Below are 57,671 nucleotides of genomic sequence, written 5' to 3' on the forward strand. Positions count from 1 at the left end.
ACCTGATGCCACCCACGTCTGCAGCACCTGCCAGGGAAGGGGCTACAAAGGCCGCATCGGCGTTTACGAGGTGCTCCAGTTCAATGAAACCATCGCTTCAGCTGTGGCACAGGGGGCGAGCACCGATGTGATCCGCAAGCTGGCCCTGGAAGCTGGGATGAAAACCCTGCTCGGCTACGGCCTGGATCTGGTGCGGGAGGGGCACACCACACTGGAGGAGGTGGAGCGCATGCTGCTCACCGACACGGAGCTTGAATCGGAACGCCGTGCCAGAGCCCTCACCACCTTGAGCTGCAGCGGCTGCGGGGCCGGGCTCAAGGATGAATGGCTGGAATGCCCCTACTGCCTGACAGAGAGGGCCTGACCCTTGATGCTCTCCCTCAAGCCGTGCAGAATTGCGCAACGTCACGAAGCTTGCTCAACGCCGCGAAGCCCATGGAACTCGTGATTGAAGATTTCATGCGCGAGCTGGTGGAAGCACGCGGCAGCGACTTGCACCTGGCCGCCGGACAACGTCCCTATGGACGGTTCAACGGCGAACTGCGACCGATGCATGAAGAAATTCTCACGGAAGAAACGTGCAACCGGCTGATCTTCTCGATCCTGAACAATGCCCAGAGGAAACATCTGGAGCAAACCTGGGAACTTGATTGCTCCTATGCGCTACGAGGTCTGGCCCGTTTTCGTGTGAATGTCTACAGCCAACGTGGCACCTACGCGGCCTGCCTACGAGCACTCAGCAGCAAGATACCCACCCCTGAGGACCTCCGCCTGCCCGAGGTGGTTGTGGACATTACGGACAGGCCCTCAGGGCTCGTGCTTGTGACGGGACCTACCGGATCCGGCAAAAGCACCACCCTGGCCAGCCTCCTGGATCACATCAATCGCACCAAGGCCTTGCATGTGATCACGATTGAAGATCCAATTGAGTTTACCTATCGAAACAATCTCAGCCTGGTGCATCAGCGCCAGCTGAACGACGACACCAAGAGCTTCAGCAACGCCCTACGTGCCGCTCTGCGAGAAGACCCTGATGTGATTCTGGTTGGTGAGATGCGCGACCTGGAAACGATCCAGCTGGCGATCACGGCCGCAGAAACCGGCCATCTGGTTTTTGCCACCCTGCATACGAGCTCCGCCGCTCAAACAGTCGATCGGATGGTGGATGTGTTTCCCGCCAACCAGCAGACTCAGGTCCGCGCGCAGCTCAGCGGCAGTCTTGCTGCCATCTTTGCTCAGACTCTGTGCAAGCGATTGAATCCTGACCAGCACTCCTGGGGCCGAGTGATGGCGCAAGAAATCATGATCAACACCCCAGCCATCGCCAATCTGATTCGGGAGGGAAAAACGGCGCAGGTTTACTCCCAGATTCAGACCGGGGCTCAACTGAGCATGCAGACCATGGAAAAAGCACTCAGCGAGCTTGTCATGCACGGAGAGATCAGCCTAGAAGAAGCCCGCTCAAAATCCGTCAAACCAGAGGAGCTCAACCGCCTGCTCAGCACCCTTTCCTAATCGTTCCCGAATGGCCTCGTTTCTCGCCACTTACACCACCAGCCGAGGGAACACCAAGGAGCTTCGCGTCAGCGCAGTGGATCTGGCAACCGCACGGCGTGACCTGAGGAAGCGCGGCATCCTCCCGACCACCCTCCAGGCTGTGGGCAGCTCCAGCCCATCTCCGCTCGCAAAGGCAAAGACTCGATCAACACCAACAGTCCAGTTCATCGCCACCTATAGCGGTAGAGATGGCAAGCCCAAGAAACTAAAACTGGCCGCAGTCGATATGACAGCAGCGCGCAGTGAGTTGAGGCGTCGCGGGATCACAGCAACCAAGCTTGTCCAGGATTTCGCAAGAGCGGCTAGCCAGGGAGGCGAGAAACAGCAGGACGGCAGCTTGCTGAACAAGGAAATCAACCTAGGGCCGCTGTTTGAACAGTCACCCGGAGTCAAGGACAAGGCCCTGTTCGCTAGCAAGCTCGCGGCCTTGGTGGATTCCGGCGTTCCGATTGTGCGCAGCCTGACTCTGCTCGCTGCTCAGCAGAAGAATCCAATCTTCAAGCGCGCTCTACAGGCCATCAGTGTCGAAGTCAGTCAGGGTGAAACCCTGGGCAGCTCCATGCGCAAATGGCCAAAGGTGTTCGATCGTTTGAGCATTGCCTTGATCGAAGCGGGTGAGGTCGGGGGTGTGCTTGATGAATCACTGAAGCGATTGTCACTCTTGCTTGAGCAGACCTCCAGACTCCAGAACCAGGTGAAGGGGGCCCTGGGATACCCAGTTGCGGTGCTGGTGATCGCTATAGCTGTTTTTCTGGGGATGACTATCTTCTTAATCCCAACATTTGCGGGCATCTTCGATCAGCTGGGTGCCGATTTACCGCCATTCACCCAATTCATGGTGGACCTCAGCGCTTTACTGCGCTCGCCTTTCTCGATTTACTTGACGGGAATCATCATTCTTGCTGTCATCCTTTTTAGCAAATACTACACAACTCCGCTAGGTAGACGGCAAGTAGATGCAGCCATTCTGAAGATTCCCCTGTTTGGTGATCTCATCCAAAAAACGTCAACGGCGCAATTTTGCCGCACCTTCAGCTCCCTCAGCCGTGCCGGAGTTCCCATCCTCCAGTCACTTGAAATCGTGCGCGACACCGTGGGGAACAGCATTCTCTCTGACGCTATTGACAATTGCCGCGGGGAGCTTCAGAACGGCGTCCTGCTGAGTACCGCCCTCTCCCGCAAGCGCGTCTTCCCCGAAATGGCGTTGAGCATGCTGGTGGTGGGAGAAGAAACTGGTGAGATGGATTCCATGCTCGCCAAAGTAGCTGACTTCTATGAAGATGAGGTTTCAGCTGCGGTAAAAGCGCTCACCTCCCTACTAGAGCCCGCCATGATCGTGCTCGTTGGCATCATCGTGGCTTCGATTCTGCTGGCCATGTATCTGCCAATGTTCTCCATTTTTGAAAAGATCAGATAGATCATTACAAGAGGAAGATCAGCCGTTGGCCATAGGGGTGGGCAAGCTGATTGCAGGCTCTCTCAATGTTTCTCATTCAGAAGAAGTGGCCCTAGCCAGGAACGCTGGATGATCAACGCCTAGTTCGCAGCTGTCGCAAGCTTCGCCTGCTGGGCGATCGCCTGTCCCGCCAGCCAACCGGATGTCCAGCAGTGCTGGAAGTTGAAACCGCCGGTCACCCCATCCACATCCAGCAGTTCGCCGGCAAGGAACAGGCCTGGCTGCTTACGGCTCTCCATCGTGGCCAGGTTCACCTCGCCCAGGGCCACTCCGCCTGCGGTGACGAACTCTTCACCGAACGGGCCCCGGCCACTGACCGCATACCGACTGGCCCGCAGCCCCTCCAGCAGCCGGCGCTGGTCGGCCTTGCCGAAATCCGCCCAGCGCTTCTGCCCGTCCACCCCATGCCGCTCAAGCAGATGCAGCCACAGGCGCCGGCTCAACTCCGGCCAGGGTCTGCAGGCCGCCAGCTGCCGGCGGGGCTGGTCCCGGCGGCAGGCCGCCAGCAGCGCCTCCACATCCGCGGCGGAGCGGCCTCCGCACCAGTTCACCGTCAAGCTGGCCTGGTAGCGATGGTCCTTGAGGGCACGGGCCGCAAAGGCGGTGAGGCGCAGGGTGGCAGGGCCGCTGAGCCCCCAGTGCGTGAGCAGCACGATGCCGCCCTGGCGAAAGCGTTCCCCTCCCGGCACGTCCAGCTCCAGTTCCACCGGATCCATCACCACGCCACTGAGCGCCGCCAGGGGATTGGCCTCCAGCGCGAGGGTGAACAGCGAGGGCACCGGGGGCACCAATTGATGGCCAAGCCCGGCGGCCAGCTGGCGTCCGCTGGGGTGGCCGCCGGTGGCCAGCAGCAACCTCTGGCACCGCAAGGGCTGCTCGCGGTGGCGCACCTGCAGGGCGAAGCCGCCCGCCGCTGAGGCCTCAGCCCCCCGCAGCGCGGCGCCACGCCAGACCGTGACACCGGCCGCCGCCGCCGCCGTTTCCAGGGTTCTGACCACGGAGCTGGAGCGGTTGCTGCGGGGAAACAGCCGCCCATCGGGCTCCTCCACCAGCTCAAGGCCATGGTCTGAGAACCAGCGCAGCGTGTCACCGGTGGCGAAGCGGCTGAAGGGCCCCAGCAGCGCCCGCGCCCCGCGGGGGTAGTGACCCACCAGGGCGCGCGGATCCCAGCAGGCATGGGTGACATTGCAGCGGCCGCCGCCGCTGATCAGCACCTTGCCGAGGGGTTGATCGGTGGCCTCCAGCAGCAGCACCCCCACCAGTCCGGCCTCCGCGGCCGTGATCGCGGCCATGTAGCCGGCCGGGCCACCACCGGCCACCACCAGGGGGCACTCAGAAGGCAGCATGGGGAGATGGCAGAGGGTGAGTTGCAGGTGGGGCGGAAGCTGCCCGCGCACCGGTTCAGTGTGGCGCCGATGATGGACTGCACCGACCGGCACTTCCGGGTGCTGATGCGGCAGATCACCCGCTGCAGCCTGCTCTACACCGAGATGGTGGTCGCCCAGGCGCTCCACCATGGCCGGCGGGAACGGCTGCTGGATTTCGACCCCAGCGAAAAGCCGCTGGCCCTGCAGGTGGGCGGGGATGACCCCACGCTGCTGGCGGAGGCCGCCGGCCTGGCCGCCGCCTGGGGCTACGACGAGATCAATCTGAATGTGGGCTGCCCCAGCGAGAAGGTGCAGAAAGGCCGCTTCGGGGCCTGTCTGATGGCGGACCCTGAGCAGGTGGCCCGTTGTGTGGAGGCGATGGCCGCGGCCAGCCCCTTGCCCGTCACGGTGAAGCACCGGATCGGCATCGATGAGCGCGACAGCTACGCGGAGCTGCTGGCCTTTGTGGAGCAGCTGGCCGGGGCCGGCGCCGCCCGGTTTTCCGTGCATGCCCGCAAGGCCTGGCTGACGGGGCTCGACCCCAAGCAGAACCGCACCGTGCCGCCCCTGCGCTACGACCGGGTGCACCAGCTCAAGCAGGAACGGCCCGACCTGACGATCGAGCTCAATGGAGGGCTGCAGGATCTGGAGGCATGCCGGCCCCACCTCCAGCACCTCGACGGCGTGATGGTGGGGCGGGCGGCCTATGAGCATCCGCTGCGCTGGACCAGGGTCGACGCGGACCTGTTTGCCGACGGCACAGCGCCGATCGCCACGTCCTCAAGCGTGGTGCGCGGTCTGGTTCCCTACGCAGAGCGGTGGTGCACCGGCGGTGGCCGCCTGTGGCCGATCGCCCGGCACCTGGTGCACCTGGTGGAGGGCGTTCCAGGAGCCAGGCACTGGCGCCGGCGGCTGGGGGAAGCCGCCGGCCAGGCCACTGCCGGGGCCGAGGTGCTGGAGCAGGCCTGCCGTGAACTGGAGGATCAGGGGCTCTGAGGGCTCCTGTCTCCCCGACGGTCCGGAGTGAGGCGTTGCAGTTCCAGGGGCTGAGGCTCCAGGCGCTGCGCTATCGCGCGCTGGGGTTCAGGCAGGGCACGGGCGCTTATTGAAAGCGGCTGCGATCTTCCCAGCCACGGCTGCCACGCTCTGAAGCGCCACGGTCGGAGCTGCCGCGGTCGGAGGAACCCCGGTCAGAGCCGCCCCGATCGCCGTAGCCCCCCCCTCCATAGCCGCCACCGCCATATCCACCACCACCACCGCCACCGGCATAGCCGCCGCTGCGACGCGGCCCGCCGCTGCCGCGGGGCTCGGCCTTGTTGATGCGCAACGGGCGGCCCATGAGCTCCACGTTCTGCAGGCCGTCGATGGCCTTGCTTTCCGTGGCCTCATCAGCCATCTCCACAAAGGCAAAGCCGCGTTTACGTCCTGTGTCCCGCTCGAGGGGGAGAGAACAGCTCACGACTTCGCCGAAAGGCGCAAACAATTCAGCCACATCTTCCTGCTCAGCGCGGAAGGGGAGGTTGCCGACGAAAATGCTCACTGACCGTAGAAACCGATTGGACCGAGAACAGGGGCCTTGATGGCATCAACCTCGACGGCCTCGGAAAGAACCCATCGGAGGTGACAGCCCAACCCTAGGACCGCCATTCTCTGCTTCAAGGGTTTTCCGCTGGAATCGGATCGAGCCGCTGGCGCATCAGGGCGAGTTGTTCACGCACCCGATCGAAGCCCGTGCCCCCTTCGCTGCGACGTGCGCGCACCACCTGCCGCGGCTCGATCGCGGCATACACATCCGCCTCAAAGGCGGGATGCAACGCCTGCCAGCGCTCCAGCGGCAGCTCTCGCAGCAGCAGGCCTTCCGCAAGGCAGCGCTTCACCAACCCGCCCACCAGCTGGTAAGCCTCGCGGAAGGGAACATCGCGAGCCACCAGATAGTCGGCCACATCGGTGGCGTTGGAAAAATCAGCGGCCACTGCCTGCTCCAGGCGCTCCGGGCGAAACCGGATGCCTTCCTCCAGCAGGATCGCCATCGCCTCGAGGCAGTCTTCGGTGGTGCGCACCACATCGAAGAGCGCTTCCTTGTCTTCCTGAAAGTCTTTGTTGTAGGCCAGGGGCAATCCTTTGATCATCGTGAGCAGGGCCTGAAGATGGCCGAACACGCGGCCCGCCTTGCCCCGCACCAGTTCCGGTACATCCGGATTCTTCTTCTGAGGCATGAGGCTGCTGCCGGTGGCACAGCGGTCGGTGAGGGCCACGAAGCCGAATTCCTCGCTGGCCCAGAGAATCACCTCCTCCGCCAGGCGGCTGAGGTGGGCCAGGATCAGGCTGGCCGCCGCACTGAATTCCACGGCGAAGTCGCGGTCGCTGACGGCATCGAGGCTGTTGGCATAGATCGCCTCAAAGCCCAGCTCTGCGGCCGTCTGGCGGCGATCGATCGGCACGGGGGTGCCCGCCAGGGCCGCCGCCCCCAGCGGGCAGATGTTCACTCGACGCCGCACATCTCCCAGGCGTTGCCGGTCACGCGCCGCCATCTCCACGTAGGCGAGCAGATGGTGAGCGAGGGAGAGCGGCTGGGCCCGCTGCAGGTGGGTGTAGCCGGGGATGAGCGTGTCAACGTGCTGCTCCGCCTGGGCCAGCAGCGCATGCTGGAACCGCAGCAGAGCCAGATCGAGCCCGTCGATCTTCTGCCGCAACCAGAGCCGCAGATCGGTGCCCACTTGATCGTTGCGGCTGCGGCCGGTGTGCAGCTTCTTGCCGAGCGGACCGATCAGGGCGATCAGCCGGCGCTCGACGGCGAAGTGGACATCCTCCGCCTCCAGGCCGGGATTGAAGCCGCCCGCGGCCGCTTCCGCCCGCACCAGTTCCAACCCCTCGATCAGCCGCTCCGCCTCCGCCGTGGTGATCACGCCGCAGCGACCGAGCATGCGGGCATGGGCCACCGAACCGTCCAGATCCTGCGGCAGCAGCGCGATATCAAAGCCGATCGAGGCATTGAAGCGCTCGATCGACGGGTGCAGGCCCTCCTCGAAACGGTCGCTCCAGCTGCCGTCGGCACCGCCGGACACCCCCCGACCGCGCGCTGAAGGGGAAGACTCTGTGGCCATGTCCGCCGAGGCTTGTCGTCAGGCAAAGCTTTGCACCCGGCGGCCAGGGGCTTCAGCCCGGCAGTGCCGGCAGCATCACCTCATCGCGCACCTTCAGCACCACCATCGAGGCGTCGTCCTGGAGCTGACGATCGGAGCCCACAAAACGATCCAGACGGGTGAACAGCTGATCGAGAATCCCCTGCGCTCCCAACCCGGAGCGGCAGGAGCGATCGAAGGCCCGCATCAGCCGGGTTTCATCGAAACGTTCATTGCCGACTCCCGCCGCCTCGGTAACGCCATCGGTGTAATACAGGAGCACGTCGCCCGGCTCCAGCACCAGGCGCTCGCAGCCGTATTCGGCCTCGGGCTGCAGGCCGATCAGCAGGCCAGGGGCATCGAGGCGTTCGAGCGTGTGGCCCTGGCGGCGCCAGATCAGCGGCGGGTTGTGCGCCGCATTGGCGTAGCGCAGCACGTGGGTGCGCGGGTCGTAGTCGGAATAGAAGAGCGTCACGAACCGGTGCGAATGGGCCAGGTCTTCCTGCGCCAGCTGGTTGAGATCCCGCAGGATCCGGTCCGGCGCGTGGCCGCTCAGCACCTCCGACCGCAGCATGCCCCTCAGCAGGGTCATCAGCAGGCCGGCCGGGATCCCCTTGCCCATCACATCGCCCATCACCAGCGCCCAGCGCTCGGTTTCACGGCGCCGTCCCACCAGCTCGGGGCGGGTGGGGATGAAGTCGTAGTAGTCGCCGCCGACGCGGAAGGCCGGCCGGCAGCGGGCTGCCAGGTCCACCCCTTCGATCACGGGGCACTGATCGGGCAGCAGCTGGGACTGGATCTCGGCGCCGGTGCTGAGCTGGCGATCAAGGCGCTCATGCAGGCGCATGTCCTCCTGCAGCACCTCGTTTTCAATCGCGACGCCGGTGAGATCGGCCACCAGCTGCACATGGCGCCGGTGCACATCGCTCCAGCTGGGCCCATCGCCCTGACTGGAGCCGAACACATAAAGCCGGCCGCGCTGATGGTTGCGGGCCACCACCGAAGTGCCGAACATCGGCACCTGGCCCAGCAGGCGGCGCATCTCCAGATCCAGCTGGGCCACCACCGCGTCATCGCCGGCGCCGGCGGCCAGATCCTGATCGCTGAGCCCGGCCAGATGGCTCACCAGATGCCGGCAGCGCTCCGGTGGCGAGGCATGCAGTTGCTCGCGCCAGAGGCGGCCATCGGCGTGAAACACCACCAACAGGCTGCCCTCCGCCTCCACCAGCCGGGAGCAGACCAGGGGCACCAGCTCCAGAAAGCGGTTGAAATTGGTGAAACTGCGCAGGGCAAAAGCCAGCGACGCCAGCAGCTCCTGGTTGCGCCGCTGCTCCCGGCTGAGGCTGTCGAGCAGCTGCCTCAGCGAAGCGGATGCCGACAGGGTGCCATGGGCCCGCGGAGGGGGCGGAGGCACACGGGAGGGCGGCGTACTGCTCACGGGAGCGGCCGGGGGAACGAAGAGTAGCAGTGGTGCGCGTTAATCGCTGAGCGCTCGTGATGCGTCTAACCGGGTGGCTGGCATCACCGGTTGAAGCGCAGAGAAGCCGCCCCCGAGCGGAGGGGCAGTCACCGCCACCTCCGGCTCAGACAGCCAGCAGCGCCTCGACGAACTCGAAGCTGTTGAACGGCCTGAGGTCGCGGATGCCCTCGCCCGCACCCACGAAGCGGATCGGCAAGCCGGCCTCGGAGGCCACCGCCAGGGCCACGCCCCCGCGGGAACTGCCGTCGAGCTTGGTGAGCACCACGCCGGTGAGGCCGGCGGCACTGGCGAAGGCCATGGCCTGCCGCAGGCCGTTCTGGCCCTGGCTGGCATCGAGCACCAGCAGCGATTCCACGCTGGCCTGGGGCGCCAGGCGATCGACGATGCGGCGCACCTTGCTGAGTTCCTCCATGAGGTTGTGCTTGGTCTGCAGGCGACCGGCGGTGTCGACCAGCACCAGTTCGGTGCCCTTGGCACTGGCGGCACCGATGGCATCGAACACCACGGCTGCCGGATCGGCGTTGGCGCTCGGGTTGGCGATCACTGGAACCCCGCTGCGTTCCCCCCACACCGTGACCTGCTGCACGGCAGCGGCCCGGAAGGTGTCGGCCGCGGCGATCAGGCAGCTGTAGCCACTGCGCACCGCCAGGTTGGCCAGCTTGCCGAGGGTGGTGGTCTTGCCGACGCCGTTGACTCCCACCAGCAACCACACGTTCAGGCGATCGCGCTGCGGGGCCAGCAACGCCGTGCCGCTGGCCTGGATCGGTGCCTCCAGCACCCCCCGCAGCTGTTCCTTGAGAAAGCGCAGCCCCTCGCCCGGATCCATCACCTCCTGGTTGAGACGCTGCCGCAGGGCCTCGAGCACCTGATCGGTGGCCTTCACCCCCACATCGGCACGCAGCAGCAGGGTTTCGAGCTGCTCAAGCACCTCCGGGGTGAGCGGATCATCCCCGAGGGTTTCCAGCATCTGGCTGACAAAGCCCTGGCGGGTCTTCTCCAGACCGCGCCGCAGCCGGCCCAGCCAGTCGATCTCCTCGAGCGACACCTGATCGGCGCGCACGCCCTGGGCCGCCAGCACCTCCACCGACCAGGTGAAGGCTTCATCGAACGCTCCCAGCTGGGGAGCGGCGGTGTCGGCAGCCGGGGCAGCAGCGGCGCTGGCAACCGTGGCGCCGGTGGAGGCGGCGGTGGCACTCTCCGGCTCCGGCCGTTCCAGCAACTCCTGCTGGCGCTCGCGGCGCTGGGCCGCAGCCTGCTCAAGCAGCGACAGTGCGGGCGCCGGCTGTGGAGCGGCAGGGGCTGCGGGCGGGGCCGGGGCCTGGAGCCTGGCCTCAGGTTGAGGCTGAGGGGGCACCGCTTCAGGAGCGGGCGCGGGTTCCTCCTGCGCAGGCGGGGCAGCGGAGGGTAGAGCCCCAGACCCTTGCTCGGCCGCAACCGCCTGCAACTCGGCGGGGGGCTCCTTTTGCCTGGCCGCATCCTGCTGGGCCTTCAGCCGGGCATAGGCCTCGCGCGCCCAGGCAAGAGCGTCCTGATCGACGGCGGGTGCTGCAGGGGCGCCGGTTTGGGCCGGGGCAGAAGGGGCAGGGGCTGGAGCAGCAGAAGCGGAGCCAGCCTCAGCAACTTCAGATGCTGAGCCGGCGCTCTCCTGGCTGGCGGATGACCCGCCCTCAGAAGGCTCAGGGGTGGAGGAATCTGAGGTGGAGGGATCACCGGCGGGTCGTTCGTCCTGAGCGGGAGCGGCCGTCGTCGGTGCAGCGGATTCAGCTTCAGCCGTAGACGGGGCAGGAGCCGCCACGGGCTGGGGGGCGGATTGGCGCCGGAACCAGTCGAAAACCATGCCTGCCTCAGGGGGCCGCGGTGGTGAACCGCCGCAGAACGCCGTTGATCATCCGCCGTCCCTGCTCGTCGCTGTAGCGGTTGGCCAGATCGACGGCCTCGTTGCAGGCCACGGCCGCCGGCGTGCCGAAGGTGTCGAGGTCGACGGCGGCCAGTCGCAGGATGTCGCGGTCGATGCGCGGCAGGCGCTTCAGCCGCCAGCCCTCCATCACCTCATCGAGGCGGCGATCGAGGTCTTCGCGGTGATCGAGCACAGCCCGCGCCCGCTCCACCGCGCCGCGGCGCACATCTTCCTGGTCGGCCAGCATCAGCAGGCGCGGCAGTTCAAGGCCCGCTGACAGGCGGTTGATCGCCTGCTCGGCGTGAGCCAGACCGCGCTGCAGGTGACCGCGCACGCGCACCACCTGATCGGCGGCATCGACCAGTTCGCTGTCGAGCAGTTGCTGCTGCGCCTGCTCCAGGTCGAGCGCGGCATTGTCGAGGGCTTCCCGCACGCACTGGCTGAGGCTGGCGAGGGCCTGGTGCAACAGGCCTTCAAGCGAAAGGTCGGCGGCGGGAACGCGATCGCTCACCTGGCCCAGCATCAACAAAGCCAGTTCTCTGGAAACGGAGCGACTCTGCATCGGATCGTCAGAAGGGGTGAACCCCCTCAGGCCTTGGTGGAGGAGGGGGCGGTGAACACAGGGGCCCGCAGTTGGGCCAGCAGGCTGGAGAAGCTGCGGTTGCCCTGACCACCGCGCTCATCATCGGGGCTGACGATCCCCGCCGAAATGATCGTGCGGAAGGCATCTTCCACCGAGAGGTCGAGGTCGCGGACGGATTGCTCGGGCACCACGGCATACCAACCGGTGGTGGGGTTGGGCGCCGTGGGGATGAACACGCTCAGCATCGGCTGATCGGACGTGCTCTGCATGGCGGCTCCGAGTACACCGGTGACGAAACCGACGGCGAAAAGGCCCTTGCTGGGGTACTCGACCAGCACCACCCGGCGAAAGCGGGTGGAGTTGCTGCGGAACACGGTTTCCAGCAGCTGCTTGAGCGTTTTGTAGACCGAACCCGCCAAGGGGATGCGCTGCAGGGTGCCTTCGCCGAAATCGAGCAACCAGCGGCCCACGATGTTGCGGGCCATCAGGCCGATCAGCAGGATGCCGAGCAACGGCACCAACAGACCCACGCCGAGATTGATCAACTCCTGCAGGAGCGGACTCAGCGTATTGAAGGGATTGAATTGCTTCGGGATCGTGGTGAGAAAGGCGAGCACGAAGCGGCTCACCGTGGTGGCCAGCCAGATCGTGGTGGCGAGTGGAATCACCACCAGCAGACCGGCGATCAGGTCGTTCTTGAGGTCCTGGCGAAGACGGTTCCCCAGGGGTTCATCAGTGCGGGGATTCGATTGCACCAAGAGCGGGCCGGAACGACCGGACATCAAAAATCAGACTTCAACCTAGCCAGCCACCAGGGACGCCGTTAAGCGGCGGCCCATCTCGCCACAGAACTTCCGAGGCTCAGAGCACCGCGGCGAGTGCCACCAACGTGAACGCCACGGCCAGCACCACCGCTGAAGCGGTGCCGTTGAAACGGCGCTGGTTGAGGGCCAGCACACTGGAGCGTTCCTCCTGCTTCAGCTGGTCCTGCATCTGCTGCAACTGGCGGTCGATGAAGCCGCGCGCCGCCTGCTGCTTCTGCTCACGCGTGGCCTGGGGCGGCACCTGGCCCGCCTGCTCGGCCTGACGCACCAGTTGCTCAATCACCTGGGGATTGGTGCTCTGCTGCTTGGCCATCTCCAGCTGGCCACGCTTGGTGGCCAGGCTCTGCTCAGTCTGGGCGGTGATCGAGCCATCGGCGCTCACCGTGACCGGCACTGCCACAGCCAGGCCGATCGCCAGCACCGCTGCCACGACGGTGACCACCCAGCGCAGGGGGGTGCGGCCCTCGTGGGACACATCAAGGCGGCAGCCCAGCAGGATCAGCAGCAGACCCACCAGCGCCATCGGTGCCTGGCTGATCAGCCGTTCCACCAGCAGCTGCTGGAAGGTGGGATCCTCCCAGCTGCCGATCAGGATCACGGAGGTGAGCTGCAGGGCCAGCAGCACCACCAGGGTGAGACCGAGCCAGCGCAGCAGCACGCCGAAACGTCCGGAAGAGGCGGAGATCACAGCAGAATGACGGTGATGCGCAACTGTACGGGTGGGATCTAAGCCCGACCAGGAACGCCTGTCTCCCGCAGCCCTGGCGGCAGCCCTCAAACAGCAGGCCCTGCTGCTGGGATTCGCCCCCGTGGGGCTGGGCGTCGCCGAGCCGGATGAAAGGATGCAGCTGCGCACGGCGGCCCTGCAGCGCTGGCTGGCCGCAGGCCACCACGCCTCGATGGACTGGATGGCCGATCCGCGCCGGGCGGAAATCCAGCGGCTGCTGCCTGGGGTTCGCAGCCTGCTGGCGGTGGGGCTCAACTACAACGTGGCCGCGATCCGCACCCCCGGCCGGCCGGCGATCGCCCGCTACGGCTGGGGTCGCGACTACCACCGGGTGATCGACAGCCGCCTGCGCCAGCTGGGCCGCTGGCTGGAGCAACAGGCTCCGGAGGTGCGCTGGCGGGCCTGTGTCGACAGCGCTCCCCTGCTGGACAAGGCCTGGGCCGAGCAGGCCGGCCTGGGTTGGATCGGCAAACACGCCAACCTGATCCACCCCCGCCGGGGCTCCTGGTTCCTGATCGGCCATCTGCTCACCACGCTGGAGCTGCCTGCGGATGCTCCGGCCGAGCCACTATGCGGGCGCTGCAGCCGTTGCATCGACGCCTGCCCCACCGGCGCCATCACCGAGCCGTTCGTGGTGGACGCGCGGCGCTGCATCGCCTTCCACACGATCGAAAGCCGCGAGCCGCAGCTGCCGCCGGCGATCAGCGCCGCCATGGCTCCCTGGGTGGCCGGCTGCGACATCTGCCAGGACGTCTGCCCCTGGAACGACCAGAACCTGCCCGTGTCCAGCGATCCCGACCTGCAGCCGCGCGCCTGGATGCTCGACCTGCAGCCGGAGGAGGCGCTGCAGTGGAGTGACGACGACTGGGATGAGCGGCTGCGGGCCTCGGCCCTGCGCCGCATCAAGCCGTGGATGTGGCGGCGCAACCTGCGGGCGATGCTGAGGCTGGGCACGCCCGGCCCTGCCAGCTGACAGTGCCCGCCTGAAAAAGAGAGGCCATTCGCCTGCAGAAGTCAAGAACCGCCGCTCTAGAGTGAGTTCTGGAATGGAACGCCCGGCATGGCCCCGCGCTGGTTGGCGAGTCTTACGGCAGCACCGTTCACGTTTTCCGTTCTGGCAGGGTCGGTGCCGCCGGCCTTCGCGCTGGTCCCTTACGCCTATGTGCCGCAGACCGCGGAGCTGGAAGCGGCAGGGCTGGGCATCGCCCAGGCGGCCAGCCGCCTGCTGCGCCTGGGCCAAGCGGAGGATGCGGCCCGTCTGGCGGCCCTCACCGTGCAGCTGCTGCCTGGCGACCCGCGCGGTTGGGTGCTGCTGGCGGAAGCCCAGCTGCGCAGCAACCAGAGCAAGCAGGCATCGGCTTCGTTGGCGCGGGCCAAGCAGCTCGATCCACGCAACCCCGGCATCTGGTTCGCCGAAGGCTCCCTGGCCCTGCGCGATGGTCAGCCGCAGCAGGCGGTGGGGCTGCTGGAGCAGGGCCTGCGGCTGGATGGGCGCAACGCTGGCGCCCACTTCGATCTCGGCAACGCCCAGCTGCTGCTCAACAACCCCCAGGGGGCCCTGCTGGCCTTTGAGCGTGCCTCCGGGCTGCGCAAGGGCTTCTGGGAGGCGATCAACAACCAGGGGCTGGTGCTCTATGAGCTGGGCCGCCGCGGCGAGGCGATCGAACGCTGGCGCCAGGCCCTGCAGATCAACGCCAAGGCGGCGGAACCGATGCTGGCGCTGGCAGCCGGCCTCTCCGCCGCCCCGGACGGACAGAGCGAAGCGCGGAGGCTCGCCAGCGAGGCCCTGGCGATCGAACCCAACTACGTGCTTGACGCCTATCAGAAAGAACAACTCTGGGGGCCCCGCCTGCGTGCCAGCACCAAGACCCTGCTCAGCCATCCCGACCTGAAGGCCGCTGTGGACAGGGCCAATGCCAATGCCTCAGGGACCATGGAGACGGAAGAAGAACCCTCCACCTGAGCAGCCACCAGCAGCTGGGCCCGCCAGGCAGCATCTGTAGGCTGAGCCCCTTCCGCCCCCAGACCCCCGAACCGGATGGCAGAGGAGCGCGTCCAACCGATCTCCCTGCATCAGGAGATGCAGCGGTCGTACCTCGAATACGCGATGAGCGTGATCGTGGGCCGGGCCCTGCCGGATGTGCGCGATGGCCTCAAGCCCGTGCAGCGGCGCATCCTGTTCGCCATGCACGAGCTGGGTCTCACCCCGGACCGGCCCTACCGAAAATGCGCCCGGGTGGTGGGTGATGTGCTCGGCAAGTACCACCCGCATGGCGACCAGGCCGTCTACGACGCGCTGGTACGCCTCGTGCAGACCTTCGCCAGCCGCCATCCGCTGCTCGATGGCCACGGCAACTTCGGCTCGGTCGACGACGACCCGCCAGCGGCGATGCGCTACACGGAAACGCGCCTGGCACCGATCGCCAATCAGGGGTTGCTCGATGAAATCGGCAACGACACGGTTGATTTCGCCCCCAACTTCGATTCCTCCCAGCAGGAACCGACCGTGCTGCCCGCGCAGCTGCCCTTCCTGCTGCTGAACGGCTGCTCCGGCATCGCCGTGGGCATGGCCACCAGCATTCCGCCCCACAACCTGGGCGAAGTGGTGGACGCCCTGATCGCGCTGATCCGCAAGCCCGATCTCAGCGACGACAAACTGCTCGAACTGGTCCCCGGCCCCGACTTTCCGACCGGCGGCGAAGTGCTCACCGGCAGCGGCGTGCGCGACACCTACCTGAACGGCCGCGGCAGCATCCCGATGCGGGGGGTGGCCCACATCGAGGAGGTGCAGCCCGGCAAGGGGCGCCACCGCCGCGGCGCCGTGGTGATCACCGAACTCCCCTACCAGCTGAGCAAGGCGGGCTGGATCGAGAAGCTGGCGGAGCAGGTCAACGACGGCAAGATCGGTGGCATCGCCGACATCCGCGACGAGAGCGACCGCGATGGCATGCGGGTGGTGGTGGAGGTGCGCCGCGACGGGGAGCCCGCCAAGGTGCTGGCCGAACTGCAACGCCGCACGGCCCTGCAGAGCAATTTCGGGGCGATCATGCTGGCGCTCGTCCACGGCCAGCCGCTGCAGCTGAGCCTGCGGCAGATCCTTAACCATTTCCTGGAGTACCGGGAACACACCCTGATCCGGCGCACCAACCACGCCCTGCGCCGCACCGAAGACCGGCTGGAGGTGGTGGAGGGTCTGATCCGGGCGCTCGATGCCCTGCAGGAGGTGATTGCCCGGATCCAGGCGGCCAAGGATGCCGCCACGGCCAAGGCGAGCCTGCAGGTCCACTTCGATCTGAGCGAACGGCAGGCCGAGGCGGTGCTGGCCATGCCGCTGCGGCGCCTCACCAGCCTGGAGCAGGACGGCCTGCGGCAGGAGGCCGCTGAGCTGGCACAGGAACGGGAGCGGCTGCGGCACCTGCTCGACGACCGCCAGGCCCTGCTCGACGCCATGGTGGCGGAGCTGAAAAGCCTGAAGAAGCGCTATGCCACACCCCGGCGCACGCGTCTGGTGGCCGGCGGCGATGCCCTGGTGGCACAGCGTGCCGCTGCCACCCGACCCACCACCGAGCTGCAGCGGCAGCAGGCCCTCGACGCCCTGCCCGGCGATGGTCGCCTGCTGATCCAGGCCGATGGCCAGGTGCGGATCGTGGGCCCCCAGCTGCTCGGCCGCCTGCATCTGGAGGAGGGCGCCCCGCTGGGTGAGCACCCGTCCCCGGCGCGGCTGATCCTGGCGGTGAGCGATAAACCGGCCGTGCTGGCCTTCAGCGCCGGTGGGCGGGTGGCCCTGCTGCGCTGGGAGTATGCCGGACAGCAGCAGGGCGGCCTGGAGAAGTTCCTGCCCGAGAGCCTGCTCGATGACCCGATCATTCAGGTGTTGCCACTCCCGGCACAACCCGAGGGCAGCCTGGGCCTGCTGAGCAGCGACGGCCGTTTCAAGCGGCTGCCGATCGACGCGTTTCTCGAGCTGTCCGGCCGTGCCGCCACCGTGCTCAAGCTGAAGGACGGCGTGGTGCTGCGCCGTGTGGTGCCCTGCAGCGACGACCAGGACCTGGTGGTGGGCAGCAGCTCCGGGCGCCTGCTGCGCCTGCAGCTGACGGACGCCGACGTGCCGCTGATGGGGCGGGCGGCCCAGGGCCCCCTGCTGCTGCGGCTGCTGCCCGGCGAGACGATTGCCGGTGCCTGCGCCCCCCGCTCGGATCAGGACGTGGTGCTGGCCAGCCGCCTGGGACGGATCAAGCGCCTGCGGCTGGAGAGTCTGCGGCGGTGCCAGCGGGGCGAGCTGGGCCAGATCGGCCTGCGCTTCCTCGATCGCAGCGACGCCCTGGTGGACCTGCAGGTGTGCGGAACGTCCACCCTGGGGGTGGTGCTGAGCCCGACCCGCAGCTTCCGCCTCGATCCAGCCACCCTTTCGGCCCAGAACCCCGACGAACCCGGCGAACTGCCGCAGCCATTGGCGGCCGGCGACAGCGTGCAGGCCCTGGTGCCACTGATCAACTGATTTCCGAGGGCTGAGCTGACCTGCTGATCCTCAGGGCCCCGGCAGCAAGGCTCAGGGCTTGGTGGCCGCCAGGCCTGAGGGCTCCAGCATCAGCTTGCTGGAGCGGACGGCGTCGTCCATGGGAATCGGGTAGTTGCCATCGAAGCAGGCGGTGCAGAAATGGGAGGAATGGTCGTGGGCGGCCTCCAGCATTCCCTCCTGGCTGAGATAGGCGAGCGAATCGACGCCGAGGTGGGCTGTGATCTCTTCAAGGGTGAGCCGGGCAGCGATCAGCTGCTCCTGGTTGTCGGTGTCGATGCCGTAGAAGCAGGGATGGGTGACCGGCGGCGAACTGATGCGCATGTGCACTTCGGTGGCGCCCGCATCCCGCAGCGCCATCACCAGCTTGCGGCTGGTGGTGCCGCGCACGATTGAGTCGTCGATCACGATCACCCGCTTGCCGGAGAGCACATCCGGCAGGGGATTGAGCTTGACGCGGATGCCCGCCTCCCGCATCGCCTGGGTGGGCTGGATGAAGGTGCGGCCCACATAGCGGTTCTTGATCAGCCCATCGGCGAAGGGGATGCCACTGCCCTTGGAGAAGCCGATGGCAGCAGGGATACCGGAATCGGGCACGCCGATCACAATGTCCGCCTCCACGGCGGATTCGCGCGCCAGCATCTCACCGATGCGATGGCGGTAGCTATAGAGGGATTCGCCGAAGAAGCGGCTGTCGGGCCGGGCGAAGTAGATCATCTCGAAGACGCACAGCTTCGCCGGCTCCTCGATCCAGCGCACCCGCTCAGGCACCGGCTCGCCCGCCCGGAAGTGAATCAGTTCGCCGGGGCCCACATCGCCGTCGTAGGAGGCGCCGATGATGTCGAGGCCGCAGGTTTCGCTGCTGAGCACCCATTGCCCCTGGTGCTTGTCGCCCATGTGGCCGAACACCAGCGGGCGCACCCCATAGCCATCGCGCAGGGCGAACAGACCGTCCGGGGTGCCGATCGCCAGGCTGAAGGCGCCGCGGCAGCGGCCGGCGGCCTGACGGATCGCGGCGCTCCAGCCCAGACCTCCATCCACGGCCTCCTGAAGCGCGAAGGCGATCAGCTCCGAATCGGTGGTGGAGGTGAATTCACCGGCGAGATGGTCGAGGGCCTCGCGCAACTCGTTGGCGTTGACCAGATTGCCGTTGTGCGCCAGGCCGAAGGGCCCGAGGCGGGTCATCAGCACCACCGGCTGGGCGTTGCAGACCCGGCTGCTGCCGGTGGTGGAATAGCGGTTGTGACCGATCGCCAGGTCGCCTGGCATGCGCTCCAGCACGTCCTGATCGAACACCTGGCTGACCAGGCCCATGTCTTTGTGGAGCCGGATCTTGGCGCCGTTGAACACGGCGATCCCAGCCGACTCCTGCCCCCGGTGCTGCAGCGCGTAGAGGCCGAAGTAGGTGAGGTTCGCCACCGGCTGGCCGGTGGCATAGACGGCGAACACGCCGCAGGCCTCCTCCATGCGATCGGGACGCTCTGCCGCCGCTGCTGCTGCACCGGGTTCAGCAGCCACGGCAGGAGCGGTCATGGCTTGTGCGTGTTTGGACCCGTCACCCAGCGCAGGCGAGCTGGCGCCATGGGGGCCGGACGGTGACGGGGAGGGGTGCTGCCTGGGGTGCGCGCGAACCACAGGCCTGACCACTGACCGACTGCGTTGACAGTCTGCCTCAGGCCCCGCCGGCCAAGCGGCGGGGAATCCCCTGCTCGTAAGCCAGCCCCAACACATCGAGCGGCTGCGCCAGCAACGTCGTGCCGCCCCGCTCGATGCTCAGCAGCGCCTCAGCCTGCACCTGGCCCAACCGCTGGCAGGCTGGCGGCGAGCCGGCGGCACCGCTCAGCGGCGCCTGCTCCACCAACGCCTGCCAGGCCTGGGCCTGGGCCGGCGGCACGCTCACCAGCACCCTGGCGCCGCCCTCGGCGAACAGCAGCCGGTCGGCCCGGGCCGTGCCCGCCGGCAACTCCAGCTGCGCGCCCAGACCCGAGGCGAGACAGCATTCGGCCGCCGCCACCGCCAGGCCGCCGTCGCTGAGATCGTGGGCGGCAGTCACCACCCCCTGGGCGATCGCCTGCCGCAGCAGAGCCTGCACCGCCAGCTCCAGCGCCAGGTCGGTGCGCGGCGGCCGGCCGGTGCTGAGCCCGTGGATCCACTCCAGGTAGCCGCTGGCCGCCAGCCCGAACCGCTCGTCGGCGTCATCGTCGCCCGCCAGCGGCACACCCAGCAGCCAGATGGCATCACCGGCCGCGCGCCAGGCCTGGCCGGTGACACGGGCAAGATCGGGCACCAGACCCACCATCCCCACCACGGGGGTGGGATGGATCGGCTGCAGGCGCCCGTCGGGCAGGCGGGTCTCGTTGTAGAGGGAGACGTTGCCGCCGGTGACCGGTGTACCGAGCGCGGCGCAGGCCTCCGACAGGCCGCGGCAGGCCATCGCCAGCTGCCAGTAGCCGGTGGGGTGGTCGGGGGAAGGGAAATTGAGGTTGTCGGTCACGGCCAACGGCTCGGCCCCCACGCAGCTGAGGTTGCGGGCCGCTTCGGCCACCGCCGCCATCGCGCCCCGCTGCGGATCAAGGGCCACCCAGCGGTTGGGGCAATCCACCACCGCCGCCACGCCGCGCTGGGCCGGCAGCAACGAGCCAGGCCCCTGCTGAGGCCGAAGCCGCACCACGGCCGCGTCGGCGCCGCCGGGGGGCATCACGGTATTGCCCTGCACCTGGTGGTCGTACTGGCGGTACACCCAGCGCTTGCTCGCGATCGTGGGCGTGTCGAGCAGGGCCAGCAGCACCTGGTTCCAGCTGAGCGGTGACTGGCCCGCCGGGGTAATCCCGGCGGTGTCGGCGGGCGGCAGCTGGGCCTCGCTCCACTGCCAGTGGGCCTGGATCTCGGCGGGCGGGGCAGCGAGCAGCTCGTGGTGGTTGATCGGGGTGTCGTCGGCCAGGGCATTGGCCGGCACTTCGGCGGCCACCGCGCCGTGCTGCAGCACCCGTACCACGTTCTCGGCCACCACGCGGCCCACCACCGCGGCCTGCAGGCCCCAGCGGCGGAAGCGCTCCATCAGCGGCTGCTCGCGGCCCTGACGCACCACGAACAACATGCGCTCCTGCGATTCCGACAGCAGGAACTCGTAGGCAGTCATGCCGTCTTCGCGGGCCGGCACGCGGTCGAGATCGAGCTCCACACCCACGCCCCCCTTGGCAGCCATCTCCGAGCAGCTGCAGGTGAGGCCGGCGGCGCCCATGTCCTGGGCGGCCACCACATCGCCGCTCTGGAAGGCTTCCAGGCAGGCCTCGATCAGCCCCTTCTCCAGGAAGGGATCCCCCACCTGCACCGCCGGGCGGTCATCGAGGGAGGCTTCGGTGAGCTCGGCGGAGGCAAAACTGGCCCCGCCCATGCCATCCCGGCCGGTGGTGCTGCCCACGTAGACCACCGGATTGCCCACGCCCGCCGCACCCGAACGCACAATCTCGTCGGTTTCCATCAGCCCCAGGGCCATGGCGTTGACCAGCGGGTTGCCGCTGTAGCTGGGATCGAAGGCCACCTCCCCTCCCACCGTCGGCACACCGACGCAGTTGCCGTAATGGGCGATGCCGGCCACCACGCCCTCCATCAGCCCCACATTGCGGGGATCCTCCAGCGGACCGAAGCGCAGGGCATTGAGCAGCGCGATCGGGCGCGCGCCCATGGTGAAGATGTCGCGCAGGATGCCGCCCACACCGGTGGCCGCACCCTGGAAGGGCTCCACGGCCGAAGGGTGGTTATGGCTTTCGATCTTGAAGGCCAGATGCTGACCCTCGCCCAGGTCGACGACGCCGGCGTTCTCACCGGGCCCCACCAGGATGCGCGGCCCGGTGGTGGGGAACTGGCCGAGCAGGGGGCGGGAGTTGCGGTAACAGCAGTGCTCCGACCACATCACCCCGAACATGCCCAGCTCGGCGCGGTTCGGTGACCGGCCCAGCCGCCGCACGATCTCGTCGTAGTCCGCCTGGCTGAGGCCCTCCTTGCGCAGAGCTTCGGCAAGCGGAAAGGAGGGGGAGGACACCAGGCGGCCGCAGGCAGGAAAGCGCAGTCTGGCCGAGCGAGCGCCCACGGCCGCCGGGGGATCGGCGGGTTCAGACCCAGGGGTCCGTGTCGCTGTCGTAGCGGCTGCCCCGCCGGGACGGTCCCTCGCTGACAGGCTGGGTCCGACGGTAGCGGTCCGTGTCCGGTTCGAGCTCCGGATCGTCCTCAGGCGAGTCCCAGGCCCTGGGCCCGTCGTCGCGATCCTCTAGACGATCGTCGTCGTCCCAGTCGTCCAGCGGGTCGCCGTCCGGTTGACGGCGGCCGGAATCGGCGTCCTGCCAGGGCGGACCGTCCCGCTGGGGCTCCTGCCAGGGGGGTTCCTCCAGCCAGCCTTCCAGCCGTTCCTCGAAGCGTCCGCCCACCTCCTGGAACTGATCCCTGATCCGGGTGGTCTCCTGACCCACCTGATCCCGCCAGCGGCGTGAGCGGCGCAGAAACTCCTGCCGCACACTGGCCTTGGCCAGCGGCAGGTCGTCGAGGCCGCCGAGGCCGGTGAGCACCTGGCCGGGCTGCTGATCGACGATCCGATCGGGAGTGAGGCGCCAGCGGCTGGTGCCCGGCAGGCGCGGATCGCTGCGCGACACCAGGTAGTGCAGGATGCGCCCACTGCGCAGCTCCACGGCCGCATCCGCCACTGTGCCCAGCACGGAACCCCCAGCGCCGGTCAGGGCGGCATCGAACAGCGTGGGCAGGCGTTCGAGCGTGGCCGGATCGGTGACGGCCGGTTCGCCCAGCACCAATGCCTCCAGTTCACCGAGGCCGCGCAGCTGGTCGAGGCGCCAGACAAGCCGGCGGGTGCCGAAGGCGGAGGGTTTGCTGGCCCAGCCGAGCAGGCGGTGCACCGGCGGGTGCATCCAGCCCATCAGTCCGGGGCCGTGGTCGAGGCCCTGATCGCAGCGCACCCGCAGGCGCAGCAGGTCGGAGAGCAGCAGCTGAGCGGGAAGGCTCACGGCATCAGCTGCGGATCTGCACGGGCATCACCAGGTAGGTGAAGCTCGGATCCTCCAGCGGCGCCAGCACGGCGGGCGTGGTGGGGGCATTGCAGCGCAGCTCGACCCGGTCGGCGGTCATCGCTTTGAGGCCATCGAGCACGTAGCGCACATTGAAGGCGATCTCGATCGCGTCCCCTTTCACAAGCGCCGGCAAGGATTCCGAGCCGCTGCCCACATCCTGGGCGTCGGCACTGATGCGCAGGATGTCGGCGGATGGGTCGCTGCTCAGCTTCACCACGTTGTTGTGCTGATCGGCCACCACGGCCACCCGCTCCAGGGCGTTGACGAAGGCGCGGCGGTCGAGCTCGAGCGTGCGGCTGAAGGAGGCGGGAATCAGCTGGCCGTAGTTGGGATAGGTGCCGTCGAGGCTGCGGCTGGTGAGCACCTGATCCGCCCAGACGAACACCACCTGCCCGCGTTCGCTGAACAGGCTCACCGGCTCCTGCGACTGGCGGGAGGACAGCAGGCGCTCCAGTTCGCGCAGGGAGCGGGCCGGCACCGTGACCGCAAAGCTCGGCGCCTCTTCCGCATCCGTTGCGCCGTTACCGGGGCCCGCACCGGCAGCAGCGGCCGCCGCATTGTCGAGACGCAGCACCGAGAGGCGGTGGCCGTCGGTGGCGGCGCATTCGAGACCGTCGTGCTCCAGGCCGAGATGCACGCCGGTGAGCAACTGCTTCGCCTCATCCGGGCTGCTGGCGAACAGGGTGGCGCGCAGGCCCTTGATCAGCGCGTCCGCTTCCAGCCGGATCGGAGCGCCGGTCTGCACCAATGGGAGGTCGGGAAAATCCTCCGCCGACAGCCCGCGCATCTGGTAGCTGCCGGAGAAGCTGGTGAGCTCCACCTGCTCCTGGCCTTCGGGGCACTCCAGGGTGATCGGACTGTCGGCGGAGAGCCGGGAAACGATCTCGCCGAACAGGCGGGACGGCAGCGTGATCGCGCCGCTGGTTTCCACCGCCGCAGGCAGGCTCGTCTGGATGCCGAGATTGAGATCGAAGCCGGTAAGGCTCAACCGGCCGGTGCCGGCATCGGCGGTGAGCAGCACGTTGGCCAGCACCGGATGGGTCGGCCGGGCCGCCACTGCGCGGCTGACCAACTGAAGGCTGGCGCTCAGTTCCGCCTGGGAGCAGACCAGCTTCATCGTTTCGAGACTCCGGGTGGGATGCCCTTTTCGGGCCCCACCACGCTTCCACAAGCCGGGGCGATCCGCAACGGCGGACGACCGTCAGCGCCCTTTTCCACGCCCGTTTTCCGCGATCCTTCTACGGAAGTTCTCTCTTTCAGAAAAAAGAGAAAAACAGCCGTAGTCGTAGGGGGTGTGGAAATCGGGGAGAAACTCAGAAAGCTAGTTGCAGCAAGGGATCTGGCTCAACAGGCATGGGGAGAACCGCTGACGGAAACCGCCCGTTTTCCCCTTTTCCACGTTTTCCCTGCCTGAGGAAAACCAACGCTCTGTTCGGGGCCCAGATTCAGCCGCACTTTTCCACCGCTGGCCCCCTGTTTTTCCCTGGGACGGTCTATTCACCGGCCGACATCAAAACGCCACGCTTCTGGCCGCTTCAGGGCTCTCCAGCGGCGCTGTCCGTGCCCGAACGCCAAAAACCCCCGTCCACGAAAGGCCGTGGGCGGGGGCTCCTGGTTGATCAGATGGGCTTCAGCCCTGGTCTCAGAAGCCCATTACCTTGGCGACCACGTCCACCTCCGGCGCCAGGCCGGCATGGAAGGCGCCGTCGCTGTGATCGATCGCGGTGCCGGGATCCTTCAAGCCGTTGCCGGTGAGCACACAGACCACCGTGGCTCCTGCCGGCACCTCCGCTGCCCGCTGCAGCAGGCCGGCCACCGAAGCGGCGCTGGCGGGTTCGCAGAACACCCCTTCCTCCCGGCCCAGCAGCTTGTAGGACTCCAGGATCTCCTGATCGGTGACCGCATGGAAGGCCCCGTTGCTCTGCTCACGCACCGCCAGTGCCTTCTCGCGGTTGGCCGGGTTGCCGATGCGGATCGCCGTGGCGATGGTGTCCGGTTGCTCCACCGTGTGGCCCAGTACCAGGGGGGCGGAGCCGCTGGCCTGGAAGCCCATCATCCGGGGCAGCCGCTGGCTGTGCCCGGCCTGCCGGTACTCCTGGAAGCCCATCCAGTAGGCGCTGATGTTGCCGGCATTGCCCATCGGGATGCACAGCCAGTCGGGGGCATCGCCAAGCGCATCGACCACCTCGAAGGCGGCCGTCTTCTGGCCCTGCAGCCGGAAGGGGTTGAGGGAATTGACCAGGGTGACGGGGTAGCTGTCGGCCACCTCGCGCACGATCGCCAGCGCCCGGTCGAAGTTTCCCTTCACCGCCAGCACCTCGGCGCCGTACATCAGCGCCTGGGCCAGCTTTCCCTGGGCCACGTAGCCATCGGGGATGAGCACGAAGGCGCGCATGCCACCGCGCTTGGCATAGGCCGCGGCCGCGGCGGAGGTGTTGCCGGTGCTCGCGCAGATCACCGCTTCAGCGCCGGCTTCGCGCGCCTTGCTCACGGCCATCGTCATCCCCCGGTCCTTGAAGCTGCCGGTGGGGTTGAGGCCGTCGTACTTGAGGAACACCTTCACGCCACGTCCCACGCGCGCCGCAATCGCCGGGGCGGGGATCAGCGGGGTGGCGCCTTCGCGCAGCGTGATCACCGGCGTGCGGTCGCTCACCGGCAGCCAGGGGCGGTAGGCCTCGATCAGCCCCGGCCAGTCCTGCAGCGTGGGCTTCGCGCCCAGGCGCCTGAGGGCAGAGAGCAGCGGCACGGGCGCGACGGAGCAGGCTGTGGCGAATCTACGCGGCGGTTAAGAAGCGCCGAGAGGGCTTCACGCCCTGAGAGCTGGCCTTGGGGCCTGGAGCGATTCAGGAGCCCTTGGCATCGGGTGCGCTGGCGGGCGGTTGGCCGGGTGCGCTGGCTGGAGGGCTGGTGGACGGCGCCGGGGGGCCGGAGGGCCGTTCATTGCCCTCCCGCAGGCCGTCAAGCGGGGATTCGGAGAAGAACCGCACCAGATCGGTGATCGAATTGGTTTTGCCCACCAGGCTGAGCAGGGCCGGGATGTTGATCGCCAGCTCGTTGGCGGGGTAGGCCCTCAGAAAGCCGGTGGGGGTGAGGGTGCCGTTGCCGTTGCTGATGCCGATGATCAGGGCGGAGCGGAGCGCCGGAACGCCGGTGCCCGGTGCCCGCAACGGCGCGAAGATGCCCGCCAGGCGCTGCAGGATCGCCTCGCCGATGCGGGTGGACAGCAGGCGGCTGGTGAGCACCAGCGGCAGAGTGATCTTCTGGTTCAGCAGCCGTGCCACATCTTCCGGCTTCTGGCGGCCGATCTTGAGCACGTCGGCCAGCAGGCCGCGTGCCTGGCCGGTGGCGGCCAGATGGTCGAGATCAGCGACCGGGATCGAGCGCCGGAAGGCGCCGCTGACGAAAACCAGTTGCTCGGCCGCCTGAAGACTCGGAGCGGCCGTGCTCAGCGAGAGCCCGAGCAGGACCCCCAGGACGTTGGGGCGGATGCGCAACTGAAACTCCCTGGCTGGACGCTGATCCTAGAAGCTGCCGACCGGTGCCATTCCAGCGGCTCGACGGGTTTCCGGCGCCACCAGCACGTCGCGCAGCAGGCGCACCACCCCCCGCTCCGCCAACCCCTGGGCCAGCTGCAGCCCCATGCGGCGCAGGTCGGGTTCCGCCAGCAACCGTGGCAGCCGGCGCAGCAGCAGACGGGGTTCGAAGCCCGGCACATCGCGCAGCACCACCAGGAGTTGCTGCACGGGTTCAAGATCCAGCAACTGGGCGTCGATCACACTCATCCGCTCCATGCCCCGCAGGCCCGGTGGCTGGAGCCGTTTCGGCAGCCGCCGCCCCATCGCCTGCACGGCCCGCCAGCCAAGCGCATCGAGCCGGTCGACCATCGCATCGACCAGCTGCTGGCGCAGCATGCCTCCCTTGGGCGAGAAGAGGAAATCGAGCACCTGATCCAGCAGACCCTCCACATCCAGCTGATCCTGGAGGGAGGCGCTGCTGATCAGATTTTCCAGCCGCTGCCAACGGAACTCCTCACCATCGAAGAGCATCTCGCGCAGGCTGCGGCGCAGATCCGGATCCGGATCCTCCATCAGCCGGCGAGCGAAGTAAGGGTAGGCCGCACCAAGAATCTTGAACTCCGGATCCACACTCAGGGCAATGCCTTCCAGCGTGACCAGCGAGCGGATGATCAGGGCGTAGTAAGGCGGAACCTGAAAGGGGAAGCGGTACATCACCCCGGAGAGATCGTCGGTGACCGCCTTGAAATCCATCCGGCTCACTCCCATCTCCAGGGCCTGGCCAAACACCGATTCGAACGCCGGCACAATCGGCTCCAGATTCACCTCTTCGCCCAGAAAACCGAGCTGCACGAAATCGGTGGAGAGGGCTGAGAAGTTGCGGTTCACCAGGTGCACCACCGCCTGGATCAGCCCGGTGCGCGATTCGCGGCTCACCTCGCTCATCATGCCGAAATCCAGGTAAGCCAGGCGGCCATCCGGTAGGGCCAGCAGATTGCCGGGGTGGGGATCGGCGTGGAAAAAGCCGTGCTCCAGCAGTTGCTGCAGGCTGCAGTTCACGCCGATCTGCACCATGTGGTCGGGGTCGATGCCGAGCGAGCGCACCGCCTCCAGATTGGTGAGTTTCACCCCATCGATCCACTCCATCGTGAGCACGCGGCGGCTGGTGGCCTCGTGATAGATGGCCGGTACGGCGATGTTCGGGTTGTGCTGGTGGAGCCTGGCAAAGGTTTCGGCGTTTCTGGCTTCGTTGAGATAATCCATCTCCTCGAATACCCGCTTGCCCAGTTCATCGATCAGGGCCACCAGATCGCTGCGCACCAGGCCTACATTCCGGTTGATCCAGGCGGCGATGTTGCGCACGATGTAGAGATCGAGCGTGATCTGCTCGCGCAGACCAGGGCGCTGCACCTTCACCGCCACCGCCTGGCCGTCCTTGAGCGTGCCCCTATGCACCTGGCCGAGTGAAGCGGCGGAGATCGGCTCGCGATCGAGCTGGGCGTAGATCTCGGAGACGGACGCACCCAGATCTTCTTCGATGCAGGCCATGGCCAGTGCACCGTCGAAACCGGGCAATTGATCCTGCAGCTGGGCCAGCTCCTCCAGCAGCACCGGCGGCACGATGTCGGGCCGGGTGGAGAGGGCCTGGCCGGCCTTGATGAAGGCGGGACCGAGCGCCACCAGCAGCTGGGCGCATTCGCGCGCCCGCTCCCGGGCCCGGTCGGGGTTGCTGAGCAGACCGGTGAAGCGATCGACGGCCACACCCACCAGGAACAGACTGATGGGCATCAGGGTCTGCCAGAGCCGCAGCAGCAGACGCCGGGGGTGACCGGCGTAGAGGCGGGTGATCGCCGCCGGGTCGTAGCTGAGCAGGCCGGCGGCTTCGATGAAGTCGCTGAGCTCCGCAGGGGTGCTCACATGGTCGGAGCGAACCATCACGGGGCAGATCGATCAACCCCTTCTAAACGAATCTCAGCGTCGCTACGGTCGGGCAGACGGCTGAGGCACCGGGTGCTCACGGGACTGCGCCTCGAGAACATCGCGCTGGTGGAGAGCCTGGAGCTGGAGTTCTCCACGGGCTTCACCGTGCTCACCGGTGAAACCGGTGCCGGCAAGTCATTGCTGCTCGATGCCCTCGATGCCCTGCTGGGCGGCGGCTCCGGCGTGCGCCTGCTGCGCAAGGGCACCGAGCGGAGCCTGATCGAAGCCCAGTTCACCACCACCGCGCCGGTGCAGGCCTGGCTGCAGCAGCAGCAGCTGGATCAGCAGCTTGCCGGTCCCGGATCCGATGGCCTCGATCAGAACGGAGACGAACCTGCTAACCCACCGGTGGACCTGGTGCTCAGCCGCGAATGGCGCAGCAACGTTGAGCGCATCCAGAGCCGCAGTCGCATCAACGGCGTGGTGGTGAACCGCCAGCAGCTGCTGGAGCTGCGGCCCCTGCTGCTGGACCTCACCGTGCAGGGTCAGACCCAGGAACTGGCCCGTCCCGGCCAGCAGCGTCAATGGCTGGACCGCTGCGGTGGTGACGCGCTGGCCACCTGCCTGGGGCCGGTGCGGCAGGCGGTGCGCAGCTGGCGCCAGGCGGCCGCTCGCCTGGAGCAGGCGCGGGCGGACCGCGACCGGCTGGAGCGGGAACGGCAGGAGGCCTGCCAGCTGCTCGAGGCCCTGGAGGCTGCCGCCCTCGACGACCCCAACGAACGCCTGCGGCTGCAGCAGGACCAGGACCGCCTCGCCCATGCGGTGCGGCTGCAGGAAGGGGTGATGCTGCTGCTGGGCCGGCTGGTGGAAGGGGCCGAAGAGGCCCCGGCAGCGCTCGATCATCTGGCCGCCTGCGAACAGGTGCTGCAACAGCTGGCCGGCTTCGACGCCAGCCTCGGGCCCCTGTTGGAGCGCTTTGGCGAAGCACTGCAGCATGTGCAGGACCTGGCCCGCGACCTGGAGCGCTATGGCGGTGCCCTCGACAGCGATCCCTCCAGCCTGGAAGCGGTGCAGGAGCGGCTGGCCCTGCTCAAGGGATTGGAGCGCCGCCACGGCCGCGATCTGGCGGGGCTGATCGAGCAACGCGACCAGCTACGCATGCGCCTCAGCGGTGGGGCTGCCGCCGCCCTCGAAGCTCTTGAGGCCGAGGAGCAGCAGGCCCGCCTGCTGCGGGATCAGGCCTGCAGCCAGCTCAGCGCCCAGCGGCAGCGGGCGGCGCGGCAGCTGGAGGAGCAGCTGACGGCCTCGCTGCGGCCGATGGGCCTGGCCGATGTGCGCTTTTCGGTGGCGATCGAGCCGACGCCCCCGGCGGAGGAGGGGGCCGATGCGGTCACCTTTCTGTTCTCCGCCAACCCTGGCCAGCCGCTGGCTCCCCTGCGGGAAGTGGCCTCCGGTGGCGAGATGAGCCGCTTCCTGCTGGCGCTGAAAACCTGCCTGGCGGCGGCGGATCCGGGTGTCACCCTGCTGTTCGATGAAATCGACAGCGGCGTGAGCGGCCGCGTGAGTGGCGCCATCGCCGCGCTGCTGCGCCAGCTGGCTGCCGAGCGCCAGGTGTTCTGTGTGACCCATCAGCCGCTGGTGGCCGCCGCTGCCGATCACCATTTCCAGGTGAGCAAGGCGGTGGAGGCGGGCCGCACCCTCACCCGGGTGCGCCCGCTGCGGGACACCCAGGCACGTCAGCAGGAGCTGGCGGAACTGGCAGGGGGCGACTTCGGTGAGGCCCATCGCTACGCGGCCGGGCTGCTGGAGCGAAGCTGAGCGGAGCGCCGTTTCCGTTGCCGTCGAGGGGCGGCACCCTGCCCATCAGGAGACACCCGTAGACTCAGACGCTCTAGACGAGGCCGGATGCCCCGCGCGAGCATCGTTTCTGGGCCCAAGGGCACATCGTCTGAGCCTGACGCCACGTCGACCACAGCCAGCACCACGGTCCCGGCCCTTGACAAGGAAGAGGCGGCGAAGCTGCGCTCCCTCAACGGCGGCGCCCTCGAGGACGTGATCCGTGTGCGTGGCGCCCGCCAGCACAACCTCAAGGACGTGGATCTCACCATCCCGCGCAACCGGCTGGTGGTGTTCACCGGTGTGAGCGGCAGCGGCAAGAGCTCGCTGGCCTTCGACACGATCTTCGCCGAAGGGCAGCGCCGCTACGTCGAGAGCCTTTCCGCCTACGCGCGCCAGTTCCTCGGTCAGGTGGACAAGCCCGATGTGGATGCGATCGAGGGGCTTTCCCCGGCGATCTCGATCGACCAGAAGTCCACCAGCCACAACCCTCGCTCCACCGTCGGCACGGTCACGGAGATTCAGGACTATCTCCGCCTGCTGTTCGGGCGCGCCGGCGAACCCCACTGCCCTCAGTGCGACCGCTCGATCCGGCCCGAGAGCATCGATGAGATGGTCGACCGGATCTCCTCCCTGCCGGAGGGCACCCGCTACCAGCTGCTGGCGCCGGTGGTGCGGGGCAAGAAGGGCACCCACACCAAGCTGCTCAGCGGCCTGGTGGCCGAAGGATTCGCCCGTGTGCGCATCAACGGCGAGGTGCGCGAACTCTCCGACAACATCGAGCTCGACAAGAACCACGCACACAACATCGAGGTGGTCGTCGACCGGCTGGTGGCGCGTGAGGGCATCAACGAACGGCTCACCGACTCCCTGCGCACCTGCCTCAAGCGCGGCGACGGCCTGGCCCTGGTGGAGGTGGTCCCCAAGACCGGCGAGCAGCTGCCGGAAGGGGTGGAGCGTGAGCGGCTCTATTCCGAGAACTTCGCCTGCCCCGTGCACGGCGCCGTGATCGAAGAGCTGTCCCCCCGGCTGTTCTCGTTCAACAGCCCCTACGGCGCCTGCCCCGATTGCCATGGCCTCGGCCATCTGCGCAAGTTCACCGAGGAACGGGTGGTGCCCGATCCCGCCCTGCCGGTGTATGCGGCGGTGGCGCCTTGGAGTGAAAAGGACAACAGCTACTACTTTTCCTTGCTGTTCAGCGTGGGGGAAGCCTTCGGTTTCGAGATCAAGCAGCCCTGGAACCAGCTCACCAAAGACCAGCAGCAACTGCTGCTGCACGGCAGCCCTGAGCCGATCGCCATCAAGACCGACAGCCGCTACACCAAGAGCCAGGGCTACCTGCGCCCGTTCGAAGGCATCCTGCCGATCCTGGAGCGGCAGCTGCGCGACGCCAGCGGCGAGGCGATCCGCCAGAAGCTGGAGAAGTATCTGGATCTGGTTCCCTGCGGCACCTGCCATGGCCTGCGGCTGCGTCCTGAGGCGCTGGCGGTGAAGGTGGGGCCGTATGCGATCACCGATCTCACCAATGTGAGCGTCGCCGACACGCTGCAGCGGATCGAGTCATTGATGGGGGTCGGGGAGGCGGAAGGGGCGGACCCCCTGCTCAATCCCCGTCAGATCCAGATCGGCGATCTGGTGCTGCGTGAGATCCGCATGCGCCTGCGCTTCCTGCTGGATGTGGGCCTCGATTACCTCAGCCTCGACCGCCCGGCCATGACCCTCTCCGGCGGAGAGGCCCAGCGCATCCGCCTCGCCACCCAGATCGGCGCCGGGCTCACCGGCGTGCTCTACGTGCTGGATGAACCCAGCATTGGCCTGCACCAGCGCGACAACGACCGCCTGCTCAACACCCTCTTCCGGCTCCGCGACCTGGGCAACACCTTGATCGTGGTGGAACACGACGAGGACACGATCCGCGCTGCCGACCACCTGGTGGACATCGGCCCTGGCGCGGGCGTGCACGGCGGCCGCATCGTGGCCGAGGGCACGCTCGAGAACCTGCTGGCGGAGGAGGACTCACTCACGGGGGCCTACCTGAGTGGGCGGCGCTCGATTCCGACCCCGCCCGAGCGTCGCACCAGCAGCAGCCGCAAGCTCTCGCTGCTCAATTGCTCTCGCAACAACCTGCAGGGGCTCGATGTCGACATCCCGCTCGGCCGCCTGGTGGCGATCACCGGGGTGAGCGGCAGCGGCAAGAGCACCTTGATCAACGAACTGCTCCACCCGGCGCTCGAGCACAAGCTGGGCCTGAAGGTGCCGTTCCCGTCCGGTCTCGATGAATTGCGAGGCATTCAGTCGATCGACAAGGTGATCGTGATCGACCAGAGCCCGATCGGCCGCACGCCCCGTTCCAACCCCGCCACCTACACGGGTGCGTTCGATCCGATCCGCCAGGTGTTCGCCGCCACGGTGGAGGCCAAGGCCCGCGGCTATCAGGTGGGCCAGTTCAGCTTCAACGTGAAAGGCGGGCGCTGCGAGGCCTGCAGTGGCCAGGGCGTGAATGTGATCGAGATGAATTTCCTGCCCGATGTGTATGTGCAGTGCGATGTCTGCAAGGGGGCGCGCTACAACCGTGAAACGCTTCAGGTGACCTACAAAGGCCACACGATCGCCGACGTTCTGCAGATGACGGTGGAACAGGCGGCCGACGTGTTCAGCGCCATTCCCCAGGCGGCCGACCGGCTGCGCACCCTGGTGGATGTGGGGCTGGGCTACATCAAGCTGGGCCAACCCGCTCCCACCCTCTCCGGCGGTGAAGCCCAACGGGTGAAGCTGGCCACCGAACTCTCCAAGCGGGCCACCGGCAAAACCCTCTACCTGATCGATGAACCCACCACCGGCCTGAGCTTCTACGACGTCCACAAGCTGATGGATGTGATGCAGCGGCTGGTGGACAAGGGCAACTCGATCGTGGTGATCGAACACAACCTCGATGTGATCCGTTGTGCCGACTGGCTGGTGGATCTGGGTCCCGAAGGCGGCAACAAGGGCGGGCAGATCGTGGTGGCCGGCACGCCGGAGCAGGTGGCGGAGCATCCCACCAGCCACACGGGTCGCTACCTCCAGCAGGTGCTGGCTCAGCATCCACCGGAAGCCCTTTCGGCCTGAAGCCATCACCACCAACCGAGCAACGGCCAGCGGGAGGGGATCATGGAGGCTTCACCGCTCCAACGTCGTGGCCCAGCGTCGATTCAAGCCGGCGGCAACCGCCCTGCTGACCGTTGCCGGGCTGGTGGGGGGCCTCGCCCTGGCGCCTTCCCGCGCCCAGGCGCTGGAGCGGGTAAAGATGCGGCTGCCGCTGCTGGAAACCGACTTCACGGTGGAGCTCAGCGAGCTCAGCAGCCCTGCCAGCCTGTTGGCCGGCAACAGCGACCTGGCCGAGCTGGACCGGGCCACCGATGGAGCGGTGGGCCGCAAGTTCGTTGACCTGTTCAATGCCCCGCTGCCGCTTCAGGTGACGGCCGTGGTCGATACCTCCGCGACCTCGCCCCTGCTGAACCAGGCCCTGCTGCTGGTGTCAGCGCTCGGCGGCATCGACGGGCTGCCGGAGCCGTTCACCGGCGAAGACCTCTCCAGGGTGCTCGACCAGGCGGCGGCCAAGGGTCCGCTCACCATGCTCACCGTGCTGCGGGCCCTGCCCGGGAAAACGGCCACGCTCGATCTGAGCCGCGCCCTGTTCGCCGTGCAGCGGCTGGCGCGGCAGCAGCAGCCGGCCGATACCCTGCTGGCCGCGCAGCCGGCGGCGGCGGAAGATCCGGCCCTGCGCTCAGCGGGTCCACTGGCCACGCAACGCGCTGAGCTGACGATCCCCGTGGCCTACCGGCCCCAGCCGTTGTCCGTGGTGGTGGTCCGCCCGACCACAGGCTCCAACAACCGCCTGGTGGTGATCTCCCACGGTTTGTGGGACAGCCCGGAAAGCTTTGAGGGCTGGGGGCGCCATCTCGCCAGCCATGGCTACACCGTGCTCCTGCCCCGCCACCCCGGCAGCGACCGGCAGCAGCAGAGCGCCATGCTCTCCGGCAAGGTGCCGCCTCCGGGCCCGGAGGAGCTGCGGATGCGGCCCCTGGATGTGAGCGCCGTGATCGATGCCGTCGCCGCCGGTGGCCTGGGCCTGCCGCCCGGCATCCGCACCGACTCCGTGGTGGCCATGGGCCAGTCGTGGGGCGCCACAACCGTGCTGCAGCTGGCCGGTGCCAGGCCCAGCGACACCCGCCTGACCGAGTTCTGCAACGACCCCTTCGATCCCTCCAGAAATCTCAGCTGGATCCTGCAGTGCAGCTTCCTCACCTCCGCCAACACCGCCGCGCTGGCGGATCCCCGCATCAAGGCGGTGGTCGCGGTCAGTCCGCCCATGTCGCTGCTGTTCGCCTCCGGTGCGGCCCAGTCCATCTCCAGCCGCGTGCTGCTGGTGAGCGGCAGCCGTGACTGGGTCGTGCCCGCCGGGCCTGAGGCGATCACGCCCATGTCCCTGGAGGCGCGCAATGCCGGCGGTGGGCACAGCCTCGTGCTGGCCAAAGGCGGCGATCACTTCAATCTCGGTTCCACCTACGAGGTGGGTGGTGGGGTGCTGCGCGGCTTGCTCCTGGCCTGGACCAACGCTGCCTATGCGGCCGGGCCTGCGGTCGCCCCGCGCTCGGGTGCCCCGCAACTGCTGCCAGCCAATGGTTGGGGCGACACCACCATTCCCCTGGTGGACGTGACCGGCGCCCTGCGTGAGCGCACCCCCTGAGGCTGAACTGGAGCGGGCCGGCAGCCGGTGCGCTCAGAAAGCCGGCGGTTCTTCGCTGTCGCTGCTGGCCGGATGGTCGGTGTTGGCGTCCGGCATCCAGTAACTCAGGTCGTCCTGCCAGAAGAGCCGCCCCGGCAGGCGGTTGGTGCTGAGCTTGGTGGAGCCCATGGTGGAGAGCAGGGCGCCCAGCTCCATCGGCGTGAGATCGGTTTTTACGTTCTCGCCGGCCAGCTTGATCAGCGCCGGATACTGGGCAACCGTGCCGGGCTGGGCCAGCTTGCGGAACACTTCCCGCAGCACCATCTGCTGACGCTCCATGCGGCCGAGATCGCCCAGTTCATCGTTGCGGTAGCGCAGGAAGCCTTCAAGGGCTTCACCCTTGAGCAGCTGCACGCCCGGGTAGATGTCGATGTAAAGGTCCTGGCGGCTGTCGGTGTAGTACATCCGCTTGGGCACATCCACCTCCACACCGCCCAGGGCATCGGCCAGCTTCTGCACGGCATCGAGGTTGACCAGCACGTAGCGGTCCACCGGAGTGCCCAGCAAGCTGGTGAGCTGTGCCTTCACTTCCTCCACACCACCCATGGCATAGAGGGCATTGGCCTTCAGCACGCCGTGCTGGTCGGATTCGATGAAGGTGTCCCGCGGCACCTGGGTCAGCCGGGTGATGCCGTCCTGCACCTCCACGGTGAACATCACATCGGTATTGGCGGCCACGTGATCGGTGCCCAGCACCACGATGCGGTGCTGGTCGAGGCCGAGGGGCGCCACCAGGCTGCTGACCGAGGGGGCCGCTCGCATCAGCCCGGCCATCAAGGAGCCCAGCAGCTGGGGAAGGGGCCCGGTGACGAGCAGGCTCAGGCCCACTCCACAGGCCAGACCCAGCAGCGCAGAGGGGCGATGCAGACGGCGACGGGGGCTCTTGCCACCATTGCCCCGGCGCTGTGCACCTTCCGCCGGCGCGCCATCCTGAAGGCCAGCGCCAGGGTCAGCCGTCGACCCAAGGTCTTGCACCCGGGCCGTGACGGAGAGAGGGCTACGACGCGACTGGGCCTTGGGCATTGAGGTTTCCGATGGCCGCACCATAAAACCCATTCCCCTGGCTGGCCAGGTCAGGGACCTGCCACCACCTCCACCCGGGCGGCGGCGCGATCGGCCCGCTCCCTTGCCTCAGCCAGATCGGTGCCGCGCGCCAGGGCCACACCCATGCGCCGGTGGGGCCGTGCCTCCGGCTTGCCGAACAGCAGCACGGTGGTGTCGGGTTCGGCCAGGGCTGCCGCCACGCCGGTGTAGGCCACGCTGCTGAGCTGCTCGCCGGCCAGGATCACCCGGCTGGCGGCGGGACCGGTGGATTGGATGGCGGGGATCGGCAGCCCCAGCACGGCGCGCAGGTGCAGCTCGAACTCGCTGAGGTTCTGGCCGGCCAGCGTCACCAGGCCCGTGTCGTGCGGCCGGGGCGAGAGTTCCGAGAACACCACCGCACCGGGGTCCGTGGAGCCGGCAGCACCGGTGAGGAAGAACTCCACGCCGAACAGTCCAGCCCCGCCCAGGTGATCGGTGACCTTCAAGGCCATGGCCTGGGCTGCCTCCAGCTGAGTCGGTGCGAGGCAGGCGGGCTGCCAGCTGCATTGGTAGTCGCCCCGTTCCTGCACGTGGCCGATCGGCGGGCAGAACAGCGTGGGGCCGTTCCACTGCCGCACTGTGAGCAGGGTGATCTCCTGCTCGAACTGCAGGAACTCCTCCACGATCACCCGCGCGCCGGCCCCGCGCGCGCCCGCCAGCGCCGCATCCCAGGCCGCTGCGATGCCTTCGGGGCCCTGTACCACGCTCTGCCCCTTGCCCGAGGAGCTCATCACCGGCTTCACCACCACGGGCCAACCGAGCGGCGCGGCGGCGGCGGCCAGTTCCTCGGCGCTGCTGGCATAGGCGAAGCGGGCGGTGCGCAGGCCCAGGGTGCCGGCGGCCAGATCCCGGATGCGATCACGGTTCATGGTCACGGCTGTGGCCTGTGCCGTGGGAATCACAGTGACGCCTTCCGCCTCCAGTTCAGCCAGGGCATCCACGGCCAGGGCCTCGATCTCCGGGATCACCAGATCCGGCCGGTGGCGCCGCACCACGGCCAGCAGCGCCGCCGCATCGGTCATCGGGATCACCTCCGCCGCATCGGCCACCTGCATGGCGGGCGCACCGGCATAGCGGTCGACGGCGATCACGCGGCAACCGAGGCGCTGGGCGGCGATGGCCACTTCTTTGCCCAGCTCGCCGCTGCCCAGCAGCATCAGGGTGCGAGGGAAGGTGGGCGCCGTCATCACGGGGGGGCAGGTGCCCTTGATCCTGCTCCCCCGCTTGGCCCTGCTAGAAGAGCAGCGTGTCGGCCCCGCCTGCCTTGATCGTTTCGCCCGCCGTTCTGGCCTTCGCGTCCACCGGTGACGGCGTCGATGGGCTGCCGTTCGGATGGACCATCGACGGCCTGCAGAATGGTGTGCTGATCTATCTCGGCCTCTCTTCGCTGGCGTTCGTGATCGTGTGGCTGGTGGGCTTCCTGCGGCGCTCCTGAGCGCCGCGACCTACCCGCCGCGACCCACTGCTTCAGCCAGCAGGCCCGCAACAGAACGCCCCGATCAAAACGCCGCCATCAGCCCGGCCCGGTCAGGAATCGGCGATCAGGTCGAGCTGGCGCACCGGCGGCTCCTCGCTCACGAAGCCATAGGCCTCGAACACCTGTGCATCCGCGTGGGTGATGTGCTGGCCGTCGCTGTGCCGCTCCAGTTGGAAGCCCTCCTGCGCCATGCGCCGCATCAGGCCGGCGGCTTCCTCAAAGCGAGCTGCCATCGCCTCGAGGCTGGCGCAATCGGCCGTCAGGCCCGTTTCCTTCCAGGTGAAGTAAGCCAAGGCGACGCTCGCAGTGCGGGAAATGGACGCGGGGGTGGGAGCCACCCTCTCGATTCTGCTCAGCTCCGCCTCAATTCTGCTCAGCTCTGCCCTGCGCCGCAGCGCTCGAGGCTCAGGGCAGCAGCAGCAGGCCGAGCAGCACCAAGGCCACGCTCGCGAGCCAGAACCCCACCACGACCCGCTGTTCCGGGTTGCCCGCCAGCTCGAAATGGTGGTGCAGCGGCGCCATGCGGAACAGCCGCCTGCCCTGCCCATCGGGCCCCTTGGTGGCTTTGAACACCCACACCTGCAGGATCACCGACAGGGACTCGGCCACGAACACCCCGCCCATCACCAGCAGGGGCCAGAGGCTGTCGGTGAGCAGGGCCACCGCCGTGAGCGCCGCCCCCATTGCCAGTGAGCCGGTGTCGCCCATGAACACCCGGGCGGGGTGGCGGTTGTGGCCCAGGAAGCCCAGCCAGGCGCCCGCCATCGCCGCGCAGAAGCCGGCCATGGCGGGGTCGCCGCTGTGGCCACGCAGCATCAGCTCCAGGGCGAAGCCGGTGAACACCACGGCGCCGCAGCCTGCCGCCAGGCCGTCGAGGCCATCGGTGAGGTTGGTGGCGTTGCTTTCGGCCAGGAACACGAACAGACCCAGCGGCAGCAGCAGCAGGCCCAGCGGCAGCACCCAGCCGAACGGCAGGCCCACATCGCCGCCGAACCAGCCACGCCAGCTGCCCCAGGCCAGGAACAGCAGCGCCGCCAGCGCCTGCAGCACCAGCTTCCCCTTCGGGGTCAGGCCGGTGTTGGTGCGGCGGGTGAGGCTGCGCCAGTCGTCGAAGCCGCCGATCGCCAGGAAGGCGAGGGTGATGGCGGCCACCGCCAGCAGGCGCTCATCGGTCGGAGCAATCAGCCCGCCCACGATCACCCCCACCGGCACCACCAGCAGACCGCCCATCGTGGGGGTGCCGGCCTTGCTGAGGTGGCCCTGGGGGCCGTCTTCCCGGATCACCTGGCCCACTTTCAGGGCCCGCAGCCGCGGCACCCCCCACACACACAGCGTCCAGCTCACCAGCGCCGCCAGCAGCAGCGGCAGCGTGAGCTGGGACACCCGGAACCAGAGATCGCAGCCCAAGGCCGCCGCCACGAGCAGCAGGGTGAGGGCGCTGGCGGGAGAACGCAGCCGGCCGGGAGCGGTGAGCGGGGAGGTGGAGGCCAAGGATCAGGGGCGATGGCGGCCGTTCAGGCCCGTTCCTCGTAACCGGACGGATGGGAGGCGAAGGGTCAGTCTTCCCAGCTTTCGTCGCTTGCTTCGTCGGCGGGGCTGTAATCCTCTTTCTCGCCCATCAGGGCGGAGAGCTCCTCCTCTTCCACCGTGCTCACATCAGGAGCGGCGGTTTCCTCATCCACCACCAGCCGGCCGCTGGTTTCCAGCCAGCTCAGCAGGTCCGGTTCGTCCCGCAGGGGGAGCACCGGTGCCGGCTCTTCCCGCCCGTAGCGGGTGAGGGAGGGATTGACGCTGTCGAGGGTGCTCATGAATGCAGATCAGCGGGGATGTTCAGGCTGGGAAAGCCAACGCTGCGCCCGGTTCGCCGATCCACCACCATAGATCAGGCCTCTGCCCCGTTTTCTTGTCGGCATCCAAGGCGGTCGGGATTCTGCGGGTATGGGCCGTTGCCCTGCTGCTCAGTGGTCTGCTGGTGGCCGCCGGCCGCCGCTGGCCGGTGGCGCTGACGCCCACGCCGGCGATCGTCTGGGCTCTGCTGCTGTTGCCCCCGCTGCTGATGGGGTTCTGGATCGCCCGTCGCTGGGGGAGAATCCAGCAACCGGATCCGAGCGAGGCACTGAGCGAATGACACAGGAGGAACGGACGTCCCGGGCGAAACGGGTGGTGCTCGCCTACTCCGGCGGGGTGGATACGAGCGTCTGCATTCCTTATCTGCTGAACGAATTCGGCGTGGAGGAGGTGATCACCTTCGCGGCCGATCTCGGCCAGGGCGATGAGCTCGAGCCGATCCGCCGCAAGGCGCTCGACTCCGGCGCCAGCCAGTCGATCGTGGGTGATCTGATCGAGCCGTTCATCACCGACTTCGCCTTTCCCGCCATCCGCGCCAACGCCCTTTACGAAGGCCGCTATCCCCTCTCCACTGCCCTGGCCCGCCCGCTGATCGCCCGTCGCCTGGTGGAGGTGGCCCGTGAGGTGGGCGCCGATGCCGTGGCCCATGGCTGCACTGGCAAGGGCAACGACCAGGTGCGTTTCGACGTGGCGATCGGGGCCCTGGCGCCCGAGCTCAAGGTGCTCGCTCCGGCGCGCGAGTGGGGCATGAGCCGCGAAGAAACGATCGCCTATGGGGAGCGTTGCGGCATCCCGGTGCCGGTGAGCAAGGCCTCACCTTTTTCGATCGACTTGAACCTGCTGGGCCGCAGCATCGAGGCCGGCCCGCTGGAGGATCCCTGGGTCGAGCCCCCCGAAGAGATTTACGCCATGACCTGCTCCGTGAGCGCAGCGCCGGAGCAGCCCGAGGTGGTGGAGATCAGCTTCGAGCAGGGCAATCCGGTGGCGATCAACGGCGAACGGCTTGATCCGGTGGCGCTGGTGCGCCGCGCCAACGCCCTTGCCGGCAGCCATGGCTTCGGCCGTCTCGACATGATCGAGAACCGGGTGGTGGGGATCAAGTCGCGGGAGATCTATGAAACCCCCGGCCTGCTGCTGCTGATCAAGGCCCACCAGGAACTCGAAAGCCTCACCCTGGCCGCCGATGTGCTGCGCTACAAGCGCCAGATCGAAACCAGCTGGTCTGATCTTGTGTACCAGGGCCTCTGGTTCGGCCCGCTCAAGGAGGCGCTCGACGGCTTCCTCGACCGCACCCAGCTGACCGTCAGCGGCACGGTGCGGATCCGGCTCCACAAGGGGAATGCCACCGTGATCGGCCGCTCCTCCAGCGAAAGCCTCTACATGCCGGACATGGCCACCTACGGTGCCGACGATCGCTTCGATCACCGGGCGGCTGAGGGGTTCATCTACATGTGGGGCCTGCCCACGCGCCTGTGGGCCGCCGCGAGGCGGCGTTAGTTCAGGGGCTGGGAGTCGCGATGGCCGGAGACGTGGTGGGGGTTGCTTCGGCTTCAGGCCCGGAGCCACGGCCACTGGCTCCGGGCTGGATGGTGACCCAGGCGACGTCACTGATGCGCCCCAGCAGGCGGGCTGGGCCATCAGCGCGTCGAATCGTGAGCAGGTCGGGACGGCCGGCGAACACCTGCAGCCCCTCACTGAGCGGAAATCGCTTCTCCCCTTTCAGCAAGCCCGCGAATAGGTAGGTACCGGCGCCGTTGCGCACCTCCACCCAGTTGTCCTCGTTGCTGCGCAGGGCCACTTCGTTGGGCCCGACAGCGTCGGGATTGGGGGTGGCGGCACTGGTGCCATTGCCGCTCTTGGCCTGCCCTTGCGCTTCCGCCACTGACGCTGTGGTGTTCACCGAGGGGGCGGAAGCGGGGGATTGCCGCAGTTGATGCCATCCGAGGGTGCCTCCGAGCGAGAGCAGGCCCACCGCTCCGGCGATCAGCAGCAGTTGGTGCCGGGTTTGCGGCAGACGGGGTGCGGCGCTCAGGGAGCTCTTCAACCAGTGCAGCGGCTGCAGCGGCGTGCGCGGCTGGGTGGGCCGCTCCCTGGACGGTGGTGTGGGTGGTGGTGGCGGACCCGGTGCGGCGGCAGGCGCGGGAGCGGGCATCAAGATGCGTTGCTGGGGGTTGAGGCCAGGCAGCGCGTGCTGGAGCGTTTGCCGCAACGACTGGTTCTCCTCCGTCAGCAACCTCTGGCGCTCCAGGATCGGCTCGCAGCGTTCCTTGAACTTGCGCTCGAAGATCTCAGGCAACTCGGAAACCAGAGATTCCAGTTCCGCTTGGTGACGGCGCGCCTGCTCCAGCTCCTGCTGGGTACGGCTCAGACGCAGGTGGGCCGACTGGAGCTGCATCTGGCTGGACTGCAACTCAAGCCGCGCGGCTTGAAGATCAACCTCAAGGGTTTCCGGATCGCTGCCGTTGGCCTGAGGGGCAGTCGGGTCGTCAGACCCGAACCGGTCGGAGGGGACGTGTTCGGGCAACGTCCAGAACGGGGGACAAGATGGGACTCAGGCTATCCGGGACCGCCGCGACTGCAGCAGTCGTTGCGACCCCGGTATTGTGTCCCCGGATCTGGAGCAGCCGGTGAAGGCCCAGGGTCAGGAGGCGACAGCGATGGCAGCCTCGGCTTCGGCGGGCGCCGCTGCGCCACCGGCGCGGGGGGCTGGCATCGGGCCGTCCTGCTTGACGGTGAGGTAACGGATCACGTCTTCGCTGAGACGCATCGCCCGCTCCAGCAGGGCCACCTGCTGGCCATCGCCGTTGTGGTTGAGCTGCACGTAGATGCCTTCGCGATGCTTGGCGATCGTGTAAGCCAGACGCCGCTTGCCGCGCATCTGAGTGTCGAGCACTTCGGCGCCGGCTTCGGTGACGATGTCACGGTATTTGTTGACATGCGTCTCCACCTCTTCCTCCGGGATGTCCGGACGAAGGATGTACATCGTTTCGTAGTAAGGCTTCTGCGACATGGCGGGAGTGAAAGCTCCGTGACGGGCTCGGATGAGGCCGGCAGCCTGTTGGCGACCAGCGACGGACTCACCACCCTACCCGCCGGGCTGTCCGGTCCTTCAGCAGCGCCTCAGTAGAGCTGGATGCGCACCGCCTCGGACACGGTGGGGATGTCGGGTTCCTTGCCGCGGACGCACTGGATCACGGAGAACAGCACCAGCAGCAGCGTGCCGAGGAAGACCGTGTTGCTGAGGGTGCGCACGGCGAAGCTGCCCGCCAGGGGGCTTAGCAGGATCTGGAAGGTGAGCGAGACCAGGATCAGCACGATGTCGATCAGGATCGCCTGCAGCACGTTGAAGCGGATGAAGTACGGAACCCGCGGGTTGCGCACCACCGCCAGAAACAGCACCAGGAAGATCACGAACCCGCCGAAGGGAACGAGTTGCTGGAGGGTGGCCAGCGGCAGCGCCGGAACGGCCAGCCACTGCAGCAGTGGAAAGAGGCCGAACAGGTCCCTGCCGAAGGGAAGGGCGTCGCTCCAGGGCAGCAGGTAGGCCAGAACGGCCAGAAAACGTTGCCAGATGGGGATGTCCATCAGCCGGGGCCGGGTCAGCCCACGGTAGGTGCCGCCAGCCACGCTGTGGCCGCTTCGCGCATGGCGTCGACAGGCACCGGCAGCGCCTGGCCGGCCGCCTGGAGCCAGAGCTGCAGGGCGGCTGCCCCCTGCTGCACGAGCATCTCCAGGCCGTCCTGGGTGTGGCAGCCCCGGGCGGCGGCGTCCTGCAGCAGCGGGGTGGGGCGAGGCGTGTAGATGAGGTCGTAGACGAGTGTGCCGGGGCGCAGTGCCTCCAGCTCGGCTGCCGTCAGGGGGGAACGGGTGGCGGCCATGGCTGCCGAAGCACTGGCGGGCGCGCCCATGCCCACCGGCGTGCTGTTCACCACCAGATCCGCCTCGTTGAGGCGTTGCGCCAGGCTGGGGCCAGCAGCGGCGGCGTTGCCGTCCCCACGGCCAGCGGGTGCGCTCCAGAGCCAGCTGTCCAGGGCCGGCGCCCAGTCACCGCAGCTCGCCTGGAAGGCCGCCAGGCGCCCGTGGTCGCGGGCGGCCACGGTGATGCGCCCCAGGCCCAGCTCGGTGAGGCCGGCCACCACGGCGCGGGCACTGCCGCCGCAGCCCAGCAATACGGCGCGCCGCCCGCTCCAGCCGCCGGCCCCGCCGCCCGCCGCCGCCTGTCGCAGGGGTGCCAGAAAGCCGTCCACATCGGTGTTCGTGCCCAGCCAGCCGCCCGCCTCGCGGCGCACCAGGGTGTTGACGGCACCGACCCGGCGGGCCAGGGGGCTGAGTTCCGCCGCCAGGGCGGCCACGGCCTGCTTGTGGGGCAGGGTGACGTTGAGGCCGCGGCAGTCGACGGCTTCAAGGCCGCGCACCACCGTGGCCAGGTCGGCGGCAGCCACCGGCAGGGCCAGATAGAGCCAGTCGAGGCCGAGTGCCCGCAGGGCGGCGTTGTGCATCACCGGCGAGAGCGAATGGCGCACCGGATCGCCGAGCACGCCCAGCAGGGCGGTCTGGCCGGTGATGGTGTGGGTCATGGGGGGGCTTGCGGCGGTGCCACCAGCGGCAGCGGAGGCCTCCGGGGCCTCTGCGGCATCATCGGTGGCCCAGCGTCGGCGCCATGGGAAGCACCATCAGCTGCGCCCTCCCCACGGGCCCGGCTGCACCACAGAAGAGCCAGTGGTACGGCTGCAGTTCGGAAACCACCCCTCGCCTCGCCAGGCCCCTGTTGCTGAGGATGCAGCGGTAAGAACACGATCCGATCAGAGGAGGTGGGACACCATGGGCAAGGTTGTTGGGATTGATCTGGGCACGACGAACAGCTGCGTGGCGGTCATGGAGGGCGGCAAGCCCACGGTGATTGCCAACGCTGAAGGCTTCCGCACCACGCCTTCGGTGGTGGCGTACACCAAGAACCAGGACCAGCTGGTGGGGCAGATCGCCAAGCGCCAGGCGGTGATGAACCCTGAAAACACCTTCTATTCGGTCAAGCGCTTCATCGGCCGCCGGGTCGAGGAAGTGAACGAAGAATCGAAGGAAGTGAGCTACGGCGTCGAAAAGGTGGGCGCCAATGTGAAGGTCAAGTGCCCGGTGCTGAACAAGCAGTTCGCCCCGGAGGAAGTGTCGGCCCAGGTGCTGCGCAAGCTGGCGGAAGACGCCGGCAAGTACCTCGGTGAAACCGTCACCCAGGCGGTGATCACGGTGCCCGCCTACTTCAACGACTCCCAGCGCCAGGCCACCAAGGACGCCGGCAAGATCGCCGGCCTCGAAGTGCTGCGCATCATCAACGAGCCCACCGCGGCGGCCCTGGCCTATGGCCTGGATCGCAAGAGCAACGAGCGCATCCTGGTGTTCGACCTCGGCGGCGGCACCTTCGACGTGTCCGTGCTCGAAGTGGGCGATGGCGTGTTCGAGGTGCTCTCCACCAGTGGCGACACCCACCTGGGTGGCGACGACTTCGACAAGGTGATCGTCGACTTCCTGGCGGATTCCTTCAAGGCCAACGAAGGCATCGACCTGCGCCAGGACAAGCAGGCCCTGCAGCGCCTCACCGAAGCGGCCGAGAAGGCCAAGATCGAGCTCTCCAGCGCCACCCAGAGCGAGATCAACCTGCCGTTCATCACGGCCACGCCGGAAGGCCCCAAGCACCTGGATGTCACCCTCACCCGGGCGAAGTTCGAGGAGCTGGCCAGCAAGCTGATCGATCGCTGCCGGGTGCCGGTGGAGCAGGCCCTCAAGGACGCCAAACTCGCCAGCAGCGAGCTGGATGAGGTGGTGATGGTGGGGGGTTCCACCCGCATCCCCGCGGTGCTGGAACTGGTCAAGCGGGTCACCGGCAAGGACCCCAACCAGACGGTGAACCCCGACGAAGTGGTGGCCGTGGGCGCCGCCATTCAGGGCGGCGTGCTGGCCGGTGAGGTGAAGGACATCCTTCTGCTCGACGTCACCCCGCTGTCGCTGGGTGTGGAAACCCTGGGCGGCGTGATGACCAAGATGATCACCCGCAACACCACCATCCCCACCAAGAAGTCGGAGGTGTATTCCACCGCGGTGGATGGCCAGACGAACGTGGAGATCCACGTGCTGCAGGGTGAGCGCGAGCTCGCGTCCGACAACAAGAGCCTGGGAACCTTCCGTCTCGACGGCATTCCTCCGGCCCCCCGCGGCGTGCCCCAGATCGAAGTCACCTTCGACATCGACGCCAACGGCATCCTCAGCGTGACCGCCAAGGACAAGGGCAGCGGCAAGGAGCAGAGCATCTCCATCACCGGCGCCTCCACCCTCAGCGACAACGAGGTGGAGAAGATGGTGAAGGACGCCGAGCTGAATGCCACGGCCGACAAGGAGAAGCGCGAGCGCATCGACCTGAAGAACCAGGCCGAAACCCTCGTGTATCAGGCCGAGAAGCAGCTCGGCGAACTGGGCGACAAGGTGGCCGCCGACGCCAAGGACAAGGTGGAAGCCAAGCGGGTGCAGCTCAAGGAAGCGGTCGAGAAGGAAGACTTCACCGCCATGAAGAGCCTGCTCGAAGAGCTGCAACAGGAGCTCTACGCCCTGGGCGCCTCTGTGTATCAGCAGGCCGGTGCCGCTGAAGCGGCGGCGGCCAACGGAGCGGCCGGCAATGGTGCCTCCGCCTCCGGTGCTGCCGCCGACGACGTGATCGACGCCGAGTTCACCGAGAGCAAGTGAGCGGCGGGCAGGCCTGCGGGCCTGCCACCGGCCCTCACGTCTCAGCAGAAAAGCCCTCCATGTGGAGGGCTTTTTTTTGCTCTTCAGGGGCAGGAATCCGGGTATGGCAGGAAGCCGGGCTGGGAAGCCGTTGGCGCAGGCCGGAGCCTGAAGCCGGCTGTGGACGGTGCGCCGGGGATTACTTGCCGATGCTGTCGACGGCGGCCTTGGCCTTGGTGATCACCTCAGGCGGCAGGCTCACGTAGCCCAGCGTGGGGGCCTTGCTCTGGAACTCTTCCGACAAGGTGGTGTTGAAGACCTTCTTGAGCATCTCGGCCTTCTCGCCGTTGCCGGTTTTGTAGAGCAGGATCCAGGTGAAGGTGACGATCGGGTAGCCGGCCGAGGGGTTGGGATCGCTGCCGATCAGGTCGGGCCCGAGATCGATGGCGGCCAGCGCCTTGCTGGCGTTTTCGCTGTCGGGCTTGGCGAAGTCGCCGCTCTTGTTCTGAACGGCGGCCGCCTGCAGATCGCCCTTCACAAAGGAGGTTTCCACGTAGCCGATGCTGCCGCGGTTCTGGCCCAGGTTGGCGGCCACGCCCTCGTTGCCCTTGGCGCCGACGCCCACCGGCCAGGCCACCGCTTTGCCGGCTCCGGGGCCGGTCTTCCAGGCCTCGCTGAAGGCCGCCAGGCTGTTGGTGAAGTTGTAGGTGGTGCCGGAGCCGTCCGAGCGATACACCACGTTGATCTGCTGATCAGCGCAGCCCAGCTCCTTGAAGTTCTTGATCTTGCCGAGGAACACTTCCGCCACCTGGGCCTGGGTGAGCTTGAGCTCGCAGCCGGGCAGGTTGTAGGCCACGGCGATGGCGCCGGCCGTCATCGGCACCTGCACGGTGCCGCGGCTCACCTTGGCGAGGTCCTCAGCGTCCATCGGCGCATCGCTGGCGCCGAAATCCACGGTGCCGGCGATGAACTGGCGCACTCCGGCGCCGGAGCCCACCGACTGGTAGTTGACCTTCAAGCCGGTGGAGGCCAGCTGCTGGAACCAGCTCTGATAGATGGAGGAGGGAAAGGAGGCGCCGGCCCCGTTGAGGGTGCCGGTGAGCTGGTCGCCCCCGCCGCCCCCGCCCCCGCCGCCGCAGGCCGTGAGCGCCATCGCCGCGCCCAGGCCGAGCGGCAGCGCCAGACGGGCGAACGTACGGCGGTGCAATCGGGTGGGGGAGGCCATGGGACGACGGGCGAGCGGAATGCTTCCCCCGGAAGCTATCCAAGGGCACGGTTGCCAACGTTAACGACAGGTAAGGCTCCCGTTCCCGGTAGCGATCACGTCAGCAGCCCAGGCGGCGCTGGCTGGCGCCAGCAGCACGCCATTGCGGTAGTGACCGGACAGCAGCAGCAGCCCCGGCTCCAGCTGCTCGAGCAACGGTGCCGGCCGCCCGGCCGGCCGCGCCCGCAGACCCTGCCAGTGGCGCTGCACGCGCGCTTGCGCCAGCCACTCCGGTGCTGCGCCTTCCAGCTGGCGCAGGGCGCTCCAGCGGGCTGGATCGGCGCTGAGGCCGGGCTCCAGGGTGGCGCCCAGCCATAGCCGCCGCTGCGGGCGGGGCACCAGGTTGATGCCCCGCCACACCACGCTCGCCGGCCAGGCAGCGGCGAGCTCAGGGCCGATCTCCAGCTCGGCGGCCTGGCCCAGCACCGGCTCCAGCGGCCGCTCATGGCCGAGCGGCGCCAGCAGCGCCGGGCTGGCCAGGCCGGCGGCGACCAGCACCCAGGGGGCCTCCAGCCCGCCGCCACCCCGCAGCGAAACCTGCCAGCGGTCGTTGCGGCGCTCCAGAGCCTCCACCCGATCCGCCCGCAGCTCCAGGCCGCGCGTCTGTCCGTCGTGACGGAAGGCGGCCATGGCGGCAAGGGGATCGAGCTGCCCGTCGCGGGGGGAGAACAGCCCCGCCAGGGCACCGTGCGGCAGGGCGGGGCGAAGGGCTTCCAGCGCCGGCCGCTGCCACAGCTCCATGGCCAGGCCCAGGGCCTGGCGGCTCAGGGCGAGGGCTTCGAGGCGCGCCAGCTCCTGAGCGTCGGCGGCCAGCAGCAGCAGGCCCGGCCGGTGGGGCACCGTCTGACCGGCCAGGGCCAGCTCGGCGCGCCACTGCTCCCACAGCCGCAACGATTGCTGCCGCAGCCGCCAGGCCCGGCCGCTGCTGCGGTGGAACACCTCCCCCATCAGCACTCCGAGCGCGGCGTTGCTGCCGCTGCCTTCGGGCTGGGGGCCGTGGGGGGCTGGATCCACCAACACCACCGCATGGCCGAGGCGTTGGAGCCACCAGGCAGCAGCCAGGCCGATGATGCCGGCGCCGATCACCACCACCCGGGACGCGGGCGTGGAGGGTGGCGGGAGATGGGGCGGAGGAGCCGTCAGAGGGGCTGTTGGCTCAGCCGAGCGGATCGGCGGGGATCACGTCGCTGTAGGCGCCGAAACCGCTGGCCACCTTGATGTAGCCCTTGCGCAGCCGCTCGCCGTCCTGGAGTTTGGCGGCTTCATCGAGTTCGGCCAGGGCGGCCTTCAGCTGGTTGGCGAGCTTGGTGGCGGCTGGACGATCGGCGGGAAGAAGCCGCTGGTTGATGTAGAGCATCTCGCGGCCCACTTCCTGCATCGGACCGTGGATCAGGTTGCGGGTGAACACCCAGTTGCGTTCGTTGATCAGCTCCGCCAGTTCCGGCAGCCGGTCTTTGGCGGCCTGGAAGCCTGCGGCCTGGCGCTGGATCACGGCCATGTCCGCCGGGCTGATCGAGGGAGGCTTGCGGGCCTGATTGCCGTCGCAGGCGGCCAGCCCCAGGCACAACACCACGGAAAGGCTGAGCACGGCGAAGCGCTTCAGGGCGGAACGAAGCGCGAAAACCAGCTGAGCGACCATGACGACGGGAACAGGCGAGCGGACTTTACGTCCGTTCATGCAGCGCTGTGGCTCTGATCAACACCACCCGCCCAGGTTGTGGGACCGGCCCTCCAGGGCGGGCGGCACAATGACCCTGGCAATCCTGGCGGTGATGACCCTTCCAACGGCGATCCTTCAGGTGATCTGCCCCGACCGTCCTGGGCTGGTGAGCACCCTTTCGGGCTGGGTGGCTGCCAATGGCGGCAATATCCGCCATGCCGATCACCACACCGATGCCGGTGCCGGCCTGTTCCTCAGCCGTCTGGAGTGGGAGGTGGAGGGCTTCGGCCTGCCGCGGGAGGCGATCGGCCCGGCCGCGCTTGCTCTTGCCGAGCGGCTGGGGGGGGAAGGCACGCTGCGCTTCTCCGACGGCCACCCGCGCGTGGCGATCTTCGTGGGGCGGCAGGACCATTGCCTGGTGGATCTGCTCTGGCGCACGCGGGCCGGAGAGCTGCCGATGCAGGTGCCGCTGGTGGTGTCCAACCATCCGGATCTTGAGCTGCTTGCCGCCGATTTCGGTGCCCGCTTCGTGCATCTGCCGATCAGCGCCGGCAGCCGCGAGCAGGTGGAGCAGGCCCAGCGGCAACTGCTGAGCGAGCTGGACATCGACCTGGTGGTGCTGGCCAAGTACATGCAGGTGCTGAGCCCAGCCTTCCTGCTGGGGGCGCCGCCGGTGATCAACATCCACCATTCGTTTCTGCCCGCTTTTCAGGGGGCCCAGCCCTACCACCGCGCCTGGGAGCGGGGGGTCAAGTTGATCGGAGCCACCGCCCACTACGTGACCGAAGAGCTCGATGGCGGCCCGATCATTGAGCAGGCCACGATCACCGTCAGTCACCGCGACGACGTGGACGATCTGATCCGTAAAGGCCGCGACACTGAACGGCTGGCGCTGGCCCGGGCGCTGCGCCTGCACCTGCGTGGCCAGGTGATGGTCTACCGCGGCCGCACAGCGGTGTTCTCCTGATCATGCGGGAGCCGATCCGCCGCCTCGACAGCTGCCGTCCCGAGACGGCGCCACCTCTGGGTTGGCGTTGCTTCCAGCTTGGGGTCTTCGTGCTGCCCAGTAGCGCCCTGATCGCTGGCCTGCTGCTGCTGGTCGCGCTTGTGGCCGCCAGCCGCCGCGGACGGTTCCTCCAGGACAAGGTCAACCGGGTGCTGCTGGTGGTGGCTGCCTTGATGGTGATCGGTTGCTTCCGCGCCACCAGCGGCTGGCTTGCCTGGGTGGGGATGGGAAACTGGCTGCCCTTCTTCTGGGCGTTCTGGGGCTTTCAGCCGTATGTGGCCAGCGCCGCTGCCCGCCGCCGCGTGGGGCTCTGGCTGCTGGCCGGCACGGTGCCGGTGATCGTTACGGGCCTGGGCCAGCTGTGGTGGGGCTGGTCCGGGCCGTTCCAGATCCTGGGTGGAGCGATCATCTGGCACATCGGCGAGGGGGGCACGCCTGACGGGCGTTTTTCCGGCCTGTTCGACTACGCCAACATCGCCGGTGCCTGGCTGGCACTGGCCTGGCCCTTCGCGCTGGCGGCACTGCTGCAGGCAGGCCAGAGCTGGCAGCGGCGCGCTGCGGCGCTCGGTCTGGCTGCCCTTCTGGCTACGTCCCTCTATCTCACCGATTCACGCAATGCCTGGGGGGCCCTGGTGCTGGCGGCCCCAATCGTGGCCGGGCCGATCAGCTGGCCATGGCTGCTGCCGCTTTTGCTTTTGCTGCTGCTGCCCGTCATCCTGGCCAGCCTGCCTGGCGTGCCGGCGTTGCTGCAGGCCCCCGCCCGCGCGTTGGTGCCTGAGGCGATCTGGGCCCGCCTGAATGACGTCAAGTTCGCCGGTGAGCGAAATCTGGCCAGCACCCGGCTCAGCCAGTGGGGCGTGGCTCTGATGCTGATCGCCGAGCGGCCTTGGCTGGGCTGGGGCGCGGCGGCCTTCAGCGTGATCTACCCGCTGCGTACGGGCCAGTGGCATGGCCACCCCCACAACGTGGTGATTGACCTGGCGGTCAGCCACGGCCTGCCGGCTGCCGTGGGCGTGGTGGCGATCGTGCTGTGGCTTCTGATCCGTGCGGCGCGGCTTGGGATTGCCAGGGAGCCAGTGTTCGAGCGGGCCTGGTGGGCGGCAACCCTGGTGCTGGTGGTCCTTCACGCCACCGACATTCCGATGTACGACAGCCGCATCAATATCGCCGGGTGGATACTCCTGGCGGGGTTGCGCACAGTGGAAAGGCATCATCCCGACCCTCAGACGTTGACCAAGGGCTGATCACCTCAGCGCCATGCCCGATCCGGGCCCGATCAGGTTGAGGCCAATCGTCAGATGAAGGTCTCGTCAGATGAAGGTCGTCCAGCTGTTGCCGGTTCCAAGGATGTAGGCGCCCGTCCCTGGTACGAGGTTGACCCCTTCCAATTTCCCGATCAGTTCATCGGCATTGGTGAAGCGGTTATCGCCGTTGCCCAGAAAGATCTCGGTGGATCCTCCCGAGAAGCGATAGAGATACTGGGAATCGCTGCGCAGCTGCAGCTTGTCGTCGGCGGCATTGAAGTCCTTGATCAGGGCATAGTCCTCAGTGCCTTGGGAGAGGCGGGCGCCATCGTTGTAGAAGGTGCCGCGGCTGTCGGCCAGGAGAAAGGTGTCACGGCCGCCGCCGCCGGTGAGGCTGTCAATCTGGTTGCGGCCCAAGGCTGCGGCCGAGGTGCCGCTGGAGGGAACTCCGGCGATTCGATCGTCGCCATTGCCGCCGGTGACTGTGTTGTTGCCAGTGGTGCCCCAGAGGATCTGGTTGGTTGGGGGCGGTGGCGCAGCGTCGTTGTCGGCAATGGTGACGGTGGCCGAGCCCGTGCCGACCGCGTAGGCGGAGCCGGGCGCAAGATTGAGGACCAGGGTTTCCGGCCCCTCCACCAGCGTGTCGTCCACCGGCGTGATGGTGAGCACGACGGACGTCTGGTTGCTGGCAAAGGTGATGGTGCTGCCCAGGCTGGGCGCGTAGTCGCCCGCGGTGGCCGTGCCGCCAAGGCTGAAGCTCACCGTCAGGGACTGGCCGAGGGTCCCGCCACTGCGGGTCAGGGTGAAGGAGCCGGGCGCTTGGCCTGCTTCCGCCGCTGCAGCACCGCTGGCTGCCACCGACACCATCGGCAGGGTTGGGTCCACCACCAGCGCGCCCAGCCGGTCGAGGGCGGCGGGGATGTTGAGCCGTCCGCCGGTCACGGTCTTGTTGGCCAGAGAGGCTGTGGGGGTCGCGGATTCGAGCAAGGCCCGCTTGATCTGGGCGGCGGTGGCGCTGGGAAACGCCGACTTGAGCAGCGCCGCCGCTCCTGCGACGTGGGGCGAGGCCATCGAGGTGCCGCTCTTGTTGCCGTACCCCCCCCCGGGCACGGTGGAGAAGACGGAGGAACCAGCCGCCCCGAGATCCACCGACACCGACCCGAAGTTCGAGTATCTCGCCAGGGCGCCTGTGCTGGTGATCGCAGCCACGGCGATCACGTTGCTGCTGGAGTAATTGGAGGGGTAGCTGGGATTGAGGTCGTTGTCGTCGCCGATGCCGTCGAGGCCGCCGTTACCGGCTGCCGCGATGAACAGCAGATCCTGTTGGGTGGCCCGATCAATCGCGTTTTCGAGGGCCCGGGAATAGCCACCACCGCCCCATGAGTTATTGGTGCCCACGAACTGGCCTGTTTCCCCCCGTTGGCCCGCTTGGATCTTGGCGGTGGTGAAATAGTCGAGCGCCAATACGGCATCGCTGAGGCTGCCGCTGCCTGAGCGGGCGAGGAACTTCAGGGGCACCATCTGCACCTGCCAGTTCACGCCTGCCACTCCCAGGCCATTGCCGCCCATGGCCCCGACGGTTCCAGCCACATGGGTGCCGTGGCTGTTGTCGTCGTAGGGGTCGTTGTCGTTGTTGGCGAAGTCCCAACCGATCAGGTCATCCCTGTAGCCATTGCTGTCGTTGTCGACCCCGTTTTCCCAGCCTGAGCGGCTGTCAAGCATGTCCCCGGCATCGATGTAGCCGTTGCCGTTCCAGTCGGTGAGCCCGGCGGCTGGATTGGAACGGTTGGTGGCGTTGTTGAGGTCGCGGAAACTGATCAGTTGGTCGCCATCGGTGTCGACCAGTGAGCTGAAAAAGCTCAGGCCCTGGAGCTCGCCCTGGTTCAGCCAGATGTTGAGGTAGAGGTCGGGGTGGGTGTAATCGATGCCGGAGTCGACGATTCCCACAACCGTGGTGGTGGTCCCGGTGATGTCCCGCCCCCAGGCACCGACTGCGCCAGAGCCGAAGCCACTGCTCTGCATGCCCCAGAGCGTGCTGAGGGAGGGATCGTTGCTGACCTGCTGGATGCCAACGCGCCCATCCTGTTCAGCGAACAAAACTTCGTATCGCTGGCCGTAGCTCCGCAGCAGTCGCTCCCTGGCCTGGGCATCCGCGGGTGCCCGCACCACATCCAGCACCCCCTCCCCGGCCTGTTGCATGGGCAGGGTGTGGATGGAGCGCAGGACTGTTCCCCCCAGCTCCCGGTGGATGGACGTGCGTCTGGCGGCGTCGATGTTGAGGCGCCACTGGACGAGCAGTTGTTGCACCGGGCCGTCCGGACCTTCGGCCTGTCCGCTCGGGGCCGTCGTGCCTGCCTCAAGATCCCAGGCCGCCCTTGGGATGGATGGGCTCAGATTGCTTTGGCCAGAGGGCGTTTGAGAGTGGCCCATCGCTCGAAATCCGGGGGATCAGCCCTTGGCTGGTTCAAGAGCTTCATCATGGTGCCGCTGCAGGAGGCTCTTTGGGAGCGGTCCCTCCAAATGTTCCCAAGGCAACAACTTTTCATGGGGCCAGCGCTGGTGGATCACCTCCTGCCAAGGCGGTGGTGACGGCAGCGCAGCGGGTGCGGCGGCCAGCGCGTCGCGATAGGCCGCCTTCCAGCCGCCCAGCTGCCCGTGACGGCCGCGCACGGCGGCGATCACCGGCGCCAGGCGCCGGTCACTGCGGGAGAGCAACGCCTGGATCACGCTCCAGCCGTAGCTCTCAGGCCGCAGCTCGATGCCCTTGGGTTGAAGGCGGCGGGCCAGCCGCTTGAGCCGCTTCTCCGCTTCCGGCCGCACCCCTTCCCACTGGAAGGGGGTGTGGGCCTTGGGCACAAAGGTGCTGACGCCGAGGCTGAGCCGCAGCCCCGGCGTGGCCGCCTTGATGGCGAGCAGCAGATCGGCGGTGGCTTCGATGTCGGCGTCGTCTTCCGTGGGCAGGCCGGCCATGCCGTAGAGCTTCAGGCCGCTGAGCCCGCCTTCCTTGGCGTAGCGGGCGGCGGCGAAGATCTCCTCGGTGGCGAGCTTCTTGTTCACCACCCGGCGCATGCGTTCGCTGCCGCTTTCGATCGCGATCGTGAGCGACTTGCTGCCGCGCTTGGCCAGGATCCGCCCCAGCTGGGGGGTCACGGTGGCAGCCCGCACGGAGCTGACGCTCACGCGCGTGCCCTCGAAGCGATCACCATCGAGCCAGGTGAGCAGATCGGCGAACTGCGGGTGCTGGGTGACGGAGGCCCCCAGCAGGCCCAGCCGCTGGGTGGCGGTGAGGCCCTTCTCCACGGCGGGGATGAGGCCGTCGTCGAGGGAGGGGGTGCGGAAGGGCAGGGTGAGGTAGCTGGCCAGGCAGAAGCGGCAGAGCTCCGGGCAGCTGCGCACCACTTCCACCATGTGGATGGAGGGCCAGGCCGCCTCCGGGGTGATCACGGTGGAGTGGCTGAGGGTGTTGCCGCGCCAGGTCTGCTTGGCGATGGTGGCCGGTAGGCCCGGCTCGATCGGCTCCACCGCCAGCAGCTCACCCGCTGCGCCGTAGCGAGGGGCGTAGAGCGATGGCACGTAGATCCCCGGGATCTGGGCCAGTGCCCGCAGTCGCTCAGCCCGCGGCTCCTGGCGCCGGGCCTGGACGGCATCGATGAAGGCGGGCAGCAGCAGCTCGCCATCGCCCAGCAGCACCGCATCAAAGAAGGGCGCCAGCGGTTCGGGGTTGGCGGTGAGCACCGGACCGCCGCCGAACACGATCGGATCGCGCTCGCCCCGCTCCTGGCTCCAGAGCGGAATGCCCAGCTGCTCCAGCAGATCGAGCAGCACGGGGCCATCGAGCTCCCAGCTGAGCGACAGGCCGAACAGATCAAGCTGGCGGTGGGGCGGATCGCCCTGGTCGGTGAACAGGCGCCGCACATCCACATCGCTGCGGCTGGCCAGGCTGGCCCACACCACCTGGTATCCCAGGCTGGTGATCCCCACTGAATAGGTGCTCGGAAAGGCCAGCACCGCCTTCAGCGCCCCCAGCTCCGGCACGGCGGGCTCAAACAGCAGGGTTTCCTGATTCAGGGGTGGAGGTGCCGGCCGGGAGTGGTCAGTCTGGAGCTTGAGCGACCGGGTGGGCTGCCATGGCCCATGGGGGAGGAAATGGACGGCCGCGGGAATCCTTGGGGTGTGCTCCTCTGGCCAGCGAATGACCGCCCCTCGCCCTGCTGGCTTGATCCAGCGCTACCGGGAGGAGCTGCAGGTGCGGCACTACGCCCGCCGGACCGTGAAGACCTACGAGCAGTGGCTGCGCCGCTTTCTGCGCTTTCACGGCCTGCGACACCCACGGGAGATGGGCTGTTCCGAGGTGAATGCCTTCCTCAATCACCTAGCGGTGGACCTGCAGGTGAGTGCCTCAACCCAGAACCAGGCCTTGAGTGCGCTGCTGTTGCTGGAGTGAGCAAAGTTGCCAGCTGCCATACGTTTCGCCATTCCTTTGCCACGCACCTTCTGGAACGGGGCCAGGACATCCGTACGATCCAGGAATTGTTGGGTCATCAGGATGTGAGCACCACGATGATCTACACCCATGTGCTCAACCGTGGACCCCTAGGCGTGAGCAGCCCCGCAGACTTTATGTAACTGCACGAACATGTGGTTCACTGACCAGAGAACCACATGAGTGTTCTCCTTAAGGTTAGGAAGGATCTAGGCTGCTTGGGATTTTTCGACGAGACGCATCCACACGATGGACTTGGTTCACAGAAGCAACGGAGTTAGTCGGGCTGGTTCTCAGAACCGTCCAATGACAAGTTGGACTGCCAATTGTAAATAGCTACTACAGTATTGCACACGCTGGATCACTAATACGCCGAATTCGGTTGATGTCATTTCTAGAATTCGCTTATCCCAATCTGCCTTGCAACATCTTTGCTTAACATGTCCAGCATATGCGCATCCCGTGGTTCCGCCTTGGTCTATGATGATGCCGTTCTTGACTTTCCCTAATTATCATGAAGTTCTTGCAATCAGTAGGTCTAGTACTGGCTACGTTGACCTGTTCACATGCAGCTAGCGCTGCCAGCGTTTTCACTTTCAGCAATGGCTGCGAGATGACCTGCAGTGGAAGTTGGAGTTTTGGGCCCAATGGTGGTGTTTCGTGCAATGGCACAATTACAAACAAGACATCGAGTTGCCCCAAGCGTGTGCAGGCTGCGCCGATAGAATCGGAGAAGTCGCGTACTGCTGCTCCCTCGACGCAGCAGAACAACCAGACTTTTTGCAACGACGGCAGGTAGGCAACCTTAGCGCCTAGCCAGAGCTTTGATGGCTCGCCCTGATTGATGCACAATTAGATCTTTTCGGCGTGGATGTATCGTGCGCAGTCAATACCTTATTTGGCAAATGATCGGCTCTTATTGTTGCTCTCCATGACTTTTCTTCATTGATATGTCATGTTGCTCTTGCTATGGGCGTAATGACTTAGGGTCCTCAGTGCGTGTCGACGAAGCTTAGCCTCCACGTCGTACATGCTTACAGCTTGCTGCCCTATGGAATACTCGCTTAGGGCGTCAACTCTTCTGCAGCTTGCCTTATCTCACATATTATTGAAACTCGCGCCCTGTAAACGCCATTATGCATTTTCTTGATATGACACTCAGCGTCATCGTCCAACAATGCCATTCACCAGTGCCGCCACCAGAGGGTAACCGCGATATATAAAGCCCTCTGCGGCCTGGTGATGGCAAGAGTTAGACCGTCAGCAGCTGCTGTCAGCAGACCCCATCCTCCAACTGATTTTCCCCAAACTCTCATGGCAAACTTGCTCTACGTCGATAACTCCAACGTATGGATCGAAGGCATGCATGTCTCCGCCGTTGAGAAAGGGCTTGCGCCTGATGTTTGGGCAGCAGCTCAAAACAAGATCTGCGACTACGATTGGCAACTTGATTTCGGAAAGCTTTTTGGATTTGCTGGCGGCGACGCGTCTGAGGTTAAAAAAGCCATGCTATTTGGCTCACGCCCTCCAAAGAATGACTCACTTTGGGTAGCGGCTGAGCGAAAGGGTTTTGAAGTTGTCGTCTATGACAGAAACAAGGCTGGCAAAGAAAAGAAGATCGATACAGATATCGTTGCATGCATGATGGAGGACTCATACGAGATCCTGGTGATTGGCGAGGATGAGATTACCCTGGTCTCCGGAGATGCCGATTACGTTCCAGCCATAGAAAAACTTAAGCGCAGAGGAATTGCGGTTAATGTCGTCTTTTGGGATCATGCCGCTCGCGAACTTAAAGAAGTTGCTAGCAAGTTTGTCAGCCTCAATGAATACCTCTGGCTAGTTACAAGGTGAGAGTCTATTGAGGTCTACCGTCAAGCGCATGTCTGTATAGCCATTAAGCGGTCTAACATCCAGATACAGAAGACGGGAGCGAAGGTTTGCTTCTGTGCTCAGATCCTTTCCCGCTTCTGATCTGGAGCGTTAGACCCACTCCCCAGACCTGACTAGACTGGCCTAAAGCTATGAGCATGATGGACGACTCAGAAACAATCCAGCCAGATGGAGTCACCACGGATGAGGTCATTGACTCTTCTGACGAAGGAGATCTCACGCTAGAGGGGACAAAGCCAACCATCAAGCTTGACAAGAATGATCGGAGCCTATCCGAGTTCCATCGTTGGTATACCAAAGACAGGATCATCGTAGACCCTGAGTGGCAACGGAAATATGTATGGGATCGCAAGAGAGCCTCA

Annotated in this window: 47 protein-coding genes and 2 pseudogenes (2 of these 49 cut by a window edge); 20 read left to right on the plus strand and 29 right to left on the minus strand. The window is 67.1% G+C overall.

Annotation, left to right across the window (positions count from 1 at the left end; translation table 11 throughout):
• The 3 genes from CJZ80_RS06060 to CJZ80_RS06070 all read left to right on the plus strand — a co-directional run.
• Positions 1-364, plus strand: partial view of a GspE/PulE family protein gene (locus CJZ80_RS06060; protein WP_094511186.1) — the 3' end only. It extends 1,484 nt beyond the left edge of the window; only the last 364 of its 1,848 coding nucleotides appear in the window; its start codon lies beyond the left edge, outside the window; it ends in the stop codon at positions 362-364.
• A 71-nt stretch (positions 365-435) separates the two neighbouring features.
• Positions 436-1,515, plus strand: a complete 1,080-nt coding sequence (locus CJZ80_RS06065) for a type IV pilus twitching motility protein PilT (protein WP_094511187.1) — start codon at positions 436-438, stop codon at positions 1,513-1,515.
• Positions 1,516-1,525: 10 nt separating this feature from the next.
• Positions 1,526-2,974: a type II secretion system F family protein gene (locus CJZ80_RS06070; RefSeq protein WP_094511188.1), complete on the plus strand. Its 1,449-nt coding sequence runs from the start codon at positions 1,526-1,528 to the stop codon at positions 2,972-2,974.
• 119 nt (positions 2,975-3,093) lie between these two features.
• On the opposite strand, the gene CJZ80_RS06075 is transcribed toward CJZ80_RS06070, so the two are convergent.
• A complete protein-coding gene (locus CJZ80_RS06075) occupies positions 3,094-4,359 on the minus strand; it encodes an NAD(P)/FAD-dependent oxidoreductase (protein WP_094511515.1) in 1,266 nt (421 codons plus the stop codon).
• Between the two features lie 69 nt (positions 4,360-4,428).
• Between CJZ80_RS06075 and dusA the strand changes: the two genes are divergently transcribed.
• A complete protein-coding gene (dusA, locus tag CJZ80_RS06080; protein ID WP_233132884.1) occupies positions 4,429-5,376 on the plus strand; it encodes a tRNA dihydrouridine(20/20a) synthase DusA in 948 nt (315 codons plus the stop codon).
• Positions 5,377-5,494: 118 nt separating this feature from the next.
• Here dusA and CJZ80_RS06085 read toward each other — a convergent pair.
• From CJZ80_RS06085 to CJZ80_RS06115, 7 genes and pseudogenes are all read right to left on the minus strand, one after another.
• Positions 5,495-5,920 (minus strand): annotated as a pseudogene (locus CJZ80_RS06085) (RNA recognition motif domain-containing protein); the annotation flags it as partial.
• 115 nt (positions 5,921-6,035) lie between these two features.
• Positions 6,036-7,484 (minus strand): argininosuccinate lyase, encoded by a 1,449-nt coding sequence (gene argH, locus CJZ80_RS06090; RefSeq protein ID WP_094511191.1) that lies wholly within the window; start codon positions 7,482-7,484, stop codon positions 6,036-6,038.
• A gap of 52 nt (positions 7,485-7,536) precedes the next feature.
• Entirely contained in the window at positions 7,537-8,916 is a 1,380-nt protein-coding gene (locus tag CJZ80_RS06095) for a PP2C family protein-serine/threonine phosphatase (RefSeq protein WP_094511192.1), read from the minus strand.
• A 169-nt stretch (positions 8,917-9,085) separates the two neighbouring features.
• On the minus strand, positions 9,086-10,819 hold the full coding sequence (gene ftsY / locus CJZ80_RS06100) for a signal recognition particle-docking protein FtsY (RefSeq protein ID WP_094511193.1): 1,734 nt from the start codon (positions 10,817-10,819) through the stop codon (positions 9,086-9,088).
• 7 nt (positions 10,820-10,826) lie between these two features.
• Entirely contained in the window at positions 10,827-11,441 is a 615-nt protein-coding gene (gene nusB, locus CJZ80_RS06105) for a transcription antitermination factor NusB (protein ID WP_094511194.1), read from the minus strand.
• A 26-nt stretch (positions 11,442-11,467) separates the two neighbouring features.
• Complete coding sequence (locus tag CJZ80_RS06110; protein ID WP_233132862.1) at positions 11,468-12,244, minus strand: DUF502 domain-containing protein; 777 nt, start codon at positions 12,242-12,244, stop codon at positions 11,468-11,470.
• 79 nt (positions 12,245-12,323) lie between these two features.
• The gene (locus CJZ80_RS06115) at positions 12,324-12,974 is read right to left on the minus strand and encodes an HpsJ family protein (protein ID WP_094511195.1); all 651 of its coding nucleotides are present in this window, start codon (positions 12,972-12,974) and stop codon (positions 12,324-12,326) included.
• 31 nt (positions 12,975-13,005) lie between these two features.
• Between CJZ80_RS06115 and queG the strand changes: the two genes are divergently transcribed.
• From queG to CJZ80_RS06130, 3 genes are all read left to right on the plus strand, one after another.
• Complete coding sequence (gene queG, locus CJZ80_RS06120) at positions 13,006-13,986, plus strand: tRNA epoxyqueuosine(34) reductase QueG (RefSeq protein ID WP_233132863.1); 981 nt, start codon at positions 13,006-13,008, stop codon at positions 13,984-13,986.
• A gap of 87 nt (positions 13,987-14,073) precedes the next feature.
• Positions 14,074-14,976 (plus strand): tetratricopeptide repeat protein, encoded by a 903-nt coding sequence (locus CJZ80_RS06125; protein WP_094511196.1) that lies wholly within the window; start codon positions 14,074-14,076, stop codon positions 14,974-14,976.
• A gap of 75 nt (positions 14,977-15,051) precedes the next feature.
• Positions 15,052-17,511: a DNA topoisomerase (ATP-hydrolyzing) subunit A gene (locus CJZ80_RS06130; RefSeq protein ID WP_094511197.1), complete on the plus strand. Its 2,460-nt coding sequence runs from the start codon at positions 15,052-15,054 to the stop codon at positions 17,509-17,511.
• Between the two features lie 51 nt (positions 17,512-17,562).
• Here the strand turns inward: CJZ80_RS06130 and purF are convergent, their stop codons facing one another.
• The 7 genes from purF to CJZ80_RS06165 form a co-directional block, all read right to left on the minus strand.
• On the minus strand, positions 17,563-19,062 hold the full coding sequence (gene purF / locus CJZ80_RS06135) for an amidophosphoribosyltransferase (protein ID WP_094511198.1): 1,500 nt from the start codon (positions 19,060-19,062) through the stop codon (positions 17,563-17,565).
• 139 nt (positions 19,063-19,201) lie between these two features.
• Positions 19,202-21,571, minus strand: coding sequence for a phosphoribosylformylglycinamidine synthase subunit PurL (gene purL / locus CJZ80_RS06140; RefSeq protein WP_369802999.1), 2,370 nt, complete (start codon positions 21,569-21,571; stop codon positions 19,202-19,204).
• Between the two features lie 70 nt (positions 21,572-21,641).
• Complete coding sequence (locus CJZ80_RS06145) at positions 21,642-22,541, minus strand: RNA methyltransferase (protein ID WP_094511199.1); 900 nt, start codon at positions 22,539-22,541, stop codon at positions 21,642-21,644.
• Between the two features lie 4 nt (positions 22,542-22,545).
• Entirely contained in the window at positions 22,546-23,721 is a 1,176-nt protein-coding gene (gene dnaN, locus CJZ80_RS06150) for a DNA polymerase III subunit beta (protein ID WP_094511200.1), read from the minus strand.
• A 525-nt stretch (positions 23,722-24,246) separates the two neighbouring features.
• A complete protein-coding gene (thrC, locus tag CJZ80_RS06155) occupies positions 24,247-25,305 on the minus strand; it encodes a threonine synthase (RefSeq protein ID WP_094511528.1) in 1,059 nt (352 codons plus the stop codon).
• A gap of 142 nt (positions 25,306-25,447) precedes the next feature.
• On the minus strand, positions 25,448-26,098 hold the full coding sequence (locus CJZ80_RS06160) for an alpha/beta hydrolase (RefSeq protein WP_094511201.1): 651 nt from the start codon (positions 26,096-26,098) through the stop codon (positions 25,448-25,450).
• Between the two features lie 27 nt (positions 26,099-26,125).
• Complete coding sequence (locus CJZ80_RS06165) at positions 26,126-28,054, minus strand: AarF/ABC1/UbiB kinase family protein (protein ID WP_094511202.1); 1,929 nt, start codon at positions 28,052-28,054, stop codon at positions 26,126-26,128.
• A gap of 75 nt (positions 28,055-28,129) precedes the next feature.
• On the opposite strand from CJZ80_RS06165, the gene recN reads away from it, so the two are divergent.
• The 3 genes from recN to CJZ80_RS06180 all read left to right on the plus strand — a co-directional run bounded on the left by recN (position 28,130) and on the right by CJZ80_RS06180 (position 34,604).
• Complete coding sequence (gene recN, locus CJZ80_RS06170; protein WP_094511203.1) at positions 28,130-29,857, plus strand: DNA repair protein RecN; 1,728 nt, start codon at positions 28,130-28,132, stop codon at positions 29,855-29,857.
• Between the two features lie 87 nt (positions 29,858-29,944).
• Positions 29,945-32,983, plus strand: coding sequence for an excinuclease ABC subunit UvrA (gene uvrA / locus CJZ80_RS06175; RefSeq protein WP_233132864.1), 3,039 nt, complete (start codon positions 29,945-29,947; stop codon positions 32,981-32,983).
• Positions 32,984-33,050: 67 nt separating this feature from the next.
• Complete coding sequence (locus CJZ80_RS06180) at positions 33,051-34,604, plus strand: dienelactone hydrolase (RefSeq protein ID WP_233132865.1); 1,554 nt, start codon at positions 33,051-33,053, stop codon at positions 34,602-34,604.
• Between the two features lie 33 nt (positions 34,605-34,637).
• Here the strand turns inward: CJZ80_RS06180 and CJZ80_RS06185 are convergent, their stop codons facing one another.
• Both CJZ80_RS06185 and purT read right to left on the minus strand, forming a co-directional pair.
• A complete protein-coding gene (locus CJZ80_RS06185; RefSeq protein ID WP_094511204.1) occupies positions 34,638-35,666 on the minus strand; it encodes an LCP family protein in 1,029 nt (342 codons plus the stop codon).
• Positions 35,667-35,716: 50 nt separating this feature from the next.
• Positions 35,717-36,913: a formate-dependent phosphoribosylglycinamide formyltransferase gene (gene purT / locus CJZ80_RS06190; RefSeq protein ID WP_094511205.1), complete on the minus strand. Its 1,197-nt coding sequence runs from the start codon at positions 36,911-36,913 to the stop codon at positions 35,717-35,719.
• A gap of 59 nt (positions 36,914-36,972) precedes the next feature.
• Between purT and CJZ80_RS06195 the strand changes: the two genes are divergently transcribed.
• Entirely contained in the window at positions 36,973-37,161 is a 189-nt protein-coding gene (locus CJZ80_RS06195) for a cytochrome B6 (protein WP_233132866.1), read from the plus strand.
• Positions 37,162-37,253: 92 nt separating this feature from the next.
• Here the strand turns inward: CJZ80_RS06195 and CJZ80_RS06200 are convergent, their stop codons facing one another.
• The 3 genes from CJZ80_RS06200 to CJZ80_RS06210 all read right to left on the minus strand — a co-directional run bounded on the left by CJZ80_RS06200 (position 37,254) and on the right by CJZ80_RS06210 (position 39,011).
• Positions 37,254-37,496, minus strand: a complete 243-nt coding sequence (locus CJZ80_RS06200; protein WP_094511206.1) for a hypothetical protein — start codon at positions 37,494-37,496, stop codon at positions 37,254-37,256.
• Between the two features lie 112 nt (positions 37,497-37,608).
• A complete protein-coding gene (gene mraY / locus CJZ80_RS06205; protein ID WP_094511207.1) occupies positions 37,609-38,694 on the minus strand; it encodes a phospho-N-acetylmuramoyl-pentapeptide-transferase in 1,086 nt (361 codons plus the stop codon).
• Between the two features lie 65 nt (positions 38,695-38,759).
• Entirely contained in the window at positions 38,760-39,011 is a 252-nt protein-coding gene (locus CJZ80_RS06210; RefSeq protein WP_094511208.1) for a DUF3134 domain-containing protein, read from the minus strand.
• Positions 39,012-39,106: 95 nt separating this feature from the next.
• Between CJZ80_RS06210 and CJZ80_RS06215 the strand changes: the two genes are divergently transcribed.
• Together CJZ80_RS06215 and CJZ80_RS06220 are read left to right on the plus strand one after the other, a co-directional pair.
• Entirely contained in the window at positions 39,107-39,331 is a 225-nt protein-coding gene (locus tag CJZ80_RS06215) for a hypothetical protein (protein ID WP_144036949.1), read from the plus strand.
• Entirely contained in the window at positions 39,328-40,548 is a 1,221-nt protein-coding gene (locus tag CJZ80_RS06220) for an argininosuccinate synthase (protein ID WP_094511210.1), read from the plus strand. Before CJZ80_RS06215 ends, CJZ80_RS06220 begins: the two co-directional genes overlap by 4 nt.
• A 1-nt stretch (position 40,549) precedes the next feature.
• Here CJZ80_RS06220 and CJZ80_RS06225 read toward each other — a convergent pair whose 3' ends face one another.
• The 4 genes from CJZ80_RS06225 to CJZ80_RS06240 form a co-directional block, all read right to left on the minus strand.
• Positions 40,550-41,575: a RodZ domain-containing protein gene (locus CJZ80_RS06225; protein WP_094511211.1), complete on the minus strand. Its 1,026-nt coding sequence runs from the start codon at positions 41,573-41,575 to the stop codon at positions 40,550-40,552.
• A 117-nt stretch (positions 41,576-41,692) separates the two neighbouring features.
• A complete protein-coding gene (rpsF, locus tag CJZ80_RS06230) occupies positions 41,693-42,061 on the minus strand; it encodes a 30S ribosomal protein S6 (protein ID WP_094511212.1) in 369 nt (122 codons plus the stop codon).
• Positions 42,062-42,171: 110 nt separating this feature from the next.
• Positions 42,172-42,636: a Tic20 family protein gene (locus tag CJZ80_RS06235; protein WP_094511541.1), complete on the minus strand. Its 465-nt coding sequence runs from the start codon at positions 42,634-42,636 to the stop codon at positions 42,172-42,174.
• A gap of 14 nt (positions 42,637-42,650) precedes the next feature.
• Positions 42,651-43,628: a shikimate dehydrogenase gene (locus tag CJZ80_RS06240; RefSeq protein ID WP_094511213.1), complete on the minus strand. Its 978-nt coding sequence runs from the start codon at positions 43,626-43,628 to the stop codon at positions 42,651-42,653.
• A 244-nt stretch (positions 43,629-43,872) separates the two neighbouring features.
• Between CJZ80_RS06240 and dnaK the strand changes: the two genes are divergently transcribed.
• Positions 43,873-45,780: a molecular chaperone DnaK gene (gene dnaK, locus CJZ80_RS06245; RefSeq protein WP_094511214.1), complete on the plus strand. Its 1,908-nt coding sequence runs from the start codon at positions 43,873-43,875 to the stop codon at positions 45,778-45,780.
• 178 nt (positions 45,781-45,958) lie between these two features.
• Here dnaK and pstS read toward each other — a convergent pair whose 3' ends face one another.
• The 3 genes from pstS to psbQ form a co-directional block, all read right to left on the minus strand.
• Positions 45,959-46,984: a phosphate ABC transporter substrate-binding protein PstS gene (pstS, locus tag CJZ80_RS06250; protein ID WP_094511215.1), complete on the minus strand. Its 1,026-nt coding sequence runs from the start codon at positions 46,982-46,984 to the stop codon at positions 45,959-45,961.
• Positions 46,985-47,044: 60 nt separating this feature from the next.
• Complete coding sequence (locus CJZ80_RS06255) at positions 47,045-48,109, minus strand: FAD-dependent oxidoreductase (protein WP_094511545.1); 1,065 nt, start codon at positions 48,107-48,109, stop codon at positions 47,045-47,047.
• Positions 48,110-48,179: 70 nt separating this feature from the next.
• The gene (gene psbQ, locus CJZ80_RS06260) at positions 48,180-48,662 is read right to left on the minus strand and encodes a photosystem II protein PsbQ (RefSeq protein WP_094511216.1); all 483 of its coding nucleotides are present in this window, start codon (positions 48,660-48,662) and stop codon (positions 48,180-48,182) included.
• 133 nt (positions 48,663-48,795) lie between these two features.
• On the opposite strand from psbQ, the gene purU reads away from it, so the two are divergent.
• Together purU and CJZ80_RS06270 are read left to right on the plus strand one after the other, a co-directional pair.
• A complete protein-coding gene (gene purU, locus CJZ80_RS06265; protein ID WP_094511547.1) occupies positions 48,796-49,650 on the plus strand; it encodes a formyltetrahydrofolate deformylase in 855 nt (284 codons plus the stop codon).
• Positions 49,651-49,652: 2 nt separating this feature from the next.
• Positions 49,653-50,933, plus strand: a complete 1,281-nt coding sequence (locus tag CJZ80_RS06270; protein WP_094511217.1) for an O-antigen ligase — start codon at positions 49,653-49,655, stop codon at positions 50,931-50,933.
• A gap of 66 nt (positions 50,934-50,999) precedes the next feature.
• Here the strand turns inward: CJZ80_RS06270 and CJZ80_RS06275 are convergent, their stop codons facing one another.
• Positions 51,000-53,240, minus strand: a complete 2,241-nt coding sequence (locus CJZ80_RS06275; RefSeq protein WP_198948254.1) for a S8 family serine peptidase — start codon at positions 53,238-53,240, stop codon at positions 51,000-51,002.
• 141 nt (positions 53,241-53,381) lie between these two features.
• Positions 53,382-54,941 (minus strand): radical SAM protein, encoded by a 1,560-nt coding sequence (locus tag CJZ80_RS06280; protein ID WP_094511549.1) that lies wholly within the window; start codon positions 54,939-54,941, stop codon positions 53,382-53,384.
• 184 nt (positions 54,942-55,125) lie between these two features.
• On the opposite strand from CJZ80_RS06280, the gene CJZ80_RS15640 reads away from it, so the two are divergent.
• The 4 genes and pseudogenes from CJZ80_RS15640 to CJZ80_RS06295 all read left to right on the plus strand — a co-directional run.
• Entirely contained in the window at positions 55,126-55,377 is a 252-nt protein-coding gene (locus CJZ80_RS15640; protein WP_233132867.1) for a phage integrase N-terminal SAM-like domain-containing protein, read from the plus strand.
• Positions 55,368-55,559, plus strand: a pseudogene (locus CJZ80_RS15645) (tyrosine-type recombinase/integrase); the annotation flags it as partial. The gene CJZ80_RS15640 and the pseudogene CJZ80_RS15645, both read left to right, overlap by 10 nt.
• A gap of 1,171 nt (positions 55,560-56,730) precedes the next feature.
• Entirely contained in the window at positions 56,731-57,270 is a 540-nt protein-coding gene (locus CJZ80_RS06290; RefSeq protein WP_094511219.1) for an NYN domain-containing protein, read from the plus strand.
• A gap of 179 nt (positions 57,271-57,449) precedes the next feature.
• Positions 57,450-57,671, plus strand: partial view of a DUF262 domain-containing protein gene (locus CJZ80_RS06295; RefSeq protein ID WP_198948255.1) — the 5' portion only. Its footprint extends 1,119 nt past the window's final position; the window shows 222 of its 1,341 coding nt (coding positions 1-222); the start codon lies at positions 57,450-57,452; its stop codon lies off the right edge, out of view.

The organism is Synechococcus sp. MW101C3 (assembly GCF_002252635.1).
Lineage (GTDB): Bacteria > Cyanobacteriota > Cyanobacteriia > PCC-6307 > Cyanobiaceae > MW101C3.

Coding starts and splice junctions, on each gene's coding strand:
- CJZ80_RS06065 (WP_094511187.1), top strand. CDS start 436: ATGGAACTCGTGATTGAAGATTTCATGCGCGAGCTGGTGGAAGCACGC.
- CJZ80_RS06070 (WP_094511188.1), top strand. CDS start 1,526: ATGGCCTCGTTTCTCGCCACTTACACCACCAGCCGAGGGAACACCAAG.
- CJZ80_RS06075 (WP_094511515.1), bottom strand. CDS start 4,359: ATGCTGCCTTCTGAGTGCCCCCTGGTGGTGGCCGGTGGTGGCCCGGCC.
- dusA (WP_233132884.1), top strand. CDS start 4,429: ATGATGGACTGCACCGACCGGCACTTCCGGGTGCTGATGCGGCAGATC.
- argH (WP_094511191.1), bottom strand. CDS start 7,484: ATGGCCACAGAGTCTTCCCCTTCAGCGCGCGGTCGGGGGGTGTCCGGC.
- ftsY (WP_094511193.1), bottom strand. CDS start 10,819: ATGGTTTTCGACTGGTTCCGGCGCCAATCCGCCCCCCAGCCCGTGGCG.
- nusB (WP_094511194.1), bottom strand. CDS start 11,441: ATGCAGAGTCGCTCCGTTTCCAGAGAACTGGCTTTGTTGATGCTGGGC.
- CJZ80_RS06110 (WP_233132862.1), bottom strand. CDS start 12,244: ATGTCCGGTCGTTCCGGCCCGCTCTTGGTGCAATCGAATCCCCGCACT.
- CJZ80_RS06125 (WP_094511196.1), top strand. CDS start 14,074: ATGGCCCCGCGCTGGTTGGCGAGTCTTACGGCAGCACCGTTCACGTTT.
- CJZ80_RS06130 (WP_094511197.1), top strand. CDS start 15,052: ATGGCAGAGGAGCGCGTCCAACCGATCTCCCTGCATCAGGAGATGCAG.
- purF (WP_094511198.1), bottom strand. CDS start 19,062: ATGACCGCTCCTGCCGTGGCTGCTGAACCCGGTGCAGCAGCAGCGGCG.
- dnaN (WP_094511200.1), bottom strand. CDS start 23,721: ATGAAGCTGGTCTGCTCCCAGGCGGAACTGAGCGCCAGCCTTCAGTTG.
- CJZ80_RS06165 (WP_094511202.1), bottom strand. CDS start 28,054: ATGGTTCGCTCCGACCATGTGAGCACCCCTGCGGAGCTCAGCGACTTC.
- uvrA (WP_233132864.1), top strand. CDS start 29,945: ATGCCCCGCGCGAGCATCGTTTCTGGGCCCAAGGGCACATCGTCTGAG.
- CJZ80_RS06185 (WP_094511204.1), bottom strand. CDS start 35,666: ATGCCCAAGGCCCAGTCGCGTCGTAGCCCTCTCTCCGTCACGGCCCGG.
- purT (WP_094511205.1), bottom strand. CDS start 36,913: ATGACGGCGCCCACCTTCCCTCGCACCCTGATGCTGCTGGGCAGCGGC.
- CJZ80_RS06210 (WP_094511208.1), bottom strand. CDS start 39,011: ATGAGCACCCTCGACAGCGTCAATCCCTCCCTCACCCGCTACGGGCGG.
- CJZ80_RS06220 (WP_094511210.1), top strand. CDS start 39,328: ATGACACAGGAGGAACGGACGTCCCGGGCGAAACGGGTGGTGCTCGCC.
- rpsF (WP_094511212.1), bottom strand. CDS start 42,061: ATGTCGCAGAAGCCTTACTACGAAACGATGTACATCCTTCGTCCGGAC.
- CJZ80_RS06235 (WP_094511541.1), bottom strand. CDS start 42,636: ATGGACATCCCCATCTGGCAACGTTTTCTGGCCGTTCTGGCCTACCTG.
- CJZ80_RS06240 (WP_094511213.1), bottom strand. CDS start 43,628: ATGACCCACACCATCACCGGCCAGACCGCCCTGCTGGGCGTGCTCGGC.
- dnaK (WP_094511214.1), top strand. CDS start 43,873: ATGGGCAAGGTTGTTGGGATTGATCTGGGCACGACGAACAGCTGCGTG.
- pstS (WP_094511215.1), bottom strand. CDS start 46,984: ATGGCCTCCCCCACCCGATTGCACCGCCGTACGTTCGCCCGTCTGGCG.
- psbQ (WP_094511216.1), bottom strand. CDS start 48,662: ATGGTCGCTCAGCTGGTTTTCGCGCTTCGTTCCGCCCTGAAGCGCTTC.
- purU (WP_094511547.1), top strand. CDS start 48,796: ATGACCCTTCCAACGGCGATCCTTCAGGTGATCTGCCCCGACCGTCCT.
- CJZ80_RS06270 (WP_094511217.1), top strand. CDS start 49,653: ATGCGGGAGCCGATCCGCCGCCTCGACAGCTGCCGTCCCGAGACGGCG.
- CJZ80_RS15640 (WP_233132867.1), top strand. CDS start 55,126: ATGACCGCCCCTCGCCCTGCTGGCTTGATCCAGCGCTACCGGGAGGAG.
- CJZ80_RS06290 (WP_094511219.1), top strand. CDS start 56,731: ATGGCAAACTTGCTCTACGTCGATAACTCCAACGTATGGATCGAAGGC.